Annotated in this window: 60 protein-coding genes and 1 riboswitch; of the genes, 35 read left to right on the top strand and 25 right to left on the bottom strand. The window is 40.8% G+C overall.

Going from position 1 to position 57,321, the window contains the following annotated elements; translation table 11 throughout:
- Positions 1 to 181 precede the first annotated feature (181 nt).
- Positions 182 to 2,515 carry an aerobic respiration two-component sensor histidine kinase ArcB gene (gene arcB, locus DS2_RS09515; RefSeq protein WP_035014580.1) on the top strand — a complete coding sequence of 778 codons (2,334 nt, stop codon included), beginning with the start codon at positions 182 to 184 and terminating at the stop codon, positions 2,513 to 2,515.
- Between the two features lie 98 nt (positions 2,516 to 2,613).
- On the opposite strand, the gene arcA is transcribed toward arcB, so the two are convergent.
- Both arcA and DS2_RS09525 read right to left on the bottom strand, forming a co-directional pair.
- Complete coding sequence (arcA, locus tag DS2_RS09520) at positions 2,614 to 3,324, bottom strand: two-component system response regulator ArcA (RefSeq protein WP_035014516.1); 711 nt, start codon at positions 3,322 to 3,324, stop codon at positions 2,614 to 2,616.
- Positions 3,325 to 3,439: 115 nt separating this feature from the next.
- Complete coding sequence (locus tag DS2_RS09525; protein WP_235188575.1) at positions 3,440 to 5,089, bottom strand: ATP-binding protein; 1,650 nt, start codon at positions 5,087 to 5,089, stop codon at positions 3,440 to 3,442.
- A 167-nt stretch (positions 5,090 to 5,256) separates the two neighbouring features.
- On the opposite strand from DS2_RS09525, the gene DS2_RS09530 reads away from it, so the two are divergent.
- The gene (locus DS2_RS09530; protein ID WP_035014517.1) at positions 5,257 to 5,685 is read left to right on the top strand and encodes a DUF3293 domain-containing protein; all 429 of its coding nucleotides are present in this window, start codon (positions 5,257 to 5,259) and stop codon (positions 5,683 to 5,685) included.
- Here the strand turns inward: DS2_RS09530 and DS2_RS09535 are convergent.
- From DS2_RS09535 to DS2_RS09550, 4 genes are all read right to left on the bottom strand, one after another.
- Positions 5,671 to 5,934, bottom strand: a complete 264-nt coding sequence (locus DS2_RS09535) for a hypothetical protein (protein ID WP_152537585.1) — start codon at positions 5,932 to 5,934, stop codon at positions 5,671 to 5,673. The two genes, DS2_RS09530 and DS2_RS09535, sit on opposite strands and share 15 nt — an antisense overlap.
- A 72-nt stretch (positions 5,935 to 6,006) precedes the next feature.
- A complete protein-coding gene (gene glgA / locus DS2_RS09540; protein WP_035014519.1) occupies positions 6,007 to 7,440 on the bottom strand; it encodes a glycogen synthase GlgA in 1,434 nt (477 codons plus the stop codon).
- A gap of 3 nt (positions 7,441 to 7,443) precedes the next feature.
- Positions 7,444 to 8,676, bottom strand: a complete 1,233-nt coding sequence (gene glgC, locus DS2_RS09545) for a glucose-1-phosphate adenylyltransferase (protein WP_035014520.1) — start codon at positions 8,674 to 8,676, stop codon at positions 7,444 to 7,446.
- Between the two features lie 153 nt (positions 8,677 to 8,829).
- Positions 8,830 to 9,825 carry a class I SAM-dependent methyltransferase gene (locus tag DS2_RS09550; protein ID WP_035014521.1) on the bottom strand — a complete coding sequence of 332 codons (996 nt, stop codon included), beginning with the start codon at positions 9,823 to 9,825 and terminating at the stop codon, positions 8,830 to 8,832.
- Between the two features lie 50 nt (positions 9,826 to 9,875).
- Between DS2_RS09550 and DS2_RS09555 the strand changes: the two genes are divergently transcribed.
- The 6 genes from DS2_RS09555 (at position 9,876) to cysC (ending at position 18,953) form a co-directional block, all read left to right on the top strand.
- Positions 9,876 to 13,190, top strand: coding sequence for a PAS domain S-box protein (locus DS2_RS09555; protein ID WP_035014522.1), 3,315 nt, complete (start codon positions 9,876 to 9,878; stop codon positions 13,188 to 13,190).
- Positions 13,191 to 13,272: 82 nt separating this feature from the next.
- Positions 13,273 to 14,202 carry a sulfate adenylyltransferase subunit CysD gene (cysD, locus tag DS2_RS09560; protein ID WP_081754244.1) on the top strand — a complete coding sequence of 310 codons (930 nt, stop codon included), beginning with the start codon at positions 13,273 to 13,275 and terminating at the stop codon, positions 14,200 to 14,202.
- 12 nt (positions 14,203 to 14,214) lie between these two features.
- Positions 14,215 to 15,180, top strand: a complete 966-nt coding sequence (locus DS2_RS09565) for a hypothetical protein (protein WP_035014523.1) — start codon at positions 14,215 to 14,217, stop codon at positions 15,178 to 15,180.
- 12 nt (positions 15,181 to 15,192) lie between these two features.
- Entirely contained in the window at positions 15,193 to 16,608 is a 1,416-nt protein-coding gene (gene cysN, locus DS2_RS09570) for a sulfate adenylyltransferase subunit CysN (RefSeq protein ID WP_035014524.1), read from the top strand.
- Positions 16,609 to 16,622: 14 nt separating this feature from the next.
- The gene (locus tag DS2_RS09575; RefSeq protein ID WP_035014525.1) at positions 16,623 to 18,347 is read left to right on the top strand and encodes an SLC13 family permease; all 1,725 of its coding nucleotides are present in this window, start codon (positions 16,623 to 16,625) and stop codon (positions 18,345 to 18,347) included.
- A 9-nt stretch (positions 18,348 to 18,356) separates the two neighbouring features.
- Complete coding sequence (gene cysC, locus DS2_RS09580) at positions 18,357 to 18,953, top strand: adenylyl-sulfate kinase (RefSeq protein WP_035014526.1); 597 nt, start codon at positions 18,357 to 18,359, stop codon at positions 18,951 to 18,953.
- Positions 18,954 to 19,218: 265 nt separating this feature from the next.
- Here the strand turns inward: cysC and yrfG are convergent, their stop codons facing one another.
- Positions 19,219 to 19,908, bottom strand: coding sequence for a GMP/IMP nucleotidase (gene yrfG / locus DS2_RS09585; protein WP_035014527.1), 690 nt, complete (start codon positions 19,906 to 19,908; stop codon positions 19,219 to 19,221).
- 47 nt (positions 19,909 to 19,955) lie between these two features.
- Between yrfG and nudE the strand changes: the two genes are divergently transcribed.
- Genes nudE through glpG form a run of 5 tightly spaced genes read left to right on the top strand, consistent with a single transcriptional unit; the run spans position 19,956 to position 23,140 of the window.
- The gene (nudE, locus tag DS2_RS09590; protein ID WP_152537586.1) at positions 19,956 to 20,534 is read left to right on the top strand and encodes an ADP compounds hydrolase NudE; all 579 of its coding nucleotides are present in this window, start codon (positions 19,956 to 19,958) and stop codon (positions 20,532 to 20,534) included.
- Positions 20,524 to 21,366, top strand: a complete 843-nt coding sequence (gene cysQ, locus DS2_RS09595; RefSeq protein WP_035014529.1) for a 3'(2'),5'-bisphosphate nucleotidase CysQ — start codon at positions 20,524 to 20,526, stop codon at positions 21,364 to 21,366. The genes nudE and cysQ overlap by 11 nt, the downstream gene beginning before the upstream one ends.
- A gap of 2 nt (positions 21,367 to 21,368) precedes the next feature.
- Positions 21,369 to 21,956 carry a YceI family protein gene (locus DS2_RS09600; protein ID WP_035014530.1) on the top strand — a complete coding sequence of 196 codons (588 nt, stop codon included), beginning with the start codon at positions 21,369 to 21,371 and terminating at the stop codon, positions 21,954 to 21,956.
- Between the two features lie 5 nt (positions 21,957 to 21,961).
- Entirely contained in the window at positions 21,962 to 22,291 is a 330-nt protein-coding gene (gene glpE, locus DS2_RS09605) for a thiosulfate sulfurtransferase GlpE (protein ID WP_035014531.1), read from the top strand.
- A gap of 9 nt (positions 22,292 to 22,300) precedes the next feature.
- Positions 22,301 to 23,140 (top strand): rhomboid family intramembrane serine protease GlpG, encoded by an 840-nt coding sequence (gene glpG / locus DS2_RS09610; RefSeq protein ID WP_035014532.1) that lies wholly within the window; start codon positions 22,301 to 22,303, stop codon positions 23,138 to 23,140.
- A gap of 6 nt (positions 23,141 to 23,146) precedes the next feature.
- Here glpG and DS2_RS09615 read toward each other — a convergent pair whose 3' ends face one another.
- Positions 23,147 to 23,545: a flagellar basal body-associated protein FliL gene (locus tag DS2_RS09615; protein WP_035014533.1), complete on the bottom strand. Its 399-nt coding sequence runs from the start codon at positions 23,543 to 23,545 to the stop codon at positions 23,147 to 23,149.
- 160 nt (positions 23,546 to 23,705) lie between these two features.
- Here DS2_RS09615 and DS2_RS09620 point away from each other — a divergent pair, with 160 nt between their 5' ends.
- Positions 23,706 to 24,239: a chorismate--pyruvate lyase family protein gene (locus tag DS2_RS09620; protein ID WP_051479769.1), complete on the top strand. Its 534-nt coding sequence runs from the start codon at positions 23,706 to 23,708 to the stop codon at positions 24,237 to 24,239.
- On the top strand, positions 24,236 to 25,087 hold the full coding sequence (gene ubiA / locus DS2_RS09625) for a 4-hydroxybenzoate octaprenyltransferase (protein WP_035014535.1): 852 nt from the start codon (positions 24,236 to 24,238) through the stop codon (positions 25,085 to 25,087). Before DS2_RS09620 ends, ubiA begins: the two co-directional genes overlap by 4 nt.
- A gap of 48 nt (positions 25,088 to 25,135) precedes the next feature.
- On the opposite strand, the gene yacG is transcribed toward ubiA, so the two are convergent.
- The 7 genes from yacG to DS2_RS20995 all read right to left on the bottom strand — a co-directional run bounded on the left by yacG (position 25,136) and on the right by DS2_RS20995 (position 31,420).
- Positions 25,136 to 25,360 (bottom strand): DNA gyrase inhibitor YacG, encoded by a 225-nt coding sequence (yacG, locus tag DS2_RS09630; RefSeq protein WP_035014536.1) that lies wholly within the window; start codon positions 25,358 to 25,360, stop codon positions 25,136 to 25,138.
- Between the two features lie 38 nt (positions 25,361 to 25,398).
- Positions 25,399 to 26,145, bottom strand: a complete 747-nt coding sequence (gene zapD, locus DS2_RS09635) for a cell division protein ZapD (RefSeq protein ID WP_035014537.1) — start codon at positions 26,143 to 26,145, stop codon at positions 25,399 to 25,401.
- Positions 26,146 to 26,204: 59 nt separating this feature from the next.
- Positions 26,205 to 26,822, bottom strand: a complete 618-nt coding sequence (gene coaE, locus DS2_RS09640; protein ID WP_035014538.1) for a dephospho-CoA kinase — start codon at positions 26,820 to 26,822, stop codon at positions 26,205 to 26,207.
- Positions 26,822 to 27,709: a prepilin peptidase gene (locus DS2_RS09645; RefSeq protein WP_035014539.1), complete on the bottom strand. Its 888-nt coding sequence runs from the start codon at positions 27,707 to 27,709 to the stop codon at positions 26,822 to 26,824. Before DS2_RS09645 ends, coaE begins: the two co-directional genes overlap by 1 nt.
- Positions 27,710 to 27,712: 3 nt before the next feature.
- Positions 27,713 to 28,957, bottom strand: a complete 1,245-nt coding sequence (locus DS2_RS09650) for a type II secretion system F family protein (RefSeq protein ID WP_035014540.1) — start codon at positions 28,955 to 28,957, stop codon at positions 27,713 to 27,715.
- A gap of 111 nt (positions 28,958 to 29,068) precedes the next feature.
- Positions 29,069 to 30,760 carry a type IV-A pilus assembly ATPase PilB gene (gene pilB, locus DS2_RS09655; RefSeq protein WP_035014541.1) on the bottom strand — a complete coding sequence of 564 codons (1,692 nt, stop codon included), beginning with the start codon at positions 30,758 to 30,760 and terminating at the stop codon, positions 29,069 to 29,071.
- Between the two features lie 129 nt (positions 30,761 to 30,889).
- Positions 30,890 to 31,420: a pilin gene (locus tag DS2_RS20995; protein WP_326979545.1), complete on the bottom strand. Its 531-nt coding sequence runs from the start codon at positions 31,418 to 31,420 to the stop codon at positions 30,890 to 30,892.
- Between the two features lie 277 nt (positions 31,421 to 31,697).
- Positions 31,698 to 31,853, top strand: a riboswitch (molybdenum cofactor riboswitch).
- On the opposite strand from DS2_RS20995, the gene moaA reads away from it, so the two are divergent.
- From moaA to DS2_RS09705, 9 genes are all read left to right on the top strand, one after another.
- Positions 31,841 to 32,815: a GTP 3',8-cyclase MoaA gene (gene moaA, locus DS2_RS09665; RefSeq protein ID WP_035014542.1), complete on the top strand. Its 975-nt coding sequence runs from the start codon at positions 31,841 to 31,843 to the stop codon at positions 32,813 to 32,815. It overlaps the preceding riboswitch by 13 nt.
- A gap of 4 nt (positions 32,816 to 32,819) precedes the next feature.
- Entirely contained in the window at positions 32,820 to 33,440 is a 621-nt protein-coding gene (gene mobA / locus DS2_RS09670; RefSeq protein WP_152537587.1) for a molybdenum cofactor guanylyltransferase, read from the top strand.
- Between the two features lie 2 nt (positions 33,441 to 33,442).
- Positions 33,443 to 33,985, top strand: a complete 543-nt coding sequence (gene moaB, locus DS2_RS09675; RefSeq protein WP_035014544.1) for a molybdenum cofactor biosynthesis protein B — start codon at positions 33,443 to 33,445, stop codon at positions 33,983 to 33,985.
- A 15-nt stretch (positions 33,986 to 34,000) separates the two neighbouring features.
- Positions 34,001 to 34,477, top strand: coding sequence for a cyclic pyranopterin monophosphate synthase MoaC (gene moaC / locus DS2_RS09680; protein ID WP_035014545.1), 477 nt, complete (start codon positions 34,001 to 34,003; stop codon positions 34,475 to 34,477).
- A gap of 11 nt (positions 34,478 to 34,488) precedes the next feature.
- Positions 34,489 to 34,734, top strand: coding sequence for a molybdopterin synthase sulfur carrier subunit (moaD, locus tag DS2_RS09685; protein WP_035014546.1), 246 nt, complete (start codon positions 34,489 to 34,491; stop codon positions 34,732 to 34,734).
- A 93-nt stretch (positions 34,735 to 34,827) separates the two neighbouring features.
- Positions 34,828 to 35,655 (top strand): CheR family methyltransferase, encoded by an 828-nt coding sequence (locus tag DS2_RS09690; RefSeq protein ID WP_235188576.1) that lies wholly within the window; start codon positions 34,828 to 34,830, stop codon positions 35,653 to 35,655.
- Between the two features lie 2 nt (positions 35,656 to 35,657).
- Entirely contained in the window at positions 35,658 to 36,284 is a 627-nt protein-coding gene (cheD, locus tag DS2_RS09695; protein WP_035014547.1) for a chemoreceptor glutamine deamidase CheD, read from the top strand.
- A 3-nt stretch (positions 36,285 to 36,287) separates the two neighbouring features.
- Positions 36,288 to 37,364: a protein-glutamate methylesterase/protein-glutamine glutaminase gene (locus DS2_RS09700; protein ID WP_035014548.1), complete on the top strand. Its 1,077-nt coding sequence runs from the start codon at positions 36,288 to 36,290 to the stop codon at positions 37,362 to 37,364.
- A gap of 72 nt (positions 37,365 to 37,436) precedes the next feature.
- Positions 37,437 to 38,321, top strand: a complete 885-nt coding sequence (locus tag DS2_RS09705) for a tetratricopeptide repeat protein (RefSeq protein WP_035014549.1) — start codon at positions 37,437 to 37,439, stop codon at positions 38,319 to 38,321.
- 30 nt (positions 38,322 to 38,351) lie between these two features.
- Here the strand turns inward: DS2_RS09705 and DS2_RS09710 are convergent, their stop codons facing one another.
- Both DS2_RS09710 and DS2_RS09715 read right to left on the bottom strand, forming a co-directional pair.
- Positions 38,352 to 38,777 (bottom strand): CopD family protein, encoded by a 426-nt coding sequence (locus DS2_RS09710; protein ID WP_035014550.1) that lies wholly within the window; start codon positions 38,775 to 38,777, stop codon positions 38,352 to 38,354.
- A complete protein-coding gene (locus tag DS2_RS09715; protein ID WP_035014551.1) occupies positions 38,777 to 40,483 on the bottom strand; it encodes a chloride channel protein in 1,707 nt (568 codons plus the stop codon). Before DS2_RS09715 ends, DS2_RS09710 begins: the two co-directional genes overlap by 1 nt.
- 206 nt (positions 40,484 to 40,689) lie before the next feature.
- Between DS2_RS09715 and DS2_RS19850 the strand changes: the two genes are divergently transcribed.
- On the top strand, positions 40,690 to 41,304 hold the full coding sequence (locus DS2_RS19850) for a DUF6776 family protein (protein WP_152537588.1): 615 nt from the start codon (positions 40,690 to 40,692) through the stop codon (positions 41,302 to 41,304).
- A 64-nt stretch (positions 41,305 to 41,368) separates the two neighbouring features.
- Positions 41,369 to 41,704 (top strand): iron-sulfur cluster insertion protein ErpA, encoded by a 336-nt coding sequence (gene erpA / locus DS2_RS09725; protein ID WP_035014552.1) that lies wholly within the window; start codon positions 41,369 to 41,371, stop codon positions 41,702 to 41,704.
- Between the two features lie 34 nt (positions 41,705 to 41,738).
- Here erpA and DS2_RS09730 read toward each other — a convergent pair whose 3' ends face one another.
- The 4 genes from DS2_RS09730 to DS2_RS09745 form a co-directional block, all read right to left on the bottom strand.
- Positions 41,739 to 42,254, bottom strand: a complete 516-nt coding sequence (locus DS2_RS09730; RefSeq protein ID WP_035014553.1) for a TlpA family protein disulfide reductase — start codon at positions 42,252 to 42,254, stop codon at positions 41,739 to 41,741.
- Positions 42,255 to 42,466: 212 nt separating this feature from the next.
- Positions 42,467 to 43,456, bottom strand: coding sequence for an elongation factor P--(R)-beta-lysine ligase (epmA, locus tag DS2_RS09735; protein ID WP_035014554.1), 990 nt, complete (start codon positions 43,454 to 43,456; stop codon positions 42,467 to 42,469).
- 75 nt (positions 43,457 to 43,531) lie between these two features.
- Positions 43,532 to 44,098 (bottom strand): elongation factor P, encoded by a 567-nt coding sequence (efp, locus tag DS2_RS09740; protein WP_035014555.1) that lies wholly within the window; start codon positions 44,096 to 44,098, stop codon positions 43,532 to 43,534.
- 94 nt (positions 44,099 to 44,192) lie between these two features.
- Positions 44,193 to 44,519, bottom strand: a complete 327-nt coding sequence (locus DS2_RS09745; RefSeq protein ID WP_035014556.1) for a hypothetical protein — start codon at positions 44,517 to 44,519, stop codon at positions 44,193 to 44,195.
- Positions 44,520 to 44,731: 212 nt separating this feature from the next.
- Here DS2_RS09745 and epmB point away from each other — a divergent pair, with 212 nt between their 5' ends.
- On the top strand, positions 44,732 to 45,739 hold the full coding sequence (gene epmB, locus DS2_RS09750; protein WP_268745624.1) for an EF-P beta-lysylation protein EpmB: 1,008 nt from the start codon (positions 44,732 to 44,734) through the stop codon (positions 45,737 to 45,739).
- A gap of 84 nt (positions 45,740 to 45,823) precedes the next feature.
- On the opposite strand, the gene DS2_RS09755 is transcribed toward epmB, so the two are convergent.
- Together DS2_RS09755 and DS2_RS09760 are read right to left on the bottom strand one after the other, a co-directional pair.
- Entirely contained in the window at positions 45,824 to 46,024 is a 201-nt protein-coding gene (locus tag DS2_RS09755; RefSeq protein WP_016957474.1) for a hypothetical protein, read from the bottom strand.
- A 530-nt stretch (positions 46,025 to 46,554) separates the two neighbouring features.
- Positions 46,555 to 47,568: an IS110 family transposase gene (locus DS2_RS09760; protein ID WP_035014558.1), complete on the bottom strand. Its 1,014-nt coding sequence runs from the start codon at positions 47,566 to 47,568 to the stop codon at positions 46,555 to 46,557.
- Between the two features lie 481 nt (positions 47,569 to 48,049).
- On the opposite strand from DS2_RS09760, the gene DS2_RS09765 reads away from it, so the two are divergent.
- The 8 genes from DS2_RS09765 to DS2_RS09800 all read left to right on the top strand — a co-directional run bounded on the left by DS2_RS09765 (position 48,050) and on the right by DS2_RS09800 (position 56,185).
- Positions 48,050 to 48,742 (top strand): tetratricopeptide repeat protein, encoded by a 693-nt coding sequence (locus DS2_RS09765; protein WP_035014559.1) that lies wholly within the window; start codon positions 48,050 to 48,052, stop codon positions 48,740 to 48,742.
- 87 nt (positions 48,743 to 48,829) lie between these two features.
- Complete coding sequence (locus tag DS2_RS09770) at positions 48,830 to 49,933, top strand: sensor histidine kinase (protein WP_051479771.1); 1,104 nt, start codon at positions 48,830 to 48,832, stop codon at positions 49,931 to 49,933.
- Positions 49,930 to 50,532: a response regulator transcription factor gene (locus DS2_RS09775; protein WP_035014560.1), complete on the top strand. Its 603-nt coding sequence runs from the start codon at positions 49,930 to 49,932 to the stop codon at positions 50,530 to 50,532. Before DS2_RS09770 ends, DS2_RS09775 begins: the two co-directional genes overlap by 4 nt.
- A gap of 54 nt (positions 50,533 to 50,586) precedes the next feature.
- Entirely contained in the window at positions 50,587 to 51,060 is a 474-nt protein-coding gene (greB, locus tag DS2_RS09780) for a transcription elongation factor GreB (RefSeq protein ID WP_035014561.1), read from the top strand.
- Positions 51,061 to 51,062: 2 nt separating this feature from the next.
- Positions 51,063 to 51,806, top strand: a complete 744-nt coding sequence (locus tag DS2_RS19855) for a 4'-phosphopantetheinyl transferase family protein (RefSeq protein ID WP_051479772.1) — start codon at positions 51,063 to 51,065, stop codon at positions 51,804 to 51,806.
- 134 nt (positions 51,807 to 51,940) lie between these two features.
- On the top strand, positions 51,941 to 54,754 hold the full coding sequence (gene rapA / locus DS2_RS09790; RefSeq protein ID WP_035014562.1) for an RNA polymerase-associated protein RapA: 2,814 nt from the start codon (positions 51,941 to 51,943) through the stop codon (positions 54,752 to 54,754).
- Positions 54,755 to 54,764: 10 nt separating this feature from the next.
- Complete coding sequence (locus tag DS2_RS09795; protein WP_081754246.1) at positions 54,765 to 55,526, top strand: substrate-binding periplasmic protein; 762 nt, start codon at positions 54,765 to 54,767, stop codon at positions 55,524 to 55,526.
- A 41-nt stretch (positions 55,527 to 55,567) separates the two neighbouring features.
- Positions 55,568 to 56,185, top strand: a complete 618-nt coding sequence (locus DS2_RS09800; RefSeq protein WP_035014564.1) for an ACP phosphodiesterase — start codon at positions 55,568 to 55,570, stop codon at positions 56,183 to 56,185.
- A gap of 4 nt (positions 56,186 to 56,189) precedes the next feature.
- On the opposite strand, the gene DS2_RS09805 is transcribed toward DS2_RS09800, so the two are convergent.
- Both DS2_RS09805 and DS2_RS09810 read right to left on the bottom strand, forming a co-directional pair.
- Positions 56,190 to 56,882 carry a helix-turn-helix transcriptional regulator gene (locus DS2_RS09805; RefSeq protein WP_035014565.1) on the bottom strand — a complete coding sequence of 231 codons (693 nt, stop codon included), beginning with the start codon at positions 56,880 to 56,882 and terminating at the stop codon, positions 56,190 to 56,192.
- 22 nt (positions 56,883 to 56,904) lie between these two features.
- On the bottom strand, positions 56,905 to 57,231 hold the full coding sequence (locus DS2_RS09810; protein ID WP_035014566.1) for a hypothetical protein: 327 nt from the start codon (positions 57,229 to 57,231) through the stop codon (positions 56,905 to 56,907).
- Between the last annotated feature and the right edge of the window lie 90 nt (positions 57,232 to 57,321).

Below are 57,321 nucleotides of genomic sequence, written 5' to 3' on the forward strand. Positions count from 1 at the left end.
GTACCGTTGGTGCTGGCGTTGTAGCTAAAATCTTCGAATAATTAACACTTAAGTTAATTGTAAAAGGCGCCTATTGGCGCCTTTTTTGTATCTGTAAGGCAAAAAGCCAAGCCAATTTATATTAGAATCGCTATGGTATACAATTGATTAACTATCTTAATTGCGCAAAAAGTTGTTACTTATGCTAAAAAAAACAACAAGACTTTCTTGGCCTGAGCGGGTCGCCAAGGTCGTAAACCGATTTGGAACCCTAAGGGTTAGCCTGTTCTTTTTCATGCTTGCTTTAGGCATCACCTTTCTCGAAGTTACTGTGCTTAACTATCTTTTATATGGAGAAGTTGAAGCTAAATCTTATTTAGACCCAGTGTTACTTACTTTATTGACTATGCCTTGGGTTTTGTACTTTATCTCCGAGCTAATACGCAGGTTAGAGCGCTCACGTGAGCATTTAACTCAGGTTATTGAGCAACTAGAAGCTTTGCGTAAACAAGACAAAGCTTCGGCGCTCAATTTGCGCCACAATATTCAGCAACTAAATTACGAAATCGAAGAGCGTAAACGGGCTGAGCTGCAAAGAGAAGAAGCCATTCGATTGTTAAAACAACAAATTGAAGAAAGGCAAAAAACCCAACAGAATTTAATAGAACAGTCTATTTTATTGCGCTCGTGTTTTGATTGCTCGCCTGACATTATTTATTACCGTGATGAGAATGGCCGTTTCTCAGGGTGTAACCGCTCATTTGAAGAGCTAACAGGCAAAACAGAACAAGAGATGATTGGTTTAACACCTTGGGATGTTTATTCAGAAGAGATCGCCGAAAAAGTGGTGGCTTCAGACAGAGAGGTACTCGCAACTAATGCCAGTTTGTCGTATGACATGTGGTTAACTTACCCTGATGGCAGCAAAAAACTGTTCTTAATCAAAAAAGTACCTTTCTTTAATAATGAAGGTAAAAGAATTGGCTTGCTTGGGTTTGGCCGTGACATTATGGAGAAACAAAAAGCGCAAGAAGCATTGGAGAAAGCCAGTCGCGACAAAACCGCATTTATTTCGACTATCAGCCATGAATTAAGAACGCCGCTGAATGGCATTGTCGGTATTAGTCGAATATTAAAAGATTCAAAGTTAACTAAAGAACAGCACAATTATGTCAATACTATATTTGCTTGCGCGGTTACGCTTGGCAATATATTTAACGATATTATTGACTTAGATAAAATTGAACGCAAAAAATTGGCGATTAATTATGAACCAGTTGAATTATCTGGTTTTGTATTTGAATTAAACAGCGTTGCGAGTCTAATGGCCGAACAAAAGAGTTTGGAGTTTAGTTTCCACTCAAATGTGCCAGAGGGAACTTGGGTTCAAGCAGATACAACTCGTTTACGACAAGTTCTCTGGAACCTGTTAGCCAATGCAGTTAAATTTACCTTAAACGGTGAGGTGCAATTTAACGTTGAATGCCATATTCGCAATACTTTTGTTTGGGTTGATTTTGAAGTTATCGACAGTGGTATTGGTATTCCTGAGCAAGAACTTGAGAACATCTTTACTATGTATTACCAAGTCGACCGCAAAGAGGTCCGAGCGGGCACTGGTACTGGTATAGGTTTAGCGATTTCAAAGATCCTCGTGGATGAAATGGGTGGGCAGATAGAAGTTTATAGTGAAATGAACGAAGGCAGTACTTTCTCAGTTTCACTTAAACTCGACTTAATAGAAGCCCCTGAATCAGCAACTACAGAATCTTCTGTCAATGGCTTATCTATTCTGTTGGTTGAAGATGTTGAGCTGAACATAGTCGTAGCCAATTCTATTTTGAAAAAGCTGGGCCATAGTGTTGTGGTTGCACGAACAGGGCAGCAAGCAATTGACGCATTCTCAGTGGGTAAATTTGATGTTGTTTTATTGGATATTCAATTACCTGATATGACCGGCTTTGATGTACTGAAGCACTGGCAGCAATCTAAGGTCACGCTTCCACCAGTTGTTGCACTAACTGCCAATGTCATCAAAACCAAAGAGGAATATCTTGAGAAAGGCATGGTTGATGTCATTGCCAAGCCGATCAAAATTGAAAATGTACACAAAGTATTTAATCGCCTGTTTGCTAATCAAGAAAATCAGGTCATTGAAGCAACTGCAGCACGTAGTGAAGCGAACGCAGACTTTGCCGTGTTAGACGTCGACTTCCTTGAGCAGATGTTAGACACCATAGGCTACGATCAATTAGAACAAAACTTGCAATTGTTCGAAAAATTGATCGCAGAATATATGGAGATCCTCGACTCAGTATTGTGCGCAAAAGACCAAGATGAAATTGGTAAACAAGCCCATAAAATAAAAGGGGCTGCAGCGTCTATGGGGTTACAACACATTCAAACGATTGCTAATTTGATTCAAATTACTGAATCACCAGCATGGTGGGAAAATTTAGATGATAGAGTTGAGCAGCTAAAACATGCATGTGAGCATGATTTGGTGGTATTGAAACAGTGGATGGAGACCCTATAGTCTAACTGAGCGCGTATGTAAATATGCGCGTTTAGGAAATTATCCAGCAGCCAATATACAAGCTGGCTGCTGAGATAAAACCTAACAGAATCCTTGTATTACGCTTCGACTTCTCCGCAGAAGCGATAACCTTCGCCATGGATAGTTGAAATGATTTCAGGCGTATCAGGAATTGCTTCAAAGTGTTTGCGCAAACGGCGAATTGTCACATCAACCGTACGGTCGTTTGGCTTAAGTTCACGACCCGTCATTTCTTTGATTAATTGTTCACGAGTCAAAATTTTACCTGGATTATCAAGTAATAATTTTAGCGCTCGATATTCACTTTTCGGTAAACGAATTGCTTCTTCTGAAGGAGATACTAATGAGCGGCTATCGCAATCTAACACCCAGCCATTAAATTTGTATTCAGTTACGCTTTCAGCAGACTCAACCGGAGACGTTTTAGTGCGATTCATCAGGTTACGAGCACGGATTGTTAATTCTCTAGGGTTAAATGGTTTAACCAAATAATCATCCGCACCAATTTCTAGACCAAGAATACGATCAACATCGTTATCACGGCCGGTTAAGAAAATTAAGCCCATGTTTTTGTTTTCGCGTAATTCGCGAGCTAACATTAACCCGTTTTTGCCAGGTAGGTTAATATCCATGACAACTAAGTTTATTTCATTGGTTTTTAAAACCGTGTGCATTTCTTCGCCATTCTCGGCAGAGAATACGTTATACCCTTCAGCCTCAAAAAGACTAGTTAGGGTGTTACGAGTGACGGCTTCGTCTTCGACGATTAAAATATTATGTGTTTGCATTGGTGTTAGGATTCTTCTGTTAAGTAAAAAATGGTATCAATAAAATATTTTTTATCACCTGTGATTATAGTTAACCGTTTGATAAGTCTCAATCCATAACTGTAGATTTTATATACTAATTTGTGCTTTTTTTAACATTTACTGGTATTTCAATTTTAAATAGTACACCTTTATCCTTTTCGCTCTCGATATGTATACTGCCGTTTAATGCTTGAGTGACCAAATTGTAGACCAAATGCATACCTAATCCACTGCCACCTTCGCCACGTTTGGTAGTGACAAAAGGGTCGAAGATTCGTTTTTTCATATTGTTATCCACGCCAACGCCGTCATCTTGAAAGATAATTTTTAGTAAACCAGAATGGACAGATATATTGATATCTATTTTGCCAATGCGTCCATCTGGAAATGCATGAATAATCGAATTCATAATTAAATTAATTAGAATTTGATTGAGCGGCCCTGGTTTGCTTTCGATGACTAACGACTCATCACAAACTAAATTAATTTGGTGTGGGGTGGCTTTGATTTTTGGCCGCAGTGATAAAAGCACATCATTTATGAAATCGAGTACTTTAAATGAGCGCGAATTTTCATTGCTTTGATCAACTGCAACTTGCTTGAAGCTGCTAATCAGTTCAGCTGCTCGATTTAAATTTCGATATATAATATTGAGGTTTTCTTCTCCCTCGGTTAGGAATTTATCCAATTGTTTCGCTGTAAGCTTTTTATTGTCTAGCGCGTTTTTGACTTCGCGTAATCTGTCATTTAACAAAGTTGATGCGGTAACACCTAAACCTATTGGTGTGTTTACTTCGTGAGCAATGCCAGCAACCATATCACCAAGAGACGCCATTTTTTCGTTTTCAACCAGCTGGTTTTGATATTTATGTAAGGTTTCGAGTGTGGTTAGTAATTCGTTATTTGCATCTTTCAGCGCATCTGTTCTTTGATTAACCTTATCTTCCAAGTTTTGATTAAGCTTGCGGATCTCAAGTTCAGATTGAGCTTGTTTGTCGATGTAGGCTTGAAATCTATCTAACAGGGTATTGAATGATGAGCTCAGACCATTGAGTTCAATTAAACTCTGTTTGGGGGCTCTTACACTATAGTCTTTCTCTTTTGAGGCAAACTTAAATAAAGTGACCAGTTCACCTATCGGGCCGGTAATTGATCTTTGTAGGCGCAGTGCCAAAATAAGCGCTGTGAGCAAAGACAAAATTAATACCGTTAATTTTAAGTAGAGGCTATTCCACAGTTGCTGATATTGTTTGTTTAATGTGAATCTAGCATAAATATAACCGAGCTTTTGCCCTTCAAATTCGATTACTCTGGCAACCTCCAAATGCTTGTCAAAAAACTCAGGTGTACCCAGATTATCTAGTTGATTTAACTTAGTTGGTATCGGCGGCACATTTTTTTTGTTGTAGCTAGCAAAAAACTCAGTTTGGTTGGCGGTTGCGTCATAACGATAGATGTGAATATTGTCGATATTATCAACTAAATTTAAGTTGGTTAGGCGAGAATTTTCAGCACTCGGGTCATTAAATATTAAATTCGAAGTGGCGCTAAAACCAATAATGTCGCTATAAGATATAGCCTGTCTAGCTAAGGTGTCTTTTTGTTGTTTAAATTCGTAGTAACCATTTGTCACAAAAGCCAGTATTAGTGCAACTGAGGATATAAATAACACCATATTAATGATGTTGGATTTAATCGAAGATATCGAGCTGGTTGTATTTAATTGTTTCGGTTGTTGTGTCATGCCGTTGGCTTTTATACGCTGACTTGATTTTAGTGTATGAACAAAGTCGCAAATTCACAAGGTGAGTTAAACTATCCGATTAAATTTTTGTGTATAGGTTGAAAATTGCTCAATTTAGATTAAATTTAGTTTCAGTCTGCCCGCTAACTGTGTACAAGGTCAATCTGATGGAATCTTTGTGGCAAGTGTATAAAAGTGTATATTTCGAGTTAAGTCAACCGTTAAGCGCCCAGTTAGATTTTGCAATAGTGACTGCGCACAACCCGTTAGGACAAATTTGTTCCGCGGGTCAAAACGCCACGTTAGATCGATTGTTACAGGCCGAAATTGTTGCTTTGTCTGTGCCTTATCGAAGTTTGGTCGGCTGTGATCTACAAAAAAGCCATATGGAGAAAAGCTGGGCGGTAGCAGTTGACAAGGCAGTGGCCATCCAACTAGCTAAAAACTATCAGCAAAATGCGTTGTATTGGGTGTCTTGTGATCAGTTGTATTTGGTGCCTGCTATGATTGGTGATGGCTATCGACAAGAGTTAGTCGGGCGATTTAGCGACCGTGTTGTGTCCAATTATGATTTCGAGCAATTAGCGGCCATTTAATAAGTTATACAAGGTTTGTTCGTCTAATGCGTATTTGTCTTTAACCTGCTGGACCAATTCGTTGCGCCGTTCTTCTGAAAGATTCTCGTCATTGAGCTCTTTAAAGTCGCTTATGCATATGCATAAAGCTTTATTGGCAAATTCGGGCTGCTTGGTTGTTACACTGCGAATTATCTTATGTGGGCAAATGCCTGCTCGCAATTGAATGCAGGGTTCATGTGCTGACAGTTTAGATGGAACTGTCAGCATACACAAAGCAAAAAAACTTAATGCTGTCCTAGTTGCAATTGCTAGCAAGTGCATATGTATAACAAAAAATAGTTAGTTAACAAGCTTTTGGTAAAGCGCTTCGTATTCCATTGCTGAATCGTGCCAATTGAAACGTGATTGCATGGCGCGTGTGCGAATAAACTCAAAAGTCTGTTTGTACTCATGGTAAAACAGTAGTGCTTTGCGCACGCAGTTCAGCAGCTCTTCACTATCTGGCCGGTTAAATACAAAACCATTGGCGTTGGCTGGATCAGCTTCCAAGTCAATGACAGTATCTTTCAATCCACCAACAGCGCGAACGATAGGCAAGGTACCATATGCAAGTGAATACATTTGATTGAGGCCACAAGGTTCGAACAGTGAAGGCATCATGAAAAAATCACTTCCTGCAGTAATTAGATGAGAGAAGCTCAAACTAAAGTCATGCATAAAGTAAAATTTATTACGATATTTATCACTGATTGCTTGGATTTGACCAACCAAGTGCGGATCACCTGTACCAATCATGACAAACTGCACGTTGTGATGCAGAATGTTTTCTATAATTGGGATAAGGTATCCAAACCCTTTTTGATCAGTAATACGACAAACCATACCAATTAGCGGGATGTCACCATCCACTGGCAAGTGGCTCATTTGTTGCAAACTAGCTTTACAAAAAGCTTTGCCATTCATATTTTCAACCGAGTAGTTTGAGGGTATGAATGGATCAGTTTCTGGATCCCATTGGCTATAATCGCAACCGTTGATGATCCCAACCATATCTTGTGATCTTGCTCTGAAATAATCTCCCATATGGTGAGAGCCTAGATCTGTTTGCAACTCTTGCGCGTAACTTGGGCTGACAGCTACAATCTTACTGGCATAGCGCACACCCATTTTTAAATAGTTTACGTATCCATGATTAACATCTTCATGATTTATGCCACTTTTAGCTAAAAACGGCACGCTGTCGATGTGAAATTGACCTTGGAAAGCGCCATTGTGTACAGATAAAACTGTTTTAGCATTGGTTAAAAAAGGATTGTTTGACCAATGCTTGTGCAAATAAAACGGAATTAAACCAGTGTGCCAATCATTGCAGTGAATGACGTCAGTGTTAAACTCGAGTAATTGAGCTAAGTGTAGTGCAGCCATGCTGAAAAAAGCATAACGTTCACCATTGTCATCGTAAGCTTCGTACCCATCACTATATATGCCTTTACGGTCAAAATAGGTCGGATAATCAACTAAATAAACAATTACACCATGCAGCTCAACTTGTTTTACGTTATACGTGTAAGTTAAGTCACCTGCATGCAATTCTACATCCTGTAATACAGTGCGAGCGTTTTCAACATTCGCACTGACTCTATACAAGGGTGTAACTATTCGTACATCATGGCCAACTTTTTTAAATGAAACTGGAAGGGCTTTAGCCACATCAGCCAGCCCCCCTGTTTTCGCTAGGTCTTCAACTTCCGATGATACAAATAAAATATTCATAGATTAGTCGTCAAACCCAACTTTAGTACCTTTTGGTACAGTTACTATACCACCAGCAGAAATGGTAAATCCGCGTTTTTCGTCTAAGTCGTGGTCAACACCAATTGTTGTACCTGGCGCAACTTCAACGTTTTTATCCAGAATTGCACGATGTATCGTACAGCCTTCGCCGATTACATTTGAACCCATAATCACACTTTCAGTGATGGCTACATTTGGCTGAACAATAACCTCAAAACCGAGTACTGATTTCTTCACGGTCGCGCCTTCAACAATACAACCTGAAGCTATAGAGCTGTCGGTAATTTGGTTGGCTTCACCTTTGGAGCAGCTGTAAATTTGTGCCGCTGGTACAGTCGGGTGGTAGGTACGCATTGGCCATTTTGGATTGTACAAATCTAATGCGCTGTCAGAATCTAATAAATCCATTGAAGCTTGCCAATATGAATCGATTGTGCCTACATCACGCCAGTAGAAAGGGTCGCCACGCTCACCAGGAATATGATTGTTGGCAAAGTCATAAACGTATACATTGCCTTCTGCCATTAAGTTTGGAATGATATTTTTGCCGAAGTCGTGTGATGAGTTAGGGTCTTGAGCGTCTTCTTTTAGAACTCTGTATAACACATCAGGGTCAAACGTATAGTTACCCATAGAAATTAAAGCAACGTCAGGGTTACCCGGTAGTGACTTCGGTTTAGCTGGTTTTTCTTCAAAACCAATTAAGCGTCCTTCTTCATCGATTTCCATAACACCAAATTGATGCGCTTCTTCAATTGGAACTCGGATTGCGGCAACGGTCAAATCAGCTTGTTTATTTTTATGAAAATCAGTCATCTGACGAACGTTCATTTTATAGATATGATCGCTACCAAAAATAACCACTAAATCTGGATCGTGGATTTCGATTAATCTTAGGTTCTGGTAGATAGCATCGGCTGTGCCTTCATACCATCGTTTACCCATGCGCATCTGTGCTGGTATTGGGTCGATAAAATGATCGGTCAATCCAGAAAAATGCCAGGCTTGTCGAAGGTGAATGTTGAGTGATTGAGATTTGAATTGTGTTAACACATAAATTTTGAGTAAATCTGAGTTAACGAAGTTATTTAAAACGAAGTCAACTAAGCGATATTGACCCGCAAAAGGTACAGCTGGTTTTGTACGCGTTTCGGTTAATGGGAATAACCGTGTGCCCGCGCCGCCAGCCAAAATCATCGATAAGATCCCTGCCATAGTCGTGCCTTGTAATGTTCTGTAGACTCACATCCAATAATTGGATATCCCTTTGTCCACCACATAATTCGGAAATATGTAAAAAACCGCTAACCGAACGTACGTCAGTGAACAAAGCACACCCAACTGTGGGACATTAAGTCTCGATTGAGGTTAACGATTGTAAGCACAATAAACTTTAAATTTATTGTCCTCAGCTACCACATCAACTTTGTTAAAGTGGTCCTGCAATATCTGAGCATACTTCAAAAATCTGTTTGCAACAATATATAAACGGCCATTTGATGTTAATACACTTTTGCAATCTTTTATAAAGCGCTCACTGATATGGTAGTCTATTTTTATTCCGGTGTGGAAGGGGGGATTGCTAAAAATCCACTGATAGTTTGATGAAATTTTCATTAAACCGTCGGAAATGACCACTGATCCAACCAGTTCGTTGATTTTTAACGTCTGTTTGCTGCTTTCTACCGCAAGAGAGTCTATGTCACATAAGTCAATTTCACAGGCTGGGTGGTACTTTTTAATGAAGCTGCCAATAACACCGCAGCCGCATGCAAAATCTAACACTTTACCAGAGATATTGGCGGGTAAATTTTCCAGTAATAATTGGGTGCCATGATCTAACTCTTTGTGGCTGAAAACGCCTGGTAAGCTCGCGACTTTAACTGTTTTTCCCTTAACATCATAGTTGGATTCAACAAAGTGATATGGTTGGGCTTGAGTGTCGTTTAACTCTCCGCGCAATAATACACAATGTTTGCCAGAGGCTACTTTGGTTATCTTGTCTAAATGATTGGCAAACAGTTTTGCGCTGCTTTTGATGCCACCTTTGTTTTCCCCAACAAAATAGATTATTGTTTTTGTCGGTAAAAAAGATTTTAATTGCTCAACCAACCAAATCGCTTTTTCTTTTGACTTAGGGAGAAATAGCACTACATTTTTATAATGTTTATTTGGTTTTGTTGGCCATAGGTAGGCTTGATTTCCATTGCAGCTCATTTCCTTAAATAACCAAGTGTCAGAATTAGAAAAACAGTGGTCAGATAGATCGGCGTTGGTGATGGGGTCGACAAACAAAAACGACTCATCGATGTAATCTGATAAAGTTTTCTTCAATAATTGACTGGCAAGAGACTGAGTTTGCATGATAATTTGGCTGTTCGGTAGTTTTCTTAGAATGATAGATTAACATATTCATGAATAAAGCGGGACGCTGGTTTTTTGCAAGTTTTGTTGTTGGCGCTACGGGGTTGCTCGTGTTGGCGTTTATTATACAGTCTCACTTGGTGCAATACTTCCAGGCGGAAAAGCAGCAGAATCTTACAGCACAGGTTGAGTTAGCTTACTCACAAGTTCAAGAGCTGATTAATTTAGAATTAGCTGAATTGTCTGTTTGGACAGAACACCCTTTAGTGGTTGAATTTGCCAAACAGCAACTTGAAGTTAGCGATCAACAAACCACAGTGCCTAGCTTGCGTGAAATGGATTATCTGGCGCTATTGATTGAAAATGGCGTGTTATCTGATGTGAACTACCACAATACATATATTTTTAGCCCAAGTGGGCAGCAAGTGTGGCAAGCTGAAACCACTATCTCACCGATACAAATACCGACGAGTCATCAAGACTATTGGCTTGAACAATTGCACCAAGGTCGTCCAGTTGCGTTGTTTTTAACTGAAAAAGCCGTGCCTGATTTGTTCTTTCCGATATTATTTGCTGTGCCAGTGGTTGAGCAGAGTAAAGTGATCGCAATACTTGCATTAGAGCTTAACCATGCGTCTAGAATGTCGACAATATTGGATGCTGCGCGTATGTCGGGTCAAGGGCGTGTATATTTATTCTCTCGTGCTGGAGATATTTTGCTGAGTGACAAGCAGGGAGATAGCGTTCTTGAAGATGGATACCAGATATCAGCAACCACTCACACCGATACCAACAAACAGTTTTCTTCGGTAGCAACGAGCACACAACAAACACAAAACTTTTTGTACGCACAAGGCTGGGTAAAGGCCAGAGATTTTGGCATCTTGCTCAGTTTACCGCGGGAAATTGTCGACCAAGCGCTGAAAAAAATTCAAGTCGGTATACTGATCTTGGTGTTTTTTGCGTTTATCGTCATGCTGGTGCTTATTTTTGTGGTAAATGTCAGTCGCGAGAAATTAAGGAAAAAACAAGATTCTGTGCTGCGCCATCAACAAAGATTGTTGCACGTACAAGATCTAGCCCATGTCGCATGTATCGAACTGGATAGCAAAACTAACCAAATTGATTGGTATAGCGGCTTTGAATTTATTGCCGAACTGCTGTCGGTAGACAGTGTTAAACCTAAGGTGTTATTCCGTCAACTTCACCCAAGCCAGCGTGGTTTAATTTTAGGGCAAATAGATAAAGTTCAGCGTGAGCAAACAAATGCTGAATGTGAAGTACATTTTAAAGATAAACTAAGTGATACTAAATTCTTTTTAGCCAAATTTTACTTAAAAGAAAATCCTGGTAGTTATCCAAGTGTTTTAATTTTAATTACCGACATAACCGAGCAGAAGCTGAAGCAAAAAGAAGCGCTGCAAGCTGAAATTGAGTATAGAGATTTAATTCTGCAAAGCGCACACGATGGAATTGTTAGTGTGGATGTCAGTGGACAAATTTCTTTGTCTAATGCCGCCAGTGAGATTATGTTGGGTTATAGTCGACGCGAACTGCAACACAAACGTTTGTATCAATTTATCGATAAACCGTCAGGCCTATCTATGTCGGGTAGTTCGCCATGCACACTAGCTTGCGAGCAACAACAGCCGATTGTTGGGACTTACTGGTTTAGACGCAAAGATGGTTCTAGTTTTCCAGCGGATTGCCGAGTTAACCCAATCATTCGTAATGATGAAGCGGTTGGAGCTGTATATTTATTTAGAGATATTTCCGAGCAACTTAAATTTGAAAGCGAATTAAAAGAGCGCGAGCAGCGGTTTAGGCGAGTCATTGAAGGGACATCTGATGCCACTTTTGACTGGAACATGCTAGATAACAAACTTCATTGGAATGCTCGATATTGGGAGATTCTAGATTATCCATATGCACAAGCGCAAAAGCTTGCTGATTCAGCTCATTTTTGGCATGAAACTGTTTTTCCAGACGATTTAGATAATTTGATTACCTCCATTCAAGCGCATTTGGTCCACAACAAAAACTTCGATTGTGAATTTAGAGCGTGTAAAAAAACAGGGGGAACCATATGGTTGCGAGCCCGTGGTCAAGCAATCCGAGAGCAGGGCAAGTTTATTTACATGTCGGGTACCATTTCTGACATTTCTAATATTAAGTCCGCCGAGCAAGAAAAGCGGGTACTTGAAGAGCAGTTGCGTCACTCACAAAAAATGGAGGCGATTGGTCAGCTAACGGGTGGCATAGCACATGATTTTAATAATATTTTAGCCTCAGTGCTTGGTTATGCTGAGCTTATTCAAGATTGTATCGAATTAGAACAAACCAACAAACTGCCTGACTATGTCGAGCAGATTATGACCTCAGGTGAACGCGCTCGAGATTTAATTCGTCAAATGATGGTGTTTAGCCGAAATGATACACAAACCACAGAAGCGATAAGCTTAAACAAAGTATTAAAAGATACTTTAGCTATGGTCCGTCCGTTATTGCCTAGTTCCATTGATACGCAAGTTAATATCGATGCTGATTGTCGAGTATTGGCGAATCCCATCCAACTGCAGCAGATTATTATGAACCTTGCGATTAATGCGCGTGATGCGATGTCGGAGCGAGGGTTTATTATTGTGGAAACTGAGTTTATGACTTCAGGTGTGCGCGTGTGTTCGTCTTGTCATAACTCATTTGAAGGTTTGATGGTGTGTATCCGAGTTGAAGATAACGGCAATGGCATTGATGAAGATACGCTCAAGCGCATATTTGATCCCTATTTCACCACGAAAGGATTGGGGGAAGGTTCAGGTATGGGGCTGTCCATTGTCCATGGTATTATTCACCAGTTGGGTGGCCATATATTAGTGGATAGTCAAGTTGGAAAAGGAACGAAGTTTGAGATTTATTTACCCATTGTTTATCAGCCAGAAAAGGAACAAGGCCCACAAACAACAGCTGCAATTGAAAATAAACTTTTAACTAACAATATATGTATTGTTGATGATGAATCGGCAATCGCCAGTTATTTGGCAGAAAAACTGTCGATGCATGGCTTTAACTGCCACGTATACACTGATAGCCGCAGAGCGCTACAGGCACTATCTAAAGATATTGACCAATGTGATTTGTTAATCACAGATCAGACAATGCCGCAAGTGAATGGCATTGAGCTGGCTAACCAACTTAAACAAATTAAATCTGACTTAGCGGTTATTCTAATGACAGGGTACAGTGAGCAGGTTAACGACAAAAACATTCAACAGTTTGATGTGGATGGTTTTATTGCTAAACCCATAGATTCCAAACAATTATTGAACTTAGTCAGCCAAACCTTGCAATCCAAGCAGATTAAGTAAAATGAACATATCAAATAACAAAATCGATTATCAATTTTGCTTAGAATGCATTATTCTAAGCATATAATTTTATGAACCCTTTATGACAGAAGAAGCGCATACCATGTCTGAACATAGATTGACTCATTTGAAACAGCTAGAAGCTGAATCTATACATATTATTCGTGAAGTTGTCGCAGAGTTTGAAAATCCGGTTATGTTGTATTCAATCGGTAAAGACTCATCCGTGTTATTGCACTTAGCACGTAAGGCATTTTATCCTGCGAAAATACCATTTCCTTTATTACATGTTGATACAACCTGGAAATTCCGTGAGATGGTTGAGTTTCGTGATCGCATCGCCAAAGAATACGGCTTTGACTTGTTAGTTCATATCAACCAAGAAGGTGTTGATATGAATGTGGGGCCGTTTACTCACGGCAGTGCAAAACACACTGATATCATGAAAACGCAAAGCTTAAAACAAGCCTTAAATAAATACGGTTTTGATGCTGCATTTGGTGGTGCGCGTCGTGATGAAGAAAAGTCTCGTGCAAAAGAGCGTGTATATTCATTCCGTGATAAAAATCATAGATGGGACCCAAAAAATCAGCGCCCAGAATTATGGAATGTTTACAACAGTAAAATTGATAAAGGCGAAAGCATTCGTGTATTCCCATTATCAAACTGGACTGAGTTAGATATCTGGCAATACATTTATCTAGAAAACATTGATATTCCATCATTGTACTTTGCAAAAGAGCGTCCAGTGGTTGAGCGTGATGGCGTTAAAATTATGGTTGATGATGACCGTATGCCATTAGAGCCAGGTGAAGAGCCAACAATGGAAATGGTGCGTTTCCGTACATTAGGTTGTTATCCATTAACGGGGGCGGTGAATTCCACAGCAGCCACTTTGCCTGAAATCATTCAAGAAATGTTGTTAACCTCTACTTCAGAGCGTCAAGGTCGCGTGATCGATAGCGATTCTTCAGGCTCAATGGAGAAGAAGAAAATTGAAGGTTACTTCTAAAACGGAATGACGATGCAAAACTACATTGATGTTTTTAATGGTGATGCCGACGGAATTTGCGCTTTATTGCAGCTGCGTTTAGCTAACCCACAAACTAGCACTTTAGTCACCGGCGTTAAGCGTGATATTAAGTTGTTAGAGAGAGTGCAGGCTAAAGCAGGTGATAAAGTCACAGTGCTTGATGTTTCCATGGACAAAAATAAAACGCCTTTGTTAGCGCTGCTTGAGCAACAAGTTGAGGTTTTTTATTGTGACCATCATTTTGCCGGCGAAATACCACAAAATGACCAGCTTGAAAGCTTAATTGATACTGCAGCGGATACTTGCACTAGCCTATTGATCAATCAATACCTTAACGGCCAATTTGTCAATTGGGCGATTGCTGCTGCTTATGGCGATAATATGTTGGTTGCCGCAGAAAAGTTGGCTGATGAACAAGGTTTAACTGCTGAACAAAAAGCACAATTAAAAGCTTTAGGTATTGCGATTAATTACAACGGCTATGGCGCAACGGTTGCTGATTTACACTATGCACCAGACCAGCTGTTTAAGCTATTGTTAGCTTATTCAGACCCGCTTGAAATGATTAGTGAGCAAGCAGATATTTATACCAAGCTGATTGCGAACTACCAAGCGGATATGCAGCAAGCTGAACAAGCTAAATTGTTGCATCAAAGCGCAGCAGGAAAAATTTTTGTTTTGCCGAATCAAGCTTGGGCTCGCCGAGTATCCGGTGTATGGGGCAATGATTTAGCCAACCGTGCACCTGTAGATGCTCATGCTGTATTAACTGAATTGCCACAAGGTGGTTATTTAGTATCGGTGCGAGCACCGAAAGAAAATGCCTTTGGTGCTGATGAATTATGCATGAAGTTTGCTACCGGCGGCGGCCGCAAAGCAGCGGCAGGCATCAATGAGTTACCAGAATCAGAATTATCCAGATTTATCGCTGAATTTGATCAGCAATACACAGTTTAAGAGGAATGCTTTATGTCGCATCAATCTGACTTGATCGAAAAAGATATATTGGCTTATCTAAAAGAGCATGAAAATAAAGAATTATTGCGCTTTTTAACATGCGGAAGCGTAGACGATGGTAAAAGTACTTTAATTGGTCGTTTACTTCATGACTCAAAAATGATTTATGAAGATCAGCTTGCAGCTATCACCCAAGACAGTAAAAAGTCTGGCACCACAGGTGATCAAGTTGATTTAGCATTATTGGTTGATGGTTTACAATCAGAGCGCGAGCAAGGTATTACCATTGATGTTGCTTACCGTTATTTCTCAACGTCAAAGCGCAAGTTTATAATTGCCGATACCCCAGGACATGAGCAATATACGCGTAACATGGCAACAGGTGCATCTACCTGTGATTTAGCCATCATCTTAATTGATGCGCGTGCAGGTGTTAAAACTCAAACTAAGCGCCATAGTTTTATCGTTGACTTGCTTGGCATCAAACACGTTGTTGTAGCTGTTAACAAGATGGACTTAGTTGACTATAGCGAAGATGTTTATAACAAAATCAAAGAAGACTACTTAGATTTTGCACAAGAGTTAAACATCACAGATATTCGTTTTGCGCCTATGTCAGCGCTTAAAGGTGACAATGTTGTAAACAAGGGTGATGAAATGCCTTGGTATGAAGGCGAAACCTTGATGCAAATGTTGGAAAGTGTGCAAATTGCTGCTGACCGCAACTTGGCTGATTTCCGTATGCCTGTGCAATATGTTAATCGTCCGCACCTGAATTACCGTGGTTTTGCCGGTACAATTGCTTCAGGCATTGTGCGTGTAGGTGACGAAATTACCGCTATGCCTTCTGGTAAAACGTCAAAAGTAAAATCAATTGACACCTTTGATGGCGAGCTTAAAGAAGCATTTGCGCCAATGTCAGTAACTTTGACGTTAGAAGACGAAATTGATATCAGCCGTGGCGATGTTATTTCTTCATCCGCATCTTTACCTAAAGTTGCTCAAGCTGTGTCAGCGCACATAGTTTGGATGGCGGAAGATGCGATGCAGCCAGGTAAGATGTACGACTTTAAATTAGGGACTAAAACAACCAGTGGCCAAGTGAATCAAGTTGACTACCGTATTAATGTTAATACGCTAGCGCATGAAGATACTCAAGCTTTGGCTTTAAATGAAATCGGTGTGTGCGAAGTTCAACTTAATGCACCTGTTGTAATTGAACAGTATGAGCACAATCGAGCGTTAGGTAGCTTTATCGTCATTGACCGTTTAACTAATGTAACAGTTGGTGCGGGGATGATCATTCAACAGGCGGAAGGTAAACAAACTAAACAACAATTCTCTGAATTTGAATTGGAGTTAAATCAATTAGTGCGTAAACACTTCCCACATTGGCAAGCAGTTGATCTGCGTGATTTACTTAAATAATCAAATAGATTTATATGCTAATGGAACAGGCTGCAACCGCAGCCATCTTTGTTGGAACCATAGGCGCGCTGGTTTTTTCGCACTGGCGCGCGTCTAATATATTTAGCGCCGCAGTATTGGCGCTATTTGCCTGTCAACTTGTTACAATAGAAACAACCCTTGAAAAAGCGGTTAATCCCGGCGTCGTCACTCTACTGGCCTTGATGTTGGCTTCACGTGCACTAGAGCGCACAAGTTTACTTAAGCTATTTGCGCGCAATGCGCTTGAGCAGAACGAGAACAAAACCTTAATTAAGCTGACTACATTATCTGCTTTTGCCTCGTCGTTTTTAAACAATACTGCTGTGGTGGCGGCTTTGTTACGGCCGATTAAAAACCAAAATAAAATTGCAGCATCTAAGCTCCTTATTCCATTGAGTTACGCGGCTATTTTGGGTGGAACAACAACCTTAGTTGGTACTTCAACCAATATGGTAGTCAACAGTTTTTGGATGGATGCAGGCTACCCAAGTTTAGGCTTTTTTGAATTTTTCCCTGTTGGTATTGCACTGGTTGCTGCTGGTTTATTGGTGATGTTGCTGCGCAAACAAGCATTGCCTAACAATCATGTAAAAGAAGAACAAAAACAATACTTTGTCGATATTAAAGTTAAAGCCGACTCACCACTGGTTGGCCACACCATTCATGACAATCATTTACGCAATTTAAACAGTTTTTTCTTGGTCGAAATTATTCGTCGAGGTCAATCTATTGCACCCGTGCGGCCAAGCCATATGATTGAAGCTGGCGATAGACTGGTTTTTTCTGGCGAAATTAGTCATATCGAAGAATTACAAACTTTGCCAGGGGTTAAGTTTTTTGCCGAACACACTGGTTTAATGAGTGATAATTTGGTTGAAGTTGTACTTACCAGTGGGTCTAACATAGTTGGCAAAACATTAAAATCAGTCGGCTTTCGTGCCATGTTTGATGCAGCTGTGGTCGGTTTGAAGCGCAATGGTTTAAGTGTGCCAGGTAAACTGGGTGAGGTTACATTACAAGAAGGTGACAACCTGTTGTTAGCGGCGGGGCGAGATTTTAAAAGTCGCAAAAATCTCGACAAGCACTTTATCTTAGTATCAGATGTAAATGTCGAACAACCTTTGCCAGCTAAAACAAATAATTTGGTCGTGGTCGGTTTTATGACTGTAATGGCTTTGGCTGTATTTGAAGTTGTGCCTTTGCTGCAAGGTCTGGTGTTTTTTATTGCGGCCACGTTAGCAGCTAAAGTTGTTAAAACCGCCGAGTTAAAGCGCTTGTTTCCTTTTGACCTGTGGTTAATTATTACTGCTGCACTCACACTCGCTGAAGCTATGCAGCAAACTGGCCTTAGCCAAACTTTGGCTGATGGTATTCATAGTGTATTTAGTCAGTACTCTGTGTGGGTTGCGTTTATTGGTATATTGGTTGCTACCGTTGTGCTAACCGAGCTGATTACTAATAATGCTGCCGCTGCATTGATGTTTCCAATTGCTATGGGACTAGCTGAGAGTTTTGCCGCGAGTCCTTTGTCGTTTGTAATGGCTATTGCGTTTGGTGCTAGTGCAAGCTTTTTAAGCCCTTATGGCTATCAAACCAACTTGCTTGTATTTAATACGGGTGGGTATAAATTTACAGATTTTGTACGTTATGGTTTTCCGGTTACGCTTGTTTATGTCACACTGACCGCCATACTCGTACCCTACTTTTTTCCGTTTTAAGGTTTAATCATGAACGAAAATATTGTTTGGCATCCAACACAAGTTGACAAAGCGCAACGTGCTCAGCAGAAAAATCAAAAGCCGTGCATTTTATGGTTTACTGGGCTAAGCGGCTCGGGCAAATCTACAGTGGCTAATGCTGTTGAAAGTAAGTTATTTGAAGCGAATGTACATTCGTATTTATTAGACGGTGACAATGTTCGCCACGGCATCAATAAAGATTTAACTTTTAGTGATGAAGATCGCATTGAGAATATTCGTCGCATTGGTGAAATTAGCAAGTTATTTGTTGATTCGGGTTTAATTGTATTAACTGCGTTTATTTCACCTTTTAGAGCTGATCGTCAAATGGTACGTGATTTAGTTGGTGACGGTGAATTTATTGAGGTGTTTATTGATACGCCGATTGAAGTGTGTGAGCAGCGCGATCCTAAAGGTTTGTATAAAAAAGCGCGCAGTGGTGAAATTAAACAATTTACTGGCATTGATTCTCCTTATGAAGCGCCAGAGCGTCCTGAAATTGTTGTTAAAACGGCTGAGTTAACCATTGAAGGTTGTGCTGATTTAGTTTTAGAGCATTTGCGTGCTAAGGGCTATTTAGCTTAGTTTTTCCTTTCACTTTTAGTGGCTGCGGAATCGTGCAACTAAATTCAAGGTCAATGGGGTCTTGCTCACAAAACCGCTTCAAGCACATCCATGTGCCGCTCCCACAAGATATCCCTATCTTGTGAAGTTTTGTTCGCAACACGCCCATTTACCTTTTAGTTTCTGGTGGTGCTACCGTTTGGAAGTTTTGCAAAAAACATTCCCAAGCGCCTGAGCACCTAATTTTAAGCGATCAACTCAAGGGTGTTGCTATATAGCACTACTTTTAGAAAGTGTTCGGTTTAGACGTGATACCAGACAACTTCCTAGTCAATTGCCCAAAATCACTGACACTATCAAAATCACTAAATGTATTTGCAGGTTTTTTACTATCCGGGTTTTTAACCGCTATATTAAAAGCGATGCCAAATTTTTTCGCGGCAGTTAACACAGGCAAACTATCATCAATAAACAAACACCGGCGTTTATCAAACTTTAGATGTGTCTCAGCGGCTTGCCAAAATTCTTGCTGCTCTTTGCAAAAACCATAATCATGGCTGCTTACAATCTCATCAAAATATTGATCAATGCCGGTTTTATCAAACTTGAGTTGCATGCCTGCACGGTGTGAGTTGGTTAACAAAACAACGCGGCAATGTGATTGTTGTAAGTTTTGCAAAAACTCAGTTGCGCTTGGACGAATTTCAATTAAATGGGTGATTTCCTTTTTAAGCTCAATTATATCAACTTGCAATTGTTGAGCCCACCAGTCGAAACAATACCACTGCAGTTTTCCCTGCATTTGTGCATACATTTGATGCAGTCGGTTTTCTATACTGAGAACATCTACCTGATAAATTTGCGCATATCGTTTGGGTAAATGTTGCAACCAAAAATAATTATCAAAATGTAAATCGAGCAATGTGCCATCCATATCGAGTAACACAGTGTCTATATCTTGCCATTGCAGCGTCATGATTAATGTTATACTTTGAAACAAATTTACTTGAGTATATCAAAGCAATGAAAAAAGGACTCGAAGAAAAAGTATTGCCACAAATTTTAGACTCAGAAGTTGTGGCACAAAGTCGGTTATTTCGCATCGAAACGCTTCAGCTAAAATTTAGCAATGGTGAAGAAAGGGAATACGAAAGGCTGCGCGGCAATCGCAAAGGAAATGGCGCAGTTATGATGGTTCCTATGTTAGACGATGAGACTTTTATTTTGGTACGTGAATACGCTGCGGGGACGCACGATTACCAACTCGGTTTTCCAAAAGGCTTGATCGATCAGGGGGAAACACCAGAACAAGCAGCTGACCGAGAGTTACAAGAAGAAATTGGCATGGGGTGTCAGCAGACGATTGCCCTGAAAAGTTTAACTATGGCACCTGGATATTTTCGTTCTAGCATGCATATTTTGTTAGCAAAATCACTTTATCCGCAAAAACTTGAGGGAGATGAGCCAGAACCCTTGGATATTGTGCCTTGGTCAGTCCATAATATAGATGAACTGTTAGCACGCGAAGACTTTACCGAAGCCAGAAGCGTTGCGGCCCTATTTTTAGCAAGAAAATATTTTAAGACAATCAATGAAACCTGATCCAGCAGAGTTATTGGACGACGTAAAAAAAATCGCCTTCGAAGCAGGCGAAGCCATTATGGCAATATATCAACAAGGTGAGTTTGATCTTTATCAAAAAGATGATGAGTCACCAGTCACGTCTGCAGATTATGCAGCCAACGAAGTATTGACCAAAGCTTTACAAAAACTGACCCCGAGTATTCCGATTTTGTCGGAAGAGTCTTGCGAATTCTCGTTTTCGGAAAGAAAACAATGGCAAGCTTATTGGTTATTAGACCCAATGGATGGCACACAGGAGTTTGTTTCTCGTAGCGGTGATTTCGCCGTGAATATCGCGCTTGTAGTCGACGGTCAGCCTGTATTAGGCGTCATTTATTGGCCGACACAGCACACCTGGTATTATGCAGCTTCTCAGCATGGCGCTTTTAAGCAAGTTGGACAAAACATAGAGCCAATTCAAGTAACTCAATACGCAACAGAGGGGTTTGATGAGGCCGATTTGCGTTTAGCTGTATCACGGGTGCAAAAATCTAACACGGTTGGCCAGTATTTAGTTGATGCGCAGCAGTATAAAACAGTTGCATTGGGCAGTTGTAGCTTAAAAAGCTGCATGATAGCTGAAGGCCGTGCAGACTTTTATTTGCGGGTCGGTCCAACGGGGGAGTGGGATACAGGTGCAAGCCATTGTATTTTACGTGAGGCTGGTGGTAACATTTTAGATAGTGAGTTTAACGCGTTAAGTTACAATCAGCGTGAAACATTAGCTAATCCAGATTTCATTGTAATTGGTGATAGTAAAGTGGATTGGAAAAAAGTCATCATTCCTCATAAAACACAAAGGACCTTATAAAAATGACACTGCGCAAATTAGTCGCTATGGCCACATTAGGCTGTAGCTTGCTAGCAAATACCGCTTTTGCTGGTTGGAAATTAGATGAGCAAGCATCGAAATTAACATTTTTATCAACTAAAAAGTCGCAAGTAGTTGAGCAACATACTTTTAAACAAGTATCAGGTACCTTTGCCGACAGTGGCAAAGTCACCGTAGCAATTAAACTAGATTCGGTTGAAACGAACATTCCGATTCGTAACGAAAGAATGCAAAAGTATTTATTCGAAACCGAACAGTATGTTTATGCGACTATCAGCACTCAATTAAACGCGCAACAATTTAAGCAGCTGCCTGCGGGTGCTTATCAAACGTTGCAAGTAGAAGCTCAACTAGATTTGCATGGTCACAAACAGCAAATTCAGCTACCTATTAATGTGATTAAAGGCAATAATGGCCAGCTATTTGTCAATAGTGTTGGTGCAGTTGTGATTAATGCAGCTGATTTTGCACTGGTTGAAGGTATTAACAAGTTGCAGTCGTTAGCTGGCTTACCGTCAATAACTTATTCAGTGCCAGTAAGTTTTAATTTAGTTTTCGCGGCTGAGTAAAAAATATGTCTGATTTTAAACATATAAGCTGTCAGCAAGTGGCTGACTTATTGCAGACCGACGAAGATATTAAAATAGTCGATATTCGCGATGAAGCTTCTTATAGTGCTGCACATATTGAAGGCGCTTATCATCTAACCAATGGCACATTAAACACCTTTATGGCTGAAGCAGATTATGACCAACCTGTTGTTGTGGTTTGTTATCATGGGGTATCTAGTCAAGGTGCCGCTCAATATATTGCGCAGCAAGGTTTTGAAGACGTCTATAGTATGGATGGTGGTTTTGAAGCCTGGCGTAAAGAGCAGCCCTTTGTCCAATCTGCTGACGAATAGAGAGACAGCTTGAGACATTTAGCGACTTTTGCTGATATTCGCACTGCCAAAGCTGTGTCCGATTATTTGCAAAACCAACAGATCGACAATGAAATTAGCTCAGATGAGCAGGGCTGGTGTTTGTTTATTGCCGACGAAAGTCAACTTGACCGAGCTCAACAAGAGCTTGAGCAATTTGTAAATAATCCGTACGACCAAAAATATCTCGACGCATCGTGGATACGCAGCCAAAGTGCGGATATTTACACTAAAGTATCCAAAAGCAACAACAGTTTATTTAAACAAATCTGGCTTGAAACTGGCATTGTAACGCGCATTGTATCTTTAACTGTACTGGTTATATTTGCATTGCAAATTGTCGGATTCCATCCATGGATTTATCACTATTTAGGTTTTCCAATTTCATTAGCTGCTATAGACATTAGCCAGCTTCATCAATTAGTTACACCCGCATTTATGCATGGGAGTTTGGTCCATTTGTTATTTAACCTGTTTTGGTGGATATGGCTTGGTGGCAAACTAGAAGTTGAAAAGGGCAGTGGTTTACTGATCAATCTGTTTTTAATTTCAGCTTTAGGTGCGCATTTATGCCAATACTCTATGGTTAGTGGTTCCTTTTTAGGCTTGTCTGGCGTGGTATATGGCTTGTTGGGTTACGCTTGGGTCGCTGGTAAGTTAAATAAACTAAAGCTGCAAATACCAAATGGCATATTTATTATGATGCTGCTGTGGTTAGTGGTTGGCTTTGCAGAGGTGTTAGCTATTCCTATGGCTAATTGGGCGCACTTAGGCGGCATGATAGCCGGAATGGTGTGGGCTAGGTTCGAAAAGCCCACACGCTCGAATTAAATGCTATTAGTGGTATAAATAGTTAGTAAAGAGCAAGTCTTTGATTAACTCTTGGCCCGTTTCTTTTTGCAATAAGCTTTTTACTTTGCTAGCACAGAGTTTGCGCACTTCCTCACGGCCTGTTAGCGACTTGATTTTTTCTTCTGGCTCTTTACCTAAGATTTCAACAATTGCGTCTCTCAATAAAGGTGAGTGATGCTCAACAACGTCTAAGTACGATGCATCTATTAGCATTAGTTCGACTGTGATCCTAACATATCCAGGTTTCTTTTTAGTCGTGATGTAATTTGTGATGATATCTGGCTCAAAGCCAAAATATGCATATTTATCTTCTTGTGCTAGCGCAGGTTGCTGCACAAAAAATAAAGCCAGCAGTGGCAATAAACTAAGGTGTTTTAATCGCATGTATCAAATCGCCTTGATGGAAAAAAGTTATCTGTTCAATAGTATAGCTGAATCCATTTCAAAAGTGTTTACTTTCCAGCATTGTTTACCCTAGTTAATTCGTCATTAACTGGTATGATAACGCCGGTCAAATTTAACTATACGCGCAAGGGGTTTTTGAGTGCAATATTGTTTTCCATTGGGAGATAAAACCAGTTGGCAGCAACAAGTAAAATGCGCAGAAAACATACAGAGTTGGTTAGCGGACCCATCTTCACTTACCGCAAAATTAAAAAGTATCAGCCACGACTTCTCACTAACTTTGTTAGGGCAGGGTTGGCAACAGCAACAAAGTGAAGCCAGTGCATATTTGGCCCGAGAGGTACTGTTAAACTGTCAAGGGCAAGCTTGGGTATATGCGCATACTCACATTCCTCAATCCAGTTTGGTTGGTGATAATGCTTTTTTATCTCATCTCGAAAATAAACCGCTAGGGGAAGCCATTTTCCAGCAGAAAAACCTCGTGCGAGCCGCCATTGAATTTGGCCAGTTTGATAGCCGTACACCTGTTTGGCAAATGGCTGAACATTGGTGTGGGCGTCAGTTGGGTGTTATGCCACCGCTCTTGTATGGTCGACGTTCTAGATTTGTGGTTAATCAACAGCCAATTTTTGTCAGCGAAATATTTTTACCAGATAGTCCATTGTATTTATGAATCAACTCAACCCGTATATACGTTTAACGCGTCTAGATAAACCGATTGGAATCTATTTATTACTTTGGCCAACGTTGTGGGCTTTGGTGGCGGCTGCGCAGGGAATACCCGACTGGAAGCTATTGGTAATTTTTTCTTTAGGGGTTGTGATTATGCGCAGCGCTGGCTGCGTGATTAATGATTTTGCGGATAGAAAAGTGGATGGTCATGTTAAACGTACCAACGCCCGTCCGCTGGTGGACGGCTCATTAACTGCTAAACAAGCATTAAACGCTTTTGCATTATTAATCGTCTGTGCTTTTGTGTTGGTATTGTTCTTAAATAGGCAAACCATATTATTGTCATTTGTTGCGGTATTCTTGGCGACTTTATATCCTTTTATGAAGCGCTATACCCACCTGCCACAGTTGTTTTTAGGTGCTGCATTTAGTTGGGCAATTCCAATGGCGTTCATGGCCACCTTACAACATATTCCGACGGTCGCTTGGTGGTTGTTTGCCGCGAATTTATTTTGGACTATGGCATATGATACTTTGTATGCAATGGTCGATAGGGATGATGATTTAAAAATAGGTGTGAAGTCTACGGCAATTTTGTTTGGTCGCTTTGATAAGGCTATGGTCTTTTTGTTGCAGTTGGCTATGTTGGCTTGCTGTTTTTATGCGGGGATCATCTTGTCTCTGCAGCCAATATATTTTACCACTTTAGGTTTAAGTTTAGGCTTGTTTATTGCACACCAACTTAGCATAAAACAGCGCACTCGCGCTGCATGTTTTACTGCGTTTAAACAAAATCACTATGCAGGTTTATTGATTTTGTTTGGGTTGATGGCTTCGTATACTGTGTAAATCCTAGTGCAATTATTTGTTCCCAACAATGGACGATTTTTTATAACCCTATCGAAAAAAATCATTATTTTTATGCAGTTGGGCTTCGATTTCAAACTCGTCCATTTGTGGGTTTAACGCATCGACTGCTTCACCGGCAATCTTGTGGCTTTCGCTGGCCCATTCACCTAAATCAATGAGTTTACAGCGCTCGCTGCAAAAGGGACGAAAGGAATTAGCTGGGGTCCACGCCACTTTCTTTTGGCAAGTTGGACAAGGCACTTTGCTTGGCATACGCTTTTATCAAATTTAAGTTATCGATGCGGTCAAGTTTAGCAGGTCGCTAATTTAAATATAAGAGCTTGTTGGCATGCAGACTTGTTTTGCTGTTGATCATTTTGCATAAAACGAATTGCAAAACGATTTTTATGCCCACTTACTGTTGGGTAATATGGGCTGTCTGCTGGTAGTTTTATGCGTAGCAACTCAACGTTTTCGACGGTATTTTGATACAAACCAGCTTCTGCTTGGCATTCTAAGTATTGGGCTTTTTCGCGCACCATACGTAAGTCTAGCTCAATAACGGTTTGCAGAATGTCCAACTCGGCTAACCAAGCGTGTTGATTCTGTTCGATAACTTGTTGTGATTGGTGCAACCATTGATGCATGTGCGGCAAATCAAAACAACAGCTCCCACCTGGAATTGAGAACCTTTGTTTGATAGACGCAAGGAATTTATCATCACGCAAGCTTTGGCCGAGTTTATTGCTCGACATTAACCTGCCAGACATTTCTACTACAGAGCTGAGTAACTGTTGCAGTGCACTATTGTTTACGCTTGGGTGTTGTGCCCAAGCGACTAATTGCTTTTCGTGCTTTTCTAAATCCTTTAATAAATCAGATTTAAGATCGCCTCGCTCAATGATATCCAAAATGGCGAATAACGCATTTAAAAAATCAAGCACAGCCCATTGCTCGTTGTGACCGCATTGATATTCCAATCGATTCAATAGGTGTTCGATACGTAAGTAAGTACGTATTTTTTCATTGAGTGGAAATTCGTAAAGTATTTCAGTCATAGTGACAAATGGGATCGTTCCGTGTTTAAACTCAAACTTGTTATAATTTATCCAATAGCTTAACGTAAAGCTTTCAATTTAGCCAATTCTAAATATTGCTGATGTAGAATTTTACACTGCTGTTCAACCGATTGGCGCGCTAACTCAGTATTCACCACATCATCCGCTGCCGCCAGCCTAGATTGGCGAGAAATTTGTTTATTCATAATGCTTAAAATCAGCTGCGGGGAATTATTGTCTCGATTAACTGCACGGCTTAATTGTGTTTGTGGCCAGCAATCAGTCACTAAAATTCTATCCGCCATACTGTGCAAATTATTTTCTAATAATAATGGTACAACTAACAAACAGTAGGGCGACTGAGCCGTTTGGCATGCAGAGCTCATATGTTGGCGGATAATCGGGTGCAACAGTTGGTCGAGCCAAGTTTTGGCTTGTGGTTGAGTAAACACTATTTCTCGCAGTTTTGTGCGCTTAAGTTGGCCACTATTATCTATAATGTCATCACCAAACTTTTTTACTATTTGCTCAAGTGCAACTGTACCTGGTTCAACCACTTGGCGTGCAATAATATCCGCATCAACAATATCAATTTTCCACTGAGTTTGAAAAATGTTGGCGACAGTTGATTTACCAGAGCCTATTCCACCTGTTAGACCGACGACAAATTGGCTCATTAACGAACCCAAGTATTCATATAAAACTCAACGATTTGTTGCTGCCAATAAAAGGCTATCCAGCCAGCCATCGCTAAATAAGGGCCAAATGGGATAGCGTGTTGCTGGTCTTTGTCCTGCATTTTTAGAATGATAATACCCGCGATTGCGCCGACAACAGAAGACAACAAAACGATGACCAACAGCGATTGCCAACCCATCCATGCGCCCAAGGCTGCGAGTAATTTAAAATCACCAAAGCCCATACCTTCTTTACCAGTTAGCAACTTAAAGGTTTGAAAAATCGTCCATAAAATCATATAGCCTGCAATGGCACCGATGACAGCATCCTCAAGCGGCACAAAAGTAGCAGATAAGTTAGCAATTAAACCCAACCACAATAGGCTGATTGTTAGTTGATCGGGCAGGAGCATGGTGTCAAAGTCAATAAAACACATGCTAATCAGCAAATAACTGAACAATAATGCCCATAAAGTTTCAGTTGAAAAACCAAATTGCAATGCGGCAATAACCCCTGCAACGGCGGTTAATATTTCAATCAGTGGGTAACGCAAAGATATGTTCGTTTGGCAGCTACTGCATTTGCCTTTTTGCAATAAATACGACAATACAGGAATATTTTGCCAAGGTTTGACACTGGCTTTGCAACTGGGGCAATGTGAGTGTGGGAAAACTAAGTTGAATCTATCTTGCGGAATATCGATTGGTAGTTTGACACCTTCATCCTCAAATAATAGCTGGCATTCACGTTTCCAATCTCGCTCTAACATAATTGGTAGGCGGTAAATAACCACATTTAAAAAACTACCGACAAGTAGGCTAAATAAGCCGACAAAAATAACCCAAGCAGTCGGGTAGTGTTGAAAATAACCAAATATATCTTGCATAATTTAACTAACAATTTTACCTAGTTGGAAGATCGGTAGATACATAGCAACAATTAAACCACCAATCACTACCCCTAAAAATGCCATTATCATTGGCTCAATTAATGCGGACAAACCATCAACCGCATCATCTACTTCTTGTTCATACACAGTCGCCACTTTATTCAGCATATCGTCAATTGCGCCTGACTCTTCACCTATTTGCACCATTTGAATCACCATATCGGGAAACAACTTAGTATTACGCATTGCAATATTCATTTGCATGCCCGCAGACACTTCAGCTTTAATATTCATAATTGCGTTGCGGTAGACTGCGTTGCCCGAGGCACCCGCAGCAGAATCGAGCGCTTCAATCAAAGGCACGCCAGCTGCAAAGGTAGTCGCAAGGGTGCGCGCAAAGCGAGCAAGAGATGCTTTGTTTAATATCATGCCAAAAATTGGCATTTTTAATAGGTAGGCGTCTACTTTATCGCGCAGCTTACGGCTGTTTTTGTAGCTGCGAACAAACACAAATATCCCAATAGCTACAGCAACCGCGATTTTTGGTCCGTGAGCCTGCAATGTTTCCGACATGCCAATAACCATTAGAGTAAATGCGGGTAATTCAGCTCCAAAACTAGCAAAAATCTCTTGAAACTGTGGTACGACAAAGATAAGTAAGATGATGGTTACAATAGAAGCTATAGATAAAACCGCGATGGGATAAGTCATGGCTTTTTTGATTTTTGATTTTAGCGCTTCGGACTTTTCTTTATAGGTGGCAATTCTGTCGTATATGCCTTCTAATGCACCTGATTGTTCGCCAGCCATAACCAGATCACAATATAAATCATCAAAATATTTGGGATGTTGCCTAAGTACTTCGTTTAATGGTGTACCTGACTGAATTCCTAAACCTACTTCCATTAGTAATCGGCGCATATTGGCATTTTCATTGCCTTTAGAGATTAACTCAACCGATTGAACCAACGGCACGCCTGCACTTAACATGGTCGCAAGTTGACGTGTCATTACCGCAATATCTTTGGCGGTGATTTTTTTTGCACCACCTCCAAATAAAGGTTTAGGTTTTTTCTTTAATTTAGTTGGATTGATACCCTGTTGTTTAAGGGTATCACGCGCCGCTTTGATACTTTCTGCGGGTAGCTCGCCATTTACTTTTAACCCTCGGCGATTCACCCCTTGCCATATAAAAATATCCTGTTCGGCAACCTTAGTCTTTTTGTTGTTTTTTGCTACTGCCATTATTTTATCCTACTGCTTTCCCTGTTATTGGCTGAGTTTATTCGGTTAGTTTAGCTTAGTTTCGCTAGTTATAAAAAGTCTATCTGTTTGCCTAGTCAAATATAGCTATACTTAGTGGCTGGTTACTCGGCTTACTTCGCCCAAGCTGGTTAAACCAGATATCGCTTTTTTAATGCCAGACTGGCGTAAATTGGCGATTTGCTCTTTTTGTGCCTGCGCGGCAATTTCGAGGGCGTTGCCTTCGCGCATAATAATAGAGGCCAACTCACTGCTAATCGGCATCACTTCATATATACCCACTCGGCCTTTAAATCCACCAGAGCAGAGTTCACACCCAACAGGTTCATATAAGGTTAAATCTTGAAGTTGCGCGTCGCTAAAACCAAACTCTAATAATTCGTGTTCAGTAGGTAATACTTCAAGTGGCTGTTTGCAGTGTTTACACAATCGGCGCGCCAATCGCTGCGCGATAATCAGGCTGACCGAACTTGCAATGTTAAAACTGGGTACCCCCATATTCAGCAGGCGAGTCAGTGTTTCGGGGGCTGAGTTAGTATGCAGTGTGGATAATACCAAGTGACCTGTTTGTGCGGCTTTTATCGCAATTTCTGCAGTTTCTAAATCACGTATCTCACCAACCATTACGATATCTGGATCTTGTCGTAAAAAAGAGCGCAAAGCTTCAGAAAAGGTTAACCCCGCTTTGGGGTTCATTTGTACCTGATTTATGCCCTCAAGGTTAATTTCTACAGGGTCTTCTGCGGTTGAAATATTGCGCTCTGGTGTATTTAAAATATTTAACCCTGTGTACAGTGAAACGGTTTTACCACTACCTGTTGGGCCAGTCACCAAAATCATCCCTTGTGGTTTATTTAGCGCATCTAAATACAGTTGTTTTTGGTCTTGTTCGTAACCCAACACGTCTATCCCCAGCATAGCACTGCTAGAGTCTAATATCCGCATTACAATTTTTTCGCCCCAGAGGGTGGGGAGGGTAGATACACGAAAATCGATTGATTTATTGGCAGATATTTTAAGTTTTATCCGGCCGTCTTGGGGTTTGCGTTTTTCTGCTATATCTAACCGCGACATTACTTTTAAACGTGCGGCTAATCGAGTGGCTAGATTCGCTGGCGGCGAGGCAACTTCATGTAAAATACCGTCGATGCGAAAGCGTATTCGGTAGCTTTTTTCGTATGGCTCAAAGTGTAAATCAGATGCACCACGGCGAATGGCATCCAACAATATTTTGTTAATATAAACAATAATTGGTGCATCTTCATTGTTGGTGGTTTCGGCGGTTTCTTCGGTTTTATCTTCGCCAACTTCCATACCTGAGAGTTCATCGGCATCAAAGTCATCTAAGTCGAGCTGGCCTTCTTCAGTAGCGTAAGCCGTTTCTAAAGCTTGCTGTAGCTTAGAGGCTTCTACACACAAATATTCAACGTTATAACCTGTGCTAAATTGAAAGTCTTCTTGCGCACTAACGTTTGAAGGGTTGACTGTTGCTAAAAAAAGCGTGCGACCACGTAAAAATAAGGGTAATACTTGATGTTTTTCTGAAAGCTTTTCTTTTAATAAGTCTTCTTTAATGGAAGCAACATCAAAATAATTTAAATCAAAATAAGGGGTGTGATAGCGCTGCGAAACTTCTGCGGCGAGTTCATTTTCTGTATACCAGCCTTGCTCGCGGATAAATTGTGCGGCTTCGATATAGGTTTTAACTTCTTTTTTTCTCAGCTCTTCTTGTTGATGAAGATCTAATATACCTGTTGCGAAAAGTCGAAAATCTAGTGCTGCCATTTGGTTGTGTCTCCTTGAACCATGTTGATCATTGTATCACGAGTGGCTACAGGGAGAATAGTTTGAACCTGAGAGTGAATTGAATAGCTTGAAAAAAATTCAAGCTATTCGCCATACTATATAGAGGATTTAGGTACCAGCACAGGCATCAACGGTTCCTTGTTCGTCTATTGCCCAAGTGATCTGCCCACCAGCTTGGAAAGTTGGGGTTAGTCTAACATTGTAGTCGGATGTACCATCTCCATCAGTGTCAGCTTCAACATCAATTACGGCTGCATTAGTTACTACTGCAGCACAAGCTAGCGTTGAGTTTCCACCTGGGTTCGCTGTTATAGCAGCTGGAATGCCAGCATTGCCTGATAGGCAGTTAGCGTAGTTAGCTGCATTCAACGCTTCTTCTCTCAAGATACACGCCGTTACTGATTTTTTCAGCGATTCCGCTTGTTGTTTGGCTTCGGTTGAACGCGCTGAGTCAAAATAATCATTATAAGCCGGAACAGCTACTGCTGCCAAAATACCGATAATCGCAACAACGATCATCAATTCAATTAGGGTGAAACCTTTATTACTGCTTCGTTTCATTTTTTCAATCTCCAATATTTGTAGTCCTAGTTTACTGCCGAGTCCATATTGGCCACCTAATTGACCCCGGTCTGGCATTAACTTTACATTAGAATACAATTTCGAATTACACAAGTCTGACTTGCTAAAATAATAACGAAAATTTTACTTAACAATCACTTTGTGAACCTATTCGCTTAATTGCTCAAATAATTAGACTTGATTTACCCTAGATGTAACGAATATTTGCCAACAAAAGTGAACAAAATTTGTTTTAGCGCAAACTTCACTTAGGTTTGTATGCTGCTTTGTTGACGATAAAGTGGCATAATGATTTTCTAATTGGTCTGATTACATACAGACTGTATTTTTTAATTATCGTTTAAAACTCCGAAGCCTAATGCGCTAAGTCTGAAGATATGCAAGTTAGGCCGTAAAAACCCGTTTGGACAAACCTGTGGGTTATTTACCAGGGTTAGCTTAGAAATAATCTGGCCTCCCGTATTTGGAAAGGTGTTTATGTTACAAGACAAAATGGGACGAAAATTTCATTATCTTCGTCTATCAATTACAGATGTGTGCAATTTTAAATGCACCTATTGTTTACCTGACGGTTATCAATGCGATTCACCACGAGACTTTTTATCGACAAGTGAAATTGGTAATTTAGTCGCCACCTTTGCTAGCTTAGGCACAAGTAAGGTGCGGATAACCGGCGGCGAACCCGCTCTGCGAAAAGATTTAGCGCAAATTATTCAGTTATGTCGCCAGCAAGCGGGTATCACTGATGTTGCCCTCACAACGAATGGTTTTAACTTAGCCCGCAATATTGACAAATGGGTTGATGCTGGTTTGACGGCATTAAATGTCTCAATTGACAGTTTAGACCCGAAAATGTTCAGTGCGATCACTGGCCACGATAAGCTTGAGAGTATCTTAGCGGGTTTAAATAAAGCGCATCAACTCGGACTGAAAAAAATCAAGATTAATGCAGTGTTGATGCGTCAATACAATGGTCAAGATGTTCAAGACTATATCGATTGGCTGAAAGATAAACCTTACACGCTCAGATTCATTGAATTGATGCAAACTGGCGATAATTTACAGTTTTTTAAACAGAATCATGTCAGTGGTTTGGAGATAAAAAAACTATTGCTTGAACAAGGTTGGCTGCCAGTGATTCGCGATAAATCAGCAGGGCCAGCCGAAGAGTTTTATCATCCAGATTATCAAGGTCGAGTTGGGCTGATTATGCCTTACGGTCAGGACTTTTGTGCAAGCTGCAATCGTTTGCGGGTGAGTGCTTTGGGTAAACTGCATTTATGTTTGTTCTCTGAGCAAGGAATTGATATTCGCCAGTATTTGCAACAACCACAGCAACAAGCTGAATTAACTGAGTTATTGCATGGTTATTTGCAAGATAAAGCACCAAGTCATTATTTACAGCAAGGTTTTACTGGTGGTACACAGCATTTAGCTATGTTAGGTGGGTAATCAAATGAGCCTAGATGTGCTAATTCTTGCTGGCGGACGCTCTAGCCGCATGGGCCAAGACAAAGCGCTGTTGCAGCTAGATGCTCAAGCTAACTTGTTGCAACACCTTGTGAGTTTAGTCAGTGAGCTTAGCGTTAATCACATTTATATCAGCCGGCCATTTCAACAACAGCTTGCCGACAGCCAGCTTTGCCAAGCTTTAATTAGCGATAAGCTGACTTTTATTTACGATAAAGAAGAATACTTAGGACCATTGGCGGGTATTCAAACTTGTTTGCAATTTATCCAGATAGCTAAAAACACAGATCAACAGTTATTGGTTATACCTATTGATATGCCAGCGTTGAATAGCCGTGATTTAGCGCAGTTAATTGCGAGCAGTGGCGAGCTCAAAACCAGTTTATATTATGCAGATCATTTTTTGCCAGTGGTATTTTATGATCTAGCGCAACTCAGCCAAGTGTTAAATCAGATTATGCTAGCAGCTAGCAATCAAAGATCATTTAAAACCTTACTTGCCAAGCTCTCAGCAAAAACCATAGCCGTGTCAGCCCAAAGGCGAACGCGATTGGTCAACCTAAATACCTCAGAGCAATGGCAAACATATTTACAAAGCAGGAACTAATTATGGCAAAAACAGCAAGACCATTTGAGCCACTAAATATCGCGGTACTGACTATTTCTGATACCCGAGATATGACAACAGACACATCTGGTGAGTATTTACAGCAAGCAGCAGAAAGCGCGGGCCACAAAGTAGTGGAACGCACCATTGTTAAAGATGATATCTATCAAATAAGAGCGGTTTTATCTGCGTGGATTGCATCGGCTAATGTACAAGCTGTGGTGTGCACTGGTGGTACAGGGTTTACTGGCCGAGATTCAACACCAGAGGCGGTCAAACCCTTATTTGACAAGGAGGTAGAAGGATTTGGTGAATTATTTAGGCATATTTCTTATCAAGATATCGGCACTTCTACCATACAATCTCGTGCGGTCGCTGGGTTGGCTAATGGTGTTGCGATATTTTGTTTACCTGGTTCAACAGGTGCGTGCCGCACTGGCTGGGAAGGCATTATCCAAAGCCAATTAGATGCATCGCACAAGCCATGTAATTTTGTTGGTCAATTAAAAGCGGTTGAAATAGCGCCGTGTCCTTCTCGTCAATAAGTGGGGACAAGCGATATGGAATTAACGCATTTAAATAAAAAAGGTGAAGCGAATATGGTCGACGTCAGCGATAAAAAGCCGACTGTTCGCCAAGCTCATGCGCAAGCTGTGATCACAATGTCAGCTGATGCTTTTAAGTTATTAACCCAAGGTGAACATAAAAAAGGTGATGTATTTGCAATCGCTCGTATTGCCGGGATTCAAGCCGCGAAAAAATGTGCTGATTTAATTCCTTTATGTCATCCGTTAATGTTGTCTAAGGTACAAATTGACTTTGACATTGATGAAGCGACTCATAGCGTCAAAGTATTGAGTATGTGCAAGCTCACTGGCCAAACAGGGGTTGAAATGGAAGCATTAACCGCAGCCAGTGTCGCGGCGTTGACTTTGTACGACATGTGCAAAGCCGTTGATAAACATATGCAAATAGTCGACACTAAGGTATTAGCCAAATCGGGCGGCAAATCAGGTAACTGGCAATTAGAGAATTAAAGGAAGTGTTGATGATAAAGGTATTATTTTTTGCACAGTTACGCGAGACGTTGGGCACAGAGCAATGTGAAGTTGAGCTCGACTCGTGCACAATAAATGAGTTAAAACAGCAATTAATTCAATCACAACCAGAATGGCAGCAAGCGCTAACACAAGCAAATTTATTGGTGGCGGTGAATCAAGCTATGGCAAATGGTCAAACAGTTGTTAAAGCAGGTGACGAGGTCGCTTTATTTCCACCCGTCACAGGCGGATAAAATAAACCCTTGAAAATTTGAGGGTTTGCAAAAAGGCTTCTATGCTTGGTTTAAGCTTAAGTAAAACATAGTGTTATCAAAGGATAGAAGCCCTTGCATCAACATGAATTTGACATGACATCTGCTGATTTTGACTATATCAAACAGCAGTTATATTTACATGCGGGTATAGTGTTAGGCGAACACAAAAAAGAGATGGTATATTCGCGCTTATCGCGACGGATTCGCCAACTAAAACTAGCCAATTTCAAACAGTATTGCGATTATCTTGAAACGCATAACAAACAAGAACTTTCAGCTTTTGTTAATGCGTTAACGACCAACCTTACCTCGTTTTTTCGTGAGCACCATCATTTTGAGTTTCTAAAAAAAATGGCTCAAACAAAGTGGCAGTACGATAAAAGCATGAATCGCAAAATTAGAATTTGGTCGGCTGGTTGCTCCACAGGTGAAGAGCCATACTCTATCGCAATGACCTTAGCGGATAGCATCAATTTAAGGCATTGGGATTGTAAAATATTGGCAACCGATCTTGATTCAAATGTATTAAATGTAGCGAAAAAAGCGCAGTACGAGCGCAGTAAACTCGAAAGTAGTCAATTGCCGCTGGGTTTAAAATATTTTGATTCAGATACTCAGAGTACAAACTTAACTGTTAAGCCATCGGTGCGAGAATTGGTGCATATTAAACGGTTAAATTTATTGCAATCTGAATGGCCGATGAAAGGCTTGTTCGATGTAATTTTTTGTCGAAATGTCGTTATTTACTTTGATTTAGACACCAAAAATCAGCTGATTAGGCGCTATGCACAGTACTTGAAACCAAACGGCTATTTATTTATGGGTCATTCCGAAACTATGAGTCGCGAAATCAGCGAGTTCAAAGGTTTGGGACAAACAATTTATCAAAAGCAAGGATAGGTATGTTAGAAATTAGACCCGCAATTTCAGGTTTCGATTCAATTAAGCGCTACATTGATAAAAGCCGGCACATAGTTGTTGCGAAAATTTTACCCGGAGAGCTGTACGTTACGCGAGAGAATGAACTTGTGTCTACTGTGCTTGGCTCGTGCATTTCCGCCTGTATCTGGGATGAAAAGCTTGGTATCGGCGGCATGAACCACTTTATGTTGCCAGTGCAAGGTCAACATCATATGCCGGATGATTGGACCAATGAGATGAGCTATTCTTGCCGCTATGGTCATTGGGCGATGGAATTTTTGATCAACGAAATTATTAAAAATGGTGGCATTCGCAGTAATTTGCTCGCAAAGGTTTTTGGTGGCGGCAAAATTGTTGCACATATGTCCGATGTTGGACTGGGCAATATCGACTTTATTCGCCACTATTTACGAAACGAAGAAATCCCAGTTGTGTCACACGATGTAGGAGGGCCATGGCCGCGGAAAATTTTGTTTCATCCTAATAGTGGTGTGGCTAAAGTCAAAAGACTCAAGGCATTGCACAATAATACGATTGAGCAGCGTGAAAAAGCATATTTCAACAATTTAACTGAACAAGATGATTCATCAGATATTGAGTTATTCTAGAGGATGGTGGTAGTGCGAAAATTTCGAGTACTCATAGTAGACGACTCAGAACTTATGCGGCAGCTATTAACCCAGATATTGCGATCGCATGATGAATTGGAAGTTGTTGGTGCGGCTGAAGACCCTTATCAGGCAAGAGAAAAAGTAAAACAACTAAACCCTGATGTGTTAACGCTTGATATCGAAATGCCAAAAATGAATGGGATCGCTTTTTTGCGTAATTTGATGCGATTGCGCCCGATGCCTGTAGTGATGATTTCGACCTTAACGGAAAAAGGTGCACCTGCCAGTTTGACCGCGCTAGAGTTAGGCGCGCTTGATTACATTGCTAAGCCTGCAACAACAGAGCTTGCAAAATTAACCCAGTTTGGCCAAGAAGTTTGCCAAAAGGTTGTTCATGCAGCCAAAAGCAAAGAAACCATGTTGCGGTTAATCGCTAGCAACAAACAGCAAGCCACGGCACCCAAACAGTCGAATCAAACAAGTTATCTGTTTAAGCCAGGCTACATTATCGCGATTGGTGCTTCTACCGGTGGTACAGAAGCAATCAAACGTGTTGTCTGTGATTTACCTGCTAATATGCCACCGATTGTAATAACACAGCATATGCCAGCTATGTTTGCGACTTCTTTTGCACATAGGTTAGATGCTATGAGTCATATGAAAGTATACGAAGCGAAAGATCAACAAAAAATAACCTCTGGTTGTATTTATTTAGCACCAGGTGACAAGCATATGTTGGTTGAAAAAAGAGCAGGCGACTATTATTGTTGTTTGGACGATTCAGAACCTGTTAATCGGCACAAGCCTTCGGTAGAGGTTTTGTTTAATTCAATCGCTCAATTGGGCAGCAAAAAAGCGCTCGGTGTGATGTTAACTGGAATGGGCGCTGATGGGGCACAAGCTATGCTGAACATGCGAATGGCAGGGCAAATGACTTTGGCGCAAGATGAGAAAACCAGTGTGGTTTGGGGTATGCCGGGTGCTGCATATAAAGTGGGTGCAACGGACAATTTATTACCGTTGCAAAAAATTGGCCCAGCGTTAATTAAGTTGTTATCACGGCCAGTGGCAAAATAGCCATTGAGAAATCATCTATCAGTACCCATGTTAGGTGGATAGACGTTTAACTAAAACAAAAGTGAGTAAATAGTGGATTCATTTGGTCAAGCTCCTGCTGGCAATAATGTCGTAGAAATTACAGCAGAGAATTTTCAGCAAGAAATTTTACAAGGGTCGCAGCAAAAGCTGGTTGTTATTGATTTTTACGCACAACAAAGCCCAGAGAGCATTTCGTTATCGGAAAAGTTGGTTAAATTATTTTCTGCTTATCCAGATTCTGTCACCCTTGCTAGAGTGAACTGCGAAGACCAACAAATGCAAGCACTGGCAATGCAGTTTGGTGTGCAGGCGATTCCAACTGTCATTATTTTTAAAGACGGTCAAGGAGTCAGTGGGTTTGCTGGTGATAAGGAAGTTGCTGAATTAGAGCAATTGTTCGCCGAACATTTACCTAAACCCGAAGATGGCTTGTTGACTCAAGTAAACGAATTGATTAACCAACAAAACTTCAATGATGCTTTACCACTAGCCAAAGAAGCTAGCACATTGGCTCCAGAGCGTGGGGATATCAAAAAGGCGCTGATTCATGTTTTATTAGCCGTTGGGCAAAACCAACAAGCTGAAAGCTTATTGGCAGAGATAGGCATGATAGATCAGGATGACTATTATCAATCATTGTTGTCGCAGTTAGAATTAAATAAACAAGCAGCGGAAACACCTGAAATACAGGCGCTTAGAGCTAAGTTGCAGCAAGATCCTGAAGATCATGTTAGCCGAATTAATTTAGCTGTGCAGTTACACCAAGCACAACAAAACGAGCAGGCATTAGAATTGTTAATGGCGGTGTTGACTCAAGATTTAAATGCCCAAGATGGTGAAATGAAAAAAACCTTGATGGATATATTAGCAACTATGCCAAAAGGCGATGCTGCTGCGAGTAAAGCGCGCCGAACTTTGTACAGTCTTTTGTACTAATTTTAGTTATCTTGAACCCTATTGGTTTGGCTAATAGGGTTTAACTACTGCTAAAATCACTGCCGCAAACAAAATCAGTACGGGTAACTCATTGACAAATCGGTAAAATTTACCACTGCGGCGATTTAAATCTTGTTGGAAGGTTTTAAGCAATTTAAAACAATAAGCATGGTATCCGTACAACAAGACCACCAACAATAGTTTGGTGTGTAACCAGCCACTGACCTTAAACCATTCAGCGCCATATAGCATAATTAGCCATACACCAAATACGCCAGTTAAAATGGCAAATGGAGTCACAAAATATAACAAGCGCCTTTCCATGACTTTAAGTTGTTGCTGTACCGAAGCATCGGTTGACTCTGCATGGTATACCAGCAAACGTGGGAAATAAAAAATCCCCGCAAACCAAGCAACCATAAATATGATGTGCAGTGCTTTAACCCATAAAATCATTATTCTGTAACCTGAAATGAACCTTTAGTTAAACGCAACCTGAGTTGTTCCCAAGTTACGATACCGACTATATTCTCGAACTCTTCTTCAAATATATACACAGAGCCGCTGCGTTTATGCTGTAAAATTTCAAACGGCTCAGCCAGCGTGTAGCGCGATTCAACCCCTTGAAGTTCATCGAAATTAAATGGAGAAGCGGGTTGGTGTTCTAGCGAAACATTGTAGCTCACTTGTTTAAAGACAAAACCACCATCGACCGCTTCACGCAGAATAACAGGTCTTTTTCCGGCACGGTCTAACGCTTTACGTAACACAGTGTCATCTTTGCGTTTAACTAGAATAAAACTGCGTTCCATAGCTGCTAGTACACCCGTTTTTTGCAATATATCGTAAGTCGGGGCCGTCTGGTAATCGAGCTTTTGCATTTCTAATTGCAAAATAAACAAAGAACGGTTTTTAAATATTTGGCTAGAAACCACGTGTGCTGCCACAATAACCAGCATAGCTGGCACCACAATATCTGGGTTATAGGTTAACTCCAATGCTGTAACCAAGGCGGCTAAAGGCGCGTTTAAGCAAGCAGCCATAAGTGCAGCTAGGCCTAAAACCCCATAGATATCTGAATAACCACTAATGTTGCCGATAAAAATCGAAGCCATTAGTGCGAGCAAGGTGCCTAACATCATGCCTAATCCTAATATCGGGCCAATAACCCCACCAGGTATACCTAAGCCTATCGCGAAAAATGTCAGCAGTGATTTGCTAATAAATACCGTCATTAACAACTGCGCATTACCTGTTTGCTCTTGCGCAATGGTGATTGCGCCTAACCCAGTGCCCAATGCCTGCGGGACAATATATCCTATGATTGCAGTGGCAAACCCTGCGAGCAATAGTCGAGGTAACATATTTATCGATTTAAACGAGCGGATCACTTCAATCAATTGGCGATTAAAAGCAAATGCAAAACAGCCAACTAAAATCCCCATAAAGACGAGGTAAGGGTAGTGGTTAATATCCAGCAGTTCGATATTTAAGCCACTTAAGTCATGTTCGTGTCCAAAGGCGTAACGATTAGCGGTTGCTCCGACCATCGAAGCAAGCATCACCGGCACGAATATATGCGTTTTATATTCTCGCAATACTACTTCCATCACAAAAATAACGGCAGCAAGTGGCGTGTTAAATGATGCGGCAATTGCAGCGGCCATGCCGCAAGCGGATAAAGTTCGAACTGAATTATATGGGAGTTTGAGCCAAGAGCCTAAATAACTAGAGGCGCCAGCACCTAAATGGACGGCAGGGCCTTCACGGCCGACAGAAAAGCCACTCGACATCGCAATGATGCCGCCAAAAAACTGATTAATGGTATTGCGAATGGGCATCATGCCATAAAAGGCCTTTAGCCGATAAATAACAAAAGGAATACCTAAGCGAAAGTGTTTAAATTGGGTAAATACCCCGACCAGTGCAATTAGACCTGCACCAATTAAAGGTAATAAAAAACGTTCAGCACCACTGAGAGATTGAAAGTTATCAGGTTCGTTCAAATATAACAGTTGAACAGACTCTAAGCACCATTGGAAAGCAACGATACAAATAGATGCACTCAAACCCGCTAATAAACCCAATACACTCAACTGTATTGAAATTTTAGGGTATGCTAATTGTTCTCTAAGATGTTTTAAGTGTTTTTCGAACGCCATTTGTGTTAGAAAAGTGCGCTAAGTTAGTTGCGTTTCCATGCCGTACTTTGAGTGTAACACAGACTTCATAATATGTAGACGAGTTTAACCTTTTGAAAAAACAAGTTGTAAAAAATTTCGGGATTATTTGGGCCGTTAATAAAAAGTTTTTCGCGAGCCTGCTAGGTTTGTCTTTATTGATAAGCGCCATGCTAATCGGCGTTTTGGTGGCCTATAAGCTATTGCAGACGGATATCAAACAAGTAGAGGCATTAAATCAAACCATTGATGAGAAAAATCAGGCGCTGTTTCAAACTGAGCAAAAGCTGAATTTTATTAGGGTTGAGCTTGAAGTAAATAATATGAGTTTGCAGAAACTGCAAACTGAGCTAAAACAAGTTCAGCAAGAAAACACTAAGCTAAAAGAAACACTGACTTTTTACCAAAGTGTTATGGCACCAGAGCTGACGGCTGATGGTGTTATGGTTGATGAGCTGCTGATTGAACCAACGCTGATAGACAATCAATTTAGATATAAAGTTATTTTAGTGCAAACCAGCAAACAAAAGCGCTTTGCCAAAGGGTATATTTCACTAACCTTGTTTGGCATTCAAAATGGCAAAAATTTTTCAATAGATATGAAAAAGTTAGCAATAGCAGATAGTGATACCTCTTTTAGTTTTCGATATTTTCAAATATTGGAAGGTGAGTTTGTCTTGCCTGAGCGTTTTACCCCTGAGCGAGTCAATCTTGCGGTGGTATTGCCACAGCGCAGGGGGCAAAGTTATAGCCGCACTGAACTGGACTATACTTGGTCTCCACAAGTGGTTCATCGCGAATAATAGTTGAATGGTTTAGTCAGGTATTAGATAATAGTGGCATTGCAATATAATGAGGTTGTGTTAAATGGATCAGATTCCACTTAATTTCACAGAAACAGCAGCAAAACAAGTTAAGCTGTTGATTGAAGAAGAAGAAAACCCAAACTTAAAGTTTAGGGTATACATTACAGGTGGCGGCTGTTCTGGTTTTCAATACGGTTTCACCTTCGACGAAAAGGTCAATGAAGGTGACATGGTTATTGAAAAAGAAGGTGTTAACCTAGTGGTTGACCCAATGAGCCTACAATATTTGATGGGTGGTGAAGTCGACTACACTTCTGGTTTAGAAGGTTCACGTTTCTTTGTTAAAAACCCAAATGCCACCACAACGTGTGGATGTGGCGCTAGCTTTTCTGTATAAAATTTTTCGATTAGGTTAGTGACTTTTCACTAACCTAACTCTGTTCTTGCTTGTCTAATTCCATCGCTTCAATCAATTTTTGTTTAATACTTTGTTTTTCTGATTGTTTAAAACCGACAATACGGTATATCACTTGTCTGTGTTTATTCAGTAGTAACAAAGTGGGTAGGCCACTGACACCATAGTGGCGTGACAGTGCAGCTTGTTGATCAAACCACACTGGCAGTTTTTGTAAATTGTGCTCGGTTAGAAATTTATCAGCATTGGCTTTATTTGCATCTTGATTAACCGCAACCCAAGTAAACTGCTGTTGCTCAAAAGTATTGAATAGCTGTTGATAGTAAGGCAAAGATTCAATACAAGGGCCACACCAGCTCGCCCAAAAGTCTAACACCAAATAATTTTGTGTGACTTCAGCTAAACTATTTTGCGCATTATTGCTGGTAAATTTTTGCTGATAAATAGCCTGAGTGGTAATTGAAGTTTGGCTGTGGTCTATTTTATGAAATAGCAGCCAAGCCGATGTAACCCCAGTTGCTAGGGCAACCATTAATATCCCGATTGAGAAAAATTTACTTTTTAGAATGCGCATATACAGTTTGTTTTTATGAGTATGCTTTTATGGTAGTTGTATATGATGCACATGCCAAGTGTTGTTAAAGTCACATCCTCCAAGTTGAAGCCATGCCTTTCGCTGGAAAATTATGTTTGCAGTGGGCGAACTTGCGCAGTGTATTTCGTGCCGCGAGGTGTTTAAATTTATCAACACCGAGTCAATGGAAAGGCGATAACTTCTTCTATGCCGGTGGCGCCTAAAGCCAACATAATTAATCTATCCACCCCTAATGCGACACCAGAGCATTGGGGTAAACCAGCATTTAAAGCCGCAATTAAACGCATATCGATCGACTTGGCACATTTTCCATATTGCATTCGCAACTGATTGTCTTGCTCAAAACGTTCTAGCTGCTCGTTTGCATTGGTGAGCTCGTCAAAACCATTTGCTAATTCGATGCCTCGGTAATATAACTCGAAACGCTCAGCCACTCTTTGATCTTGTTGATTGAGCCTAGCTAAACTCGCTTGTTCTGCAGGAAAGTGATAAACAAAACACGGAGCATCTTGGGCCATTTTAGGTTCAATGAACTCTGCAAACATAATTTGCAGTAAACTGGTTTTGTCGTCTGCTATCTCAACAATATCGGTTCGTTGCAACTGTTGAAGCTTATCGGTTAGCTGCTTAACATTGCAGGCAAGTGGGTCTAGCTGCAAGTATTCTATAAACAATTGTTGATAGGTATAAGCCTTACAGTGTGGGACATTTAACACCAGCTTGACTAATTCGGCCACTTCATTCATTAAATCTACGCGACTAAAGCCAACGCGATACCACTCCAGCATAGTGAACTCTGGATTGTGCTGGCGACCAAACTCATCATCGCGAAAGGCTTTTGCCAGCTGAAATATACAGCCAGAGCCAGCAGCTAACAGGCGTTTCATTGCAAACTCTGGTGAAGTCTGCAAATACAAATCTACTCCTTGCGCAAAGCCAGCGCCGCCATAGTGCGTGGTTAAATTATCTAGGTGTAAGTCTGTGACACCATGTTGCGATAAACTCGGTGTTTCAACTTCAAGCACATTGCGGTTGGCGAAAAACTGCCGAATCTGACTGATTATTCGCGCGCGTTGTTTGAGCGTTGCAATATTTGCTGAGGGCTGCCAGTGAGTTGCTGAGTTTGTTCGGGTCGTCATATAGAGCTGAGTTTAGACTGTCGGAGAGGGAAACAACATGGCTCAAATCGAAAAATTTGAACCATGAGTAGGTGATTATTTTACACGAGATACATATTCGCCAGAGCGAGTATCTACTTTAATGACTTCACCAATTTGAATAAATAAAGGTACGCGAACGACAGCGCCTGTGCTTAAAGTGGCAGGTTTACCGCCCGTGCCAGCAGTATCACCTTTAAGACCTGGGTCTGTGTCCGTTACTTCCAACTCTACAAAATTAGGTGGTGTTACCGCAATTGGATTCCCATCCCATAAAGTTAGGGTACATTCATCTTGTTCGACTAACCATTTTTCGTTATCACCAATTGCTTTGGCATCAGCCGCAATTTGTTCAAACGTTTCATTATTCATAAAGTGCCAGAACTCGCCATCGTTGTATAGATAAGCTAAATCTGTATCCATAATTTCTGCTTTTTCAACAGATTCACCTGATTTAAAAGTTTTCTCTAAAACTTTACCTGAGATCAATTTACGGATTTTTACTCGGTTAAAAGCTTGGCCTTTACCTGGTTTTACAAATTCGTTTTCGATGATAGCGCATGGTTCGCCATCTAACATTATTTTTAAGCCACCGCGAAATTCATTGGTGCTGACAGTTGCCATGATAACCCCTTAATTTCCATCCCCAATTGCTAGGGGAACTATAATCTAATTCGATAAATCCGCGGAATTTTACCCGATTTTTAACTTTGGCGCATTATACTTTTTGCTGAGTGATTAACGCGGATAATTCGCTTTTAATAATATAGAGGTCAAGTGGTTTAGTAACTTGTTGAATTATGCTGCAGATAAGCAAAGATAAAGTAAGGCCTTGATAGCCAGAAAATATTTGTAACTGGCAGGCGCTAGCTGCAATAAATAAGAACAGTGTGGCACAGAGAATAAACATCACACCAACTAATGCACGTAGTATGCGCGTATTGTATTTAGCTCTGGCGATTAGACTGCAGCAAAAAGCCTTGGAATGCTCTGCAAAGTGAGGGTAGCGGTAAATTAACCAGCTTAATAAATTATAGTTGTCCATAAATGCGCGATTCTCCGTGATATCAGGTAGTGGTTTATATTATTTTCCACCTAAATTTTTAGGTTGGTTCTGACTACAACTGTTGTGAATGCATAATGTGCGCGTGTTCACATTTTGCTTAACTTAGTCGTTGGGTGAAAAATAGTCAAGTTTTAGTTTGGCGAATATCTTTGGTGTTGGTCGACAATCCGTTAAAATAGCGGCTATGTCCTATAAATGAGTTTAATTCATTGCAGTTTGAATCATGTTGGCGCAAAGAACTGGCGCAAACTATTACAGAACCTGAGCAGTTATTGGCGCAACTACAAATTGATAAACAGCGCTTTATTCAAGGTTTCAGCGCGCGCAAACTTTTTCCATTACGAGCACCGCGCCCTTTTGTGGCTAAAATGGCCAAAGGCGACATTTACGACCCATTATTTTTACAAGTGATGACTCAGCAGCAAGAATTCGACGAAGTCGCAGGGTTTACTCGCGATCCACTCGAAGAACAGCAAGCTGCGTTGCCAGGGTTATTACATAAATATAAGAGCCGTGTACTCATTTTATTGCGCGGTGGCTGTGCCGTAAATTGCCGCTACTGTTTTCGACGCCACTTTCCCTATCAAGATAATGCATTAAATCAAGCTAAAATCGAACAAATACTTAACTACATTCAAAGTCACCCTGAAATTAATGAGGTTGTGTTAAGTGGCGGTGATCCGTTAATGGCACAAGACCATCATATTGCCTCGTTGCTCACACAACTTGAACAAATCGACCATCTAACTAGGTTACGCATACATACACGGTTGCCGGTTGTTATTCCTCAGAGGTTAACGCCTGAGCTTGCAGACATGCTAAAAAGCAGTCGTTTAAAAGTGATTATGGTTTTGCATATAAACCATGCCAACGAAGTAGATTCATTTTTGGCGAATCATTTAGCTAAATTTAAACAGCCAAATATAACGTTGTTGAACCAAGCTGTGTTACTTAAGGGTGTGAATGACAATGTTGAGGCTTTAGTACAGTTGAGTGAGCGTTTATTTGCAGTTGGCATTTTGCCTTATTATATTCACCTGTTTGATAAAGTTGCTGGGGCTGCACATTTTTATTTGAGTGATGAGCAAGTGAGACCTTTGCAACAGGGGTTGTTGGCTGAATTACCGGGTTTTTTAGTGCCTAAGTGGGTTAGAGAGGAGGCGGGGCTTATGAGTAAAAGCCCCGTAGTACTTATTTAAACCCAAACAAGTTTGGGGTAAAACGAGGGGTTGCCAGACCTTCAAAATAGAATTTCTATCCCTTGGGCCTGACTCAGCACCAAGTTAAACCTTGATGTTGATGTTTTGACCAATCGCCGGATCTGCTGAGCGAGGAGGGGAAACTTCTGCAGATTGAAGCAAGTCCATTGCTGCTTTGCCTTCCGCTTCTTGCTGCGACTTTGCTAATTTAGCGCCGCGCAATTCAGCGTCACCTGCCTGTTGGGCAACCGAAGATTGATTAACGCCCGTTGAACTTACGTCCATACGTACCTCCAAAAACATCGTTGGTTAAGGTTTAATTGAGAGCAGTATTACCCTCACGATCGCTATCGGCAGCAAATTCAATTTCTTTAGCAAAAAATTGAATATTTTTTCGGCACGGTTGTTTCGCGCTGCTAGCTATGTGCAATATAGGGAAATTACTAGACCATAACTTTCACAAAAACGCTGTTCAGTATTACATTGAGTCTTGAGTAGACTATTCATCCTTGAAGGACAGGCCCTGTCGCCTTATATGGACCCACTCCGTTTGCAAGTAATTTGATTGATTAAAACTAGAATCGTTGCACCCATATATTCGGCTTTTAAATGAGAGTGTTTTTATACTCTCTAGCCCTGATGGATGTATGCGCTCACTTTCCTAAACATCCCTACGGCTTATGATAGCCCAAGACGACAAAAGGTTTTAAGCGAGCCGGTCTGACCTGTTTTTCATCAAATCAAATTGCTTAGCAATCGTTTGGAATCTTTGTTGTATTACGGTTAAAGGTTAAGAAATTAAGGGGCTAAAGCTATCAAGCTAATTTAAATGATTCATTTTTAGCCATAATTACCCAAGCAATTCTGGCCAGTTTATTGGCCAATGCGACACAAGCTTTGTTGTAGCAACTTCTTTCTTTTAACTTCGTAACCCAAACACTTAATTTGTCATTTTTCTTCGGTGCATTTATTAGCAGTGAACGTGCACCGTGGATAAGTAAAGTTCTCAAATAACTATTCCCGCGCTTACTTATCCCAAGTAAATTGGCTTTCCCCCCAGTTGAATGCTGTTTAGGGACTAACCCTATCCAAGCTGAAAAGTGCCTGCCATTTTTAAACTCTTGAGCTGTTCCAGCTGCTGCAAACAATGCTGTAGCTGTAATTGGCCCGATCCCGGTTATTTCATTAAGTCTTTTGCATATATAGTGGTGTTCATTTATTTGTTTTATTTTCTGTTCACAGTTTTTGAGTTTGGCTTCAATAGTTAATAATTCATCATACAAGTCGGCAAAGAATTCACGAGCCATCATAGTCAAACCGTTTTCTGCATCTTCAAGAATAATTGGTAACTCACTTCTAACCGCAGCCACACCTTTGTAAATGATTAAGCCATACTCAGCTAAAAGCCCTCGAGTTTGGTTAACCAAAGCTGTTCTGTTTTTTACCAGACGTTCACGTAAACGATGAACGATTTGAATATCGTGTTGCTCAATATTTTTTATTGGTACAAATCTCATGTCTGGTCGTTGTGCAGCTTCTGCGATAGCCAGGGCATCATTGTAGTCAGTCTTGTTTCCTCGCACATAGGGTTTCACATACTGTGGTGCAATTAACTTAACTTCGTGTCCAAAATATTGGAACGCTCTTGCCCAGTGATGTGCACTACCACAGGCTTCCATTACAATAATACATGGCTCTAGTTGGCTTATATACGCCAACAAATTTCTTCTTTTTAGTTCTTTCTTTTTGAGTAATTTACCAAATTCATTCACCATGACTAAATGAAAAATACTCTTTGCTATGTCTAGGCCAATTAGGTTAGTCTTCATATACCACTCCTTCTTTAATTTAGATGTCTTTTTGCAATTTCATCTTGGCTCATTTGAAGCCGTATTTAAAGAGGAGTGGGTCCATTCCATTATCCCTGGCTTCACCTCATCAGACTGCGAAGCGGTGCTTCGGTTCTGATTCGCCCATGAAAAAGAGATTTTGCTCTAAGTTATTGCTCTAGTACTTTCCAGAAAGCGAGCTGAAATTAAGTTGAGTAGGTTTTGTGAAGTTTTGAAAAACACACTCCCAACCACCTTTCACCTTTTTGGCATTGTTCGTGCTGAATGGACTTTTCGCCGTACTATATTAGCTCGATAAAGCCGACTGAAATGCTGATTTTGCAAAACTGCAAATGTCATGACATTTGTCATATTAACTGGTGACAAACATCTATAAGAAAAAAAATCATCCTTGGCATACTTAATTGTGACGGGAGCGCTGCTCTCAAATTTAATCACAACACCAGTTAAGGATATGAAAATGAAAAAAGTTATATTTGCAGTTGCACTTTCTATGAGCTTAAATGTTTTTGCTGAGCAAAATACCATTGATGAAATAGCGTTAGCTGCGAACAATATGCAGATTGAATCACTGACGAGTTTAGCGGCGCAAAGCCAAGGTTACGATAAAGCATTTGCACAATACAAGCTCGGGGTTGCATATATGGTCAAACAAGAATATAGCAATCTACAGGCGCATTTAACCATAGCGGCAGATATTCTAAATCAGCAATTGGCAACCAATCCAAATGATGTTGAAAGCATGATCTTGCTTGTGCAAGTCTATAGTCTGCACATAGGCTTTGCTCATGACAAAGCGCAACAACTTGGGCCTAAAATGCAGGTTTTATTAACTCAGGCGAATCAAATTGCCCCGAACAACCCTAGACTACAGTTGGTACAGGGAATTATCAAATACCATACGCCAGTCGTGTACGGCGGCAATAAACAAGTTGCTGTTACTATGTTTAATAAAGCAATAAATCACTATCCGGGAGATGTGAATTCTGGTTATTACTGGGGTCATGATGAAGCTTATATTTGGCGCGGTCTGGCGAAAATAGAGAAGGGAGAGACTCAAGCGGCGCTTGCTGACTTTAATCAAGCGCTTGAAATTAATCCAAATAGTAATTGGGCAAAAGAGTTAATCGCACAAAATAGTGCATCTTTGTAAACAACAAATTGGCAGTAAGTGTGAAAATGGTGCGTAAATTGGTTGCTCCATTTTCATAATAATCAACCAGAATCGATAGAGTATATTATGAACCAAGGCTACCAAGTTGCACCTCTGTTTACAGGCTACAACAATTTCTATTTATGGATACCGCTGCTATTTACAGGGTTTTACTTTTTTCCACTCAGCATGATCTGGCCACATTTATCTTCGCTAGAAATAATAGCTAGCTTTGCCGCCTACGTGGCCTTTATTGCAGGTTATATTTGGGCGCAAAAATGTACCCAGCAGACTATTCACTACTATTTAGTTGGGTTAACTGCGATTAGTGTCGCCGCAACTGCAATTAACCCAGGCACTTGTGCACTCTTTCCTTATGTTGCATTTTTAGTTGGGTATTATTATTCGTATAAACGTGGTGTGCCATGGCTTATGCTCATACTCGTTAGCATTGGCTTGAGTGCATGGGCCTTTAATATAATTGAGTTGTACTTTTTATTGCCAGCTTATATTGCCACTATTCCAAATTACTTTTTTGGCGTAATGACACGCTCCAAATTACAGCAAGAGCATGAGAAAGAGCAAAGCCAACTACATAATGAACAGCTTGCAACAATAGCCGAGCGTGAACGAATAGCACGCGATTTGCACGATTTATTAGGCCACACATTGTCATCTATTGTGTTAAAAGCCGAGCTTGCGAGTAAATTGGGTAACGCAGGGAAAATAGCTGCAGCGTTAGATGAAATAGAGCAAGTCGCTCAAATCACGCGCACGACTTTATCAGAAGTCCGCGCGGCAGTTTCTGGCTATAAAACTAAGGATATTAATGCTGAGCTGATCAAAATTAAAAGTTTAATGTTGGACAAAGGTTTTAACGTTGAAGGTGATATTAGTTTGTCAGGTTTAACGGCCAAAGCTGAATCGGCATTGCTGCTTATTATTAAAGAAGCCACCACCAATATTATTAAACATAGCCAGGGCAAAAACGTATTTTTGAGTTGCATGCAACAAGAGAATAAATTGAACATTGAAATTATTAACGACGGCCAAACGTGCCAAGGCCACTTTGGCAATGGTCTAACTGGCATTCAAGAGCGGGTGGCCGAATTAGGTGGGCAGGTTAGGATTGAGCAGAACAATGGTTTTGCGCTTTATTTAGAATTTGACCAAGGGATATTTCAATCATGATCAAAGTATTGTTGGCGGAAGATCAAGCATTAGTTCGTGGCGCATTAGTTGCCTTGCTGAATATGGAATACGACATTGAAGTGGTAGCGCAAGCAGCCAATGGCCAACAAGCGATTGAGCTGTTGAAAAAGCATCCAGTGGATGTGGTGTTAACCGATATCGAAATGCCACATATGACCGGTTTAGAACTAATCGAACAAGTAAAAACGATTCAGCCGGAGGTAAAAACGGTTGTGATCACAACCTTTGCACGAGCAGGTTATATCAAGCGCGCCCTAGTGGCAGGTGTGCGCGGTTTTTTATTAAAAGACTGTCCATCAGAACAATTAGCAGATGCACTTAGGCAAATTATCCAAGGTAAAAAAGTGATAGATCCAGAGCTGGCCATTCAAGCGTTAGACGATGTTGATCCACTTTCTGACAAGGAACGCAAATCGTTACGTTTAGCTGGTGAAGGTAAAAAAACTGCGGAAATTGCGGCAGAATTATTTTTATCTGAAGGTACTGTTCGCAATTATCTATCCGAAGCGATTGCTAAATTGAACGCGACCAATCGAATAGATGCGGCACGAATCGCTAGACAAAAAGGTTGGTTATAGTAACCTGCGCGTTTGCACGTTAAGTCTGAAATTTGTCTATTGTAGGAGGTCAATTTGCGTACTCAACTGATTACTCGCCAAGGTTATGAAAAATTACAAGCAGAGTTAGACCATTTATGGCGCGTTGAACGACCAGAAACGACTAAAAAAGTCACCTGGGCGGCAAGCTTAGGTGACCGTAGTGAGAACGCCGATTATCAATACAATAAGAAGAAGTTGCGTGAAATTGACCGCCGAGTTCGCTATCTACGCAAGTGCTTAGACAACCTAAAAATAGTCGATTATAGCCCGCAGCAAGAAGGCAAAGTGTTTTTTGGTGCCTGGGTTGAAGTTGAAAACGACGACGGCCAAACTCTAAAGTTTCGTATTGTTGGTTATGATGAAATATTTGGCCGCAAAGATTATATTTCGATAGATGCGCCAATGGCACGTGCGTTATTAAAAAAACAAGTAGACGACGAAGCTGTCGTGAAAACTGAAGCTGGTGAAGTGACTTGGTATATCAATTCTATTGAGTACAACAAATAGCTATGTTTGCTCAGCAGCCCAATTTTGTTACCCAAGTGACCAATAACTCGCACCAGTTTGTGCAAGAGCCTGATATACAATCATTTATCTCCTTAACAGCCCATTTCAGTGTCGCTGAATGTGATATCAGCTATTGGCAGCGGTTGTTTGGCAGTCAAGGTATCAACATAGATAAAATGCGGCAAAAACGCTGCGCCGAATTTGTCGCTGGGCGTTATTTAGCTTGGCTCGCTATCAAACAATTAACAGGCACAGAGCATGAAGTATTAGCTATTGGTGAGGATAGAGCGCCAGTTTGGCCCAAAGGTATGATTGGCTGTATCTCTCATTCTAACGGCCAGGTTGTTGTAATGGTAAAACGCCAGTCACAACAGAGTTTACTTGGGGTAGACATCGAAAAATGTTTAAGCATTGAACAAGCGAAAAACCTTCATCAAGAATTTATAAATGTGCGCGAGTTGGCTGTGGTTGAGCAGTCTAAGGTATCTGAAACACTAAGTTTTTCCGCATTCGTAACCTTAATTTTTTCTGCAAAAGAAACTATCTATAAAGCTTATTACCCATTGGTAAAAACATTTTTTTCGTTTGATGCTGTTGAGCTTGTGTCACACAAACCAAACCAGCTTATTTTTAAAATTACCGATGCATTTCCGTCTTTAGATGCAGCTTTTTTGGCTGGTGGTTTAATAGCCGTTAATTGGACACTGCAAGACGATATGGTTGTGACTTGGCTGAGCAGTGGTTAGGTTTGATTATTCGTCTGTAGCGGAAATCTAGCTTGCGAGATAGCAACTTTGCCTCAATACTTTAAAAATGTAGGTGAAAGCGACCAGCGCTTTGGGTAACATACGCGCCCTTCAAAGAGGAGATAGAAAAACTAATGAGCGAATTTGCATTAGGACAACGCTGGATCAGTGATTCAGAATCAGATTTAGGTTTAGGCACAGTCGTTGCCGTAAATGGTCGCCGCATTTCCATGTTATTCCCCGCATCAGGTGACCAAAGAGAATATGTTATTGGCAGCGCACCTTTAACCCGAGTAAGTTTTAATCCAGGTGACTCGGTTGAAAGTGCTGAAGGTTGGAGCCTCACGGTACAGCAAGTAGTCAGTGAAGATGGTTTAAATATCTATTTAGGCATACGTTCAGACACCCAAGAACCAGAACAACTGATTGAAACACGTATAAACCACCATCTTAAATTTAATAAACCACAAGACCGCCTCTTTACCGCACAAATCGACCGCAACGATTGGTACACGCTTAGATACGAAGCGCGCAAATTGCAGTACGAATATCAAACACACCCGCTAGTGGGTTTAGCGGGCGCGCGTACTGCGCTGATTCCGCATCAGCTTCACATAGCCAAAGAAGCTGGTAGCCGGGTTGCCCCAAGGGTTTTGTTATCTGACGAAGTAGGTTTAGGTAAAACCATTGAAGCAGGCATGATTATTCATCAGCAGCTATTAACAGGTCGTGCATCACGCGTATTAATTCTATTGCCTGAAAGTTTGCAATATCAGTGGTTAGTCGAAATGCTGCGGCGTTTTAATTTGCAGTTTGCGATCTTTAACGAAGAAAGATGTGGCGAATACGATTCATCCGAAGAAAACCCATTTGAAACCGAACAGTTAATAATTGCACCTGTTGGTTTATTGGCTGATTCTGACAAACGTTTAGAACAAGCCAGCCAAGCTCAATGGGATTTAGTTGTCGTTGACGAAGCGCATCACTTAGATTGGCACCCAGATGGCGCAAGTCCAGCCTATTTAGCAGTAGAAAAACTATCGCGTTTATGCGCTGGTTTATTGTTGTTAACCGCAACCCCTGACCAACTTGGCCACCAAAGCCACTTTGCGCGTTTACGTTTACTCGACCCTGAACGTTTTTATGACTACGACAAATTTGTTGCCGAAGAAGCGGGTTATAGCAAAATAGCTGAGCAAGCAAAACAAATCACCAGTAATGAAGATTTATCAGACGCGCAAATTGCTGAGTTGAAAAAACTGATTGACCAACATGGCACTGGCCGCGTGTTATTCCGTAATACCCGTGCGTCGGTAAAAGGTTTCCCTGTGCGCTGTGTATTGCCAACAGAAATGGAGTTGCCATCAGAATATCAAGCGGCAGCGGATTGGTGGTTAAATCGCCACCCTGATGATGCATCAGCTAAAACCGTTGAGCCTTTATTAACCCCAGAGTTTTTATACGAAAGTGCGATTAGTGGTGATATTGAATGGTGGAAAGTCGACCCAAGAGTTGAATATTTAGCTGAGCTAATTAAAGAAAACAAACATGAAAAGTTTTTAATTATCTGTGCGCGGGCATCAACTGCATTAACCTTAGAGCAAGCTGTACGGGTTAAATTTGGCTTAAACGCAGCCGTGTTCCACGAAGGCATGAGCATAGTTGAACGCGACCGCGCCGCGGCTTGGTTTGCCGACCAAGACGAAGGCTGTCAGTTATTAATTTGTTCGGAAATTGGCTCGGAAGGGCGTAACTTCCAATTTGCTCGTCACTTAGTGTTATTTGATATTCCGCTCAACCCAGATTTACTTGAACAACGTATTGGCCGTTTAGACCGAATTGGCCAGCGCCACGATATTCAAATTCATATTCCATATTTTGCCAACTCAGCCAGCCAAACTTTATTTAATTGGCAGCATCACGGTATTAATGCTTATGCGCATACTTGTCCAGCAGGGATTAAAGTATTTGAGCAACAGCAAGCCGAGTTATTGCAAGCGCTAGTACAAAACCAGTATGAACAAGAGCAAATAAGTGGATTAATTGACGCGGCTAAACAGCAAGTAACTGAATTAAATGCTCAGTTAGAACAAGGCCGAGATATTTTACTCGAACTGAACTCAAAAGGCTTTGATGGCGAAGCAATTGCTGAGCAGATTGAGCAAATGGATGACGATACTCGCCTTGTGGCATTTATGCTGCAAGTATTTGATGTGTACGGCGTGTCGCAAGAAGACAAAGGCGAACAATGTATCGCGGTTAATCCAACCGAGCATATGTTAGAGCCGCATTTTCCTGAATTGCACGATGGTGGCATGACCATCACTTTCGATCGCGAAACTGCGTTATCACGTGAAGATGTGCGTTTTATTAGTTGGGATCACCCTATGGTGCAGGGTTGTTTTGAACTGATATCCAGAGGTGAAGTTGGCAACAATGCCGTGAGCATTCTAAACAATAAAGCGCTGCCAGAAGGCACTTATCTGTTAGAGCTGATTTATGTCGTTGAAACTAGCGCACCAAAACAATTGCAACCAGGACGATTTTTACCACCAACCCCAATTCGTTTATTGTTAGATAAAGCGGGCAATAACTTAGCCGAGAAAGTCGGCTTTGAGGGTTTAAATAAACAGCTTAAACCGGTGAACAAACAAGTTGCGTCGCAGTTGGCGACCGCTTTGCAACCGCAGGTGCATGCGCTTATTCAGCAAGCTGAAGAAAAAGCGACCGCTGAAGCTGTGGCTATTATTGATGCTGCCAAAGAAAAAGTTGCTCAACAATTGGGTGAAGAAATCAGTCGCTTGACTGAGCTCAAAGCGGTAAATCCAAATATTCGACCTATTGAACTAGAGTCTTTGGCGCAGCAACAAAAGTCTTTGGAAGAACATTTAGCCCAGGCTCGGGTTAAATTAGATGCATTGCGATTAGTTGTAGTTAGCCATGGGTAGTGATAACTAAATGAAGCGGTTCATATGCATTTTTGTTGTTATGCTGTCGGCTGTTGCTGCAAATTCAGCTTATGCCAGCTCACCTGACATCGAATCTGCTGTTATTCGTGTCGCAACGCATATAGAGCCGCCATTAGTTTATTTAGATGGGCAAGAATTTGTCGGCAGTAATGTTGAAGTGGGCAAATTGTTGGCCGCCTCAATCGGCTATCAAATCGAATTTGTCCAGTGTCCGTTTGCCCGTTGTTTATATCAAACACAAATAGGTCAAGCAGATATGATGATAGGTATAAACAAAACCTCAGAGCGCCAGCGTCATTTCGAATATTTATCTAAACCTTATTCAAGTGTAATCACCCCTGTTAAGTTTTACCTAAATAATGACAGCGTGCTGAAAATTGCTAGGTATGAAGACTTAATCGGCAAAAAAATCGGTGTACTACGAGGCGCTGTTTATTTTAAACCTTTTGACGATGATAACCGCTTAACCAAAGTACCTGTGGTCAATCACGAACAACTGATTGATATGTTACTGAACAAACGCATCGATACCTTTTTAGCCAGGGATTTATCGGTACGTAAACGCGCATCCGATGTTGAATACTTAGAAAAAATGCAAGCCGCGCAATTTACTTATCAAAAGCAGCAAGATATGTATATTGCGGTTTCGAAAAAGTCGCAATTAGTCAATAAAACTGCAGAATTATCGAATAAACTCGCAGAGTTAATATCTTCAGGTCAAGTGGCTAAAATTGTTGCGCGTTACCATTAATCATATTTTTCTCGACTCAGATTAATATAGAGATAATTGCCTTGAACTATCTAGCGCACCTTTACTTAGCTCAGCCAAATGCAGACTCTCATTTTGGCAATCTTCTAGGAGATTTTGGTGGTAAAAGGGATGTAAAGCATATGCCGGTTACAGTGAAAAAAGCATTAGATAATCATTATTTAGTCGATAAATTTACAGACAACCACCTAGCAATTAAACAAGCTAAAGGGTATTTTTCCAAACCGCGTAAACGATTCGCGAGTATTGCGATTGACGTAGTATTTGATCACTTCCTGATTAAAAATTGGATGCTGTTCAATGAAGAGCCATTGGCCGTATTTAAACAAAATAGCTATCAACTTTTGCATAAACGTATTCCTGATATGCCGTATAGAATGCAAAATGTAATCAGCAGTCTGATCAAAAATGATTGGTTTAAAGAATATGAAACGCTTACAGGTATAGGCGGAGCACTTGATAACATAGCCAAACGCATTCGTTTTACCAATAACTTTTCAGGTGCCGTTGAGGATATCCAGTGTCATTATGACGAACTCGAAATGCTATTTTTAGAGTTTTTCCCACAACTAATTAATCATGTAAATCAAAATGCGCTTGAAAGCGGCAATTTGAACAGCAGTGTTAAATTCAACTATTAAACTTTTAACCATACTGCTCACGACATTTATTAATATAATTTTCCAAACTAATAGCTTCGGTTGGTACAAATGCTTGCTCGGTTAGACACACCGACTCAATTCTATCTAACCTGAACATACGGTAATCTTCGCGTTTTTTACACCAGGCAACTAAAGTCCAGGTTTTCCCCCAATAAATCATACCGAGTGGCCAAATAGTGCGATTGGTTTTATTGCCACTTTCATCTTGATAATGCAGATTACATGCAAGTTTTTGTTTGATTGCTTGAGATATTTGTTCGCTGGTTTGTTGGTAATCTTTGGAGACAAATTTAGGGATAATTAGCCACTCGGGTTGTGAAGTGGCTTTATGGTGTAACTGCTCGGGTAATACAGCATGAATTTTGGCAAGGGCAGAAGATGCCGCAGTTGCCATGCCTTGATGGCTCCAACTTTCAACCATACGCACACCCAGCATTAAAGCCTCTAATTCAGCTTGGTCGAACATTATGGGTGGCATATTAAAGTTGGGTTTGAGCCGGTAGCCTATGCCGGCTTCCGACTCAATCGGCACGCCTGACAACGACAAAGCCTGAATGTCTCGATAGATAGTGCGCTGCGAAACCTGCAAGTTTTCTGCTAATTGTTCAGCTGTGACTACGCCACGTTTGCTGCGCAAATAAGTTAAAATCTGAAAGAGACGTTCGGCTTTTCGCATGGTGTTATTTAATCTGCGCCAGTTAAGCTGGCTCGTCCATTAAAGTGGATATTTCAGATAGTACCTGCATATGCTGCATATTTACAGTGTCAGCTATCGTTGATTCCATAATCAACTGACAAACAGGCAACTGCATAAACGCTTCAGACGCTTGTTTAGCTTGTTGCATATCATGCCAATAAATAATGTCGTGCTGCAGGCCGTTGGCATCTTCACTTAGTGAGCGGTAATAAAAACCCGGCTGTTCAAGTAAAAAGGCATTTAGCTCGCTGTTCATTTGATCTATCTGGCTTTGATCAACATTTGATTTAAATTTGTAGGTGATAAATTCAATTACTGTAGAGGTCATTTTAAGCTCCTTTTCCATTGTTTAATAAAATTACAATTGCACAAGGCTAATCGCTAACCCAAACACGGCATAGCTATTAACCTGTCAACA

This window comes from Catenovulum agarivorans DS-2, from assembly GCF_000568405.1.
GTDB classification, from domain to species: Bacteria; Pseudomonadota; Gammaproteobacteria; order Enterobacterales; family Alteromonadaceae; genus Catenovulum; species Catenovulum agarivorans_A.

Coding starts and splice junctions, on each gene's coding strand:
- nudE (WP_152537586.1), top strand. CDS start 19,956: ATGAAAAAAGGACTCGAAGAAAAAGTATTGCCACAAATTTTAGACTCA.
- cysC (WP_035014526.1), top strand. CDS start 18,357: ATGAACGAAAATATTGTTTGGCATCCAACACAAGTTGACAAAGCGCAA.
- DS2_RS09600 (WP_035014530.1), top strand. CDS start 21,369: ATGACACTGCGCAAATTAGTCGCTATGGCCACATTAGGCTGTAGCTTG.
- rapA (WP_035014562.1), top strand. CDS start 51,941: ATGAGCGAATTTGCATTAGGACAACGCTGGATCAGTGATTCAGAATCA.
- DS2_RS09575 (WP_035014525.1), top strand. CDS start 16,623: ATGCTAATGGAACAGGCTGCAACCGCAGCCATCTTTGTTGGAACCATA.
- coaE (WP_035014538.1), bottom strand. CDS start 26,822: ATGAGCCAATTTGTCGTCGGTCTAACAGGTGGAATAGGCTCTGGTAAA.
- DS2_RS09555 (WP_035014522.1), top strand. CDS start 9,876: ATGAATAAAGCGGGACGCTGGTTTTTTGCAAGTTTTGTTGTTGGCGCT.
- DS2_RS09645 (WP_035014539.1), bottom strand. CDS start 27,709: ATGCAAGATATATTTGGTTATTTTCAACACTACCCGACTGCTTGGGTT.
- DS2_RS20995 (WP_326979545.1), bottom strand. CDS start 31,420: ATGCCAGACCGGGGTCAATTAGGTGGCCAATATGGACTCGGCAGTAAA.
- glgA (WP_035014519.1), bottom strand. CDS start 7,440: ATGAATATTTTATTTGTATCATCGGAAGTTGAAGACCTAGCGAAAACA.
- DS2_RS09700 (WP_035014548.1), top strand. CDS start 36,288: ATGGTGGTAGTGCGAAAATTTCGAGTACTCATAGTAGACGACTCAGAA.
- pilB (WP_035014541.1), bottom strand. CDS start 30,760: ATGGCAGCACTAGATTTTCGACTTTTCGCAACAGGTATATTAGATCTT.
- DS2_RS09530 (WP_035014517.1), top strand. CDS start 5,257: ATGGAATCTTTGTGGCAAGTGTATAAAAGTGTATATTTCGAGTTAAGT.
- arcB (WP_035014580.1), top strand. CDS start 182: ATGCTAAAAAAAACAACAAGACTTTCTTGGCCTGAGCGGGTCGCCAAG.
- DS2_RS09770 (WP_051479771.1), top strand. CDS start 48,830: ATGAACCAAGGCTACCAAGTTGCACCTCTGTTTACAGGCTACAACAAT.
- cheD (WP_035014547.1), top strand. CDS start 35,658: ATGTTAGAAATTAGACCCGCAATTTCAGGTTTCGATTCAATTAAGCGC.
- erpA (WP_035014552.1), top strand. CDS start 41,369: ATGGATCAGATTCCACTTAATTTCACAGAAACAGCAGCAAAACAAGTT.
- moaD (WP_035014546.1), top strand. CDS start 34,489: ATGATAAAGGTATTATTTTTTGCACAGTTACGCGAGACGTTGGGCACA.
- DS2_RS09550 (WP_035014521.1), bottom strand. CDS start 9,825: ATGCAAACTCAGTCTCTTGCCAGTCAATTATTGAAGAAAACTTTATCA.
- DS2_RS09795 (WP_081754246.1), top strand. CDS start 54,765: ATGAAGCGGTTCATATGCATTTTTGTTGTTATGCTGTCGGCTGTTGCT.
- DS2_RS09710 (WP_035014550.1), bottom strand. CDS start 38,777: ATGATTTTATGGGTTAAAGCACTGCACATCATATTTATGGTTGCTTGG.
- glgC (WP_035014520.1), bottom strand. CDS start 8,676: ATGGCAGGGATCTTATCGATGATTTTGGCTGGCGGCGCGGGCACACGG.
- DS2_RS09745 (WP_035014556.1), bottom strand. CDS start 44,519: ATGGACAACTATAATTTATTAAGCTGGTTAATTTACCGCTACCCTCAC.
- moaB (WP_035014544.1), top strand. CDS start 33,443: ATGGCAAAAACAGCAAGACCATTTGAGCCACTAAATATCGCGGTACTG.
- DS2_RS09525 (WP_235188575.1), bottom strand. CDS start 5,089: ATGACACAACAACCGAAACAATTAAATACAACCAGCTCGATATCTTCG.
- DS2_RS09755 (WP_016957474.1), bottom strand. CDS start 46,024: ATGGACGTAAGTTCAACGGGCGTTAATCAATCTTCGGTTGCCCAACAG.
- epmA (WP_035014554.1), bottom strand. CDS start 43,456: ATGACGACCCGAACAAACTCAGCAACTCACTGGCAGCCCTCAGCAAAT.
- yacG (WP_035014536.1), bottom strand. CDS start 25,360: ATGCCAAGCAAAGTGCCTTGTCCAACTTGCCAAAAGAAAGTGGCGTGG.
- DS2_RS09615 (WP_035014533.1), bottom strand. CDS start 23,545: ATGCGATTAAAACACCTTAGTTTATTGCCACTGCTGGCTTTATTTTTT.
- mobA (WP_152537587.1), top strand. CDS start 32,820: ATGAGCCTAGATGTGCTAATTCTTGCTGGCGGACGCTCTAGCCGCATG.
- DS2_RS09715 (WP_035014551.1), bottom strand. CDS start 40,483: ATGGCGTTCGAAAAACACTTAAAACATCTTAGAGAACAATTAGCATAC.
- DS2_RS09650 (WP_035014540.1), bottom strand. CDS start 28,957: ATGGCAGTAGCAAAAAACAACAAAAAGACTAAGGTTGCCGAACAGGAT.
- DS2_RS09810 (WP_035014566.1), bottom strand. CDS start 57,231: ATGACCTCTACAGTAATTGAATTTATCACCTACAAATTTAAATCAAAT.
- arcA (WP_035014516.1), bottom strand. CDS start 3,324: ATGCAAACACATAATATTTTAATCGTCGAAGACGAAGCCGTCACTCGT.
- DS2_RS09760 (WP_035014558.1), bottom strand. CDS start 47,568: ATGAAGACTAACCTAATTGGCCTAGACATAGCAAAGAGTATTTTTCAT.
- efp (WP_035014555.1), bottom strand. CDS start 44,098: ATGGCAACTGTCAGCACCAATGAATTTCGCGGTGGCTTAAAAATAATG.
- glpE (WP_035014531.1), top strand. CDS start 21,962: ATGTCTGATTTTAAACATATAAGCTGTCAGCAAGTGGCTGACTTATTG.
- DS2_RS09730 (WP_035014553.1), bottom strand. CDS start 42,254: ATGGTTGCCCTAGCAACTGGGGTTACATCGGCTTGGCTGCTATTTCAT.
- moaA (WP_035014542.1), top strand. CDS start 31,841: ATGTTACAAGACAAAATGGGACGAAAATTTCATTATCTTCGTCTATCA.
- yrfG (WP_035014527.1), bottom strand. CDS start 19,908: ATGACGCTGCAATGGCAAGATATAGACACTGTGTTACTCGATATGGAT.
- ubiA (WP_035014535.1), top strand. CDS start 24,236: ATGAATCAACTCAACCCGTATATACGTTTAACGCGTCTAGATAAACCG.
- cysN (WP_035014524.1), top strand. CDS start 15,193: ATGTCGCATCAATCTGACTTGATCGAAAAAGATATATTGGCTTATCTA.
- DS2_RS09565 (WP_035014523.1), top strand. CDS start 14,215: ATGCAAAACTACATTGATGTTTTTAATGGTGATGCCGACGGAATTTGC.
- cysQ (WP_035014529.1), top strand. CDS start 20,524: ATGAAACCTGATCCAGCAGAGTTATTGGACGACGTAAAAAAAATCGCC.
- moaC (WP_035014545.1), top strand. CDS start 34,001: ATGGAATTAACGCATTTAAATAAAAAAGGTGAAGCGAATATGGTCGAC.
- DS2_RS09805 (WP_035014565.1), bottom strand. CDS start 56,882: ATGCGAAAAGCCGAACGTCTCTTTCAGATTTTAACTTATTTGCGCAGC.
- DS2_RS09775 (WP_035014560.1), top strand. CDS start 49,930: ATGATCAAAGTATTGTTGGCGGAAGATCAAGCATTAGTTCGTGGCGCA.
- DS2_RS19855 (WP_051479772.1), top strand. CDS start 51,063: ATGTTTGCTCAGCAGCCCAATTTTGTTACCCAAGTGACCAATAACTCG.
- cysD (WP_081754244.1), top strand. CDS start 13,273: ATGACAGAAGAAGCGCATACCATGTCTGAACATAGATTGACTCATTTG.
- DS2_RS09765 (WP_035014559.1), top strand. CDS start 48,050: ATGAAAAAAGTTATATTTGCAGTTGCACTTTCTATGAGCTTAAATGTT.
- DS2_RS09535 (WP_152537585.1), bottom strand. CDS start 5,934: ATGCTGACAGTTCCATCTAAACTGTCAGCACATGAACCCTGCATTCAA.
- zapD (WP_035014537.1), bottom strand. CDS start 26,145: ATGACTGAAATACTTTACGAATTTCCACTCAATGAAAAAATACGTACT.